The sequence below is a fragment of the Flavobacterium sp. genome (assembly GCF_040383245.1).
Taxonomy (GTDB): Bacteria; Bacteroidota; Bacteroidia; order Flavobacteriales; family Flavobacteriaceae; genus Flavobacterium.
On the sequence record NZ_JBEIDX010000006.1, the window covers coordinates 57,672 to 105,854 of the forward strand.

48 protein-coding genes and 1 pseudogene (1 of these 49 cut by a window edge) are annotated in these 48,183 nt (G+C 32.2%); 26 read left to right on the forward strand and 23 right to left on the reverse strand.

The features are described 5' to 3' along the window. Positions 1 to 1,358 carry the 5' end (the start) of a tetratricopeptide repeat protein gene (locus ABWO08_RS04275; protein WP_353083822.1) on the reverse strand. The gene continues 1,657 nt to the left of window position 1, outside the view, so the window shows 1,358 of its 3,015 coding nt (coding positions 1-1,358); its start codon is at positions 1,356 to 1,358; the stop codon falls past the left edge of the window. 205 nt (positions 1,359 to 1,563) lie between these two features. Between ABWO08_RS04275 and ABWO08_RS04280 the strand changes: the two genes are divergently transcribed. From ABWO08_RS04280 to ABWO08_RS04305, 6 genes are read left to right on the forward strand one after another with little or no spacing between them, the layout of a single operon-like run. After that, positions 1,564 to 2,247 (forward strand): cell division ATP-binding protein FtsE, encoded by a 684-nt coding sequence (locus tag ABWO08_RS04280; protein ID WP_353083823.1) that lies wholly within the window; start codon positions 1,564 to 1,566, stop codon positions 2,245 to 2,247. Further along, positions 2,247 to 3,527 carry a hypothetical protein gene (locus ABWO08_RS04285; RefSeq protein ID WP_353083824.1) on the forward strand — a complete coding sequence of 427 codons (1,281 nt, stop codon included), beginning with the start codon at positions 2,247 to 2,249 and terminating at the stop codon, positions 3,525 to 3,527. The genes ABWO08_RS04280 and ABWO08_RS04285 overlap by 1 nt, the downstream gene beginning before the upstream one ends. Then, the gene (locus ABWO08_RS04290) at positions 3,520 to 4,680 is read left to right on the forward strand and encodes a glycosyltransferase family 2 protein (protein ID WP_353083825.1); all 1,161 of its coding nucleotides are present in this window, start codon (positions 3,520 to 3,522) and stop codon (positions 4,678 to 4,680) included. Before ABWO08_RS04285 ends, ABWO08_RS04290 begins: the two co-directional genes overlap by 8 nt. Before the next feature lie 6 nt (positions 4,681 to 4,686). After that, positions 4,687 to 5,235 carry a class I SAM-dependent methyltransferase gene (locus tag ABWO08_RS04295; protein WP_353083826.1) on the forward strand — a complete coding sequence of 183 codons (549 nt, stop codon included), beginning with the start codon at positions 4,687 to 4,689 and terminating at the stop codon, positions 5,233 to 5,235. 5 nt (positions 5,236 to 5,240) lie between these two features. Beyond that, a complete protein-coding gene (locus ABWO08_RS04300; protein ID WP_353083827.1) occupies positions 5,241 to 6,128 on the forward strand; it encodes a glycosyltransferase in 888 nt (295 codons plus the stop codon). Positions 6,129 to 6,133: 5 nt separating this feature from the next. Then, positions 6,134 to 7,081 (forward strand): glycosyltransferase family 2 protein, encoded by a 948-nt coding sequence (locus tag ABWO08_RS04305; protein WP_353083828.1) that lies wholly within the window; start codon positions 6,134 to 6,136, stop codon positions 7,079 to 7,081. On the opposite strand, the gene ABWO08_RS04310 is transcribed toward ABWO08_RS04305, so the two are convergent. Both ABWO08_RS04310 and ABWO08_RS04315 read right to left on the reverse strand, forming a co-directional pair. After that, positions 7,056 to 7,454 carry a sugar 3,4-ketoisomerase gene (locus tag ABWO08_RS04310; RefSeq protein WP_353083829.1) on the reverse strand — a complete coding sequence of 133 codons (399 nt, stop codon included), beginning with the start codon at positions 7,452 to 7,454 and terminating at the stop codon, positions 7,056 to 7,058. The two genes, ABWO08_RS04305 and ABWO08_RS04310, sit on opposite strands and share 26 nt — an antisense overlap. A gap of 1 nt (position 7,455) precedes the next feature. Further along, entirely contained in the window at positions 7,456 to 8,526 is a 1,071-nt protein-coding gene (locus ABWO08_RS04315) for a glycosyltransferase (RefSeq protein WP_353083830.1), read from the reverse strand. Positions 8,527 to 8,599: 73 nt separating this feature from the next. Here ABWO08_RS04315 and ABWO08_RS04320 point away from each other — a divergent pair, with 73 nt between their 5' ends. Continuing rightward, positions 8,600 to 9,736, forward strand: a complete 1,137-nt coding sequence (locus ABWO08_RS04320; RefSeq protein WP_353083831.1) for a glycosyltransferase family protein — start codon at positions 8,600 to 8,602, stop codon at positions 9,734 to 9,736. Here ABWO08_RS04320 and ABWO08_RS04325 read toward each other — a convergent pair. Genes ABWO08_RS04325 through ABWO08_RS04335 form a run of 3 tightly spaced genes read right to left on the reverse strand, consistent with a single transcriptional unit; the run spans position 9,733 to position 13,058 of the window. Beyond that, positions 9,733 to 10,959 carry an O-antigen translocase gene (locus ABWO08_RS04325; RefSeq protein WP_353083832.1) on the reverse strand — a complete coding sequence of 409 codons (1,227 nt, stop codon included), beginning with the start codon at positions 10,957 to 10,959 and terminating at the stop codon, positions 9,733 to 9,735. The genes ABWO08_RS04320 and ABWO08_RS04325 overlap by 4 nt on opposite strands. Positions 10,960 to 11,010: 51 nt before the next feature. After that, positions 11,011 to 12,084, reverse strand: a complete 1,074-nt coding sequence (locus ABWO08_RS04330) for a DegT/DnrJ/EryC1/StrS family aminotransferase (protein ID WP_353083833.1) — start codon at positions 12,082 to 12,084, stop codon at positions 11,011 to 11,013. Next, entirely contained in the window at positions 12,081 to 13,058 is a 978-nt protein-coding gene (locus ABWO08_RS04335) for a GNAT family N-acetyltransferase (protein ID WP_353083834.1), read from the reverse strand. Before ABWO08_RS04335 ends, ABWO08_RS04330 begins: the two co-directional genes overlap by 4 nt. Positions 13,059 to 13,303: 245 nt before the next feature. Between ABWO08_RS04335 and ABWO08_RS04340 the strand changes: the two genes are divergently transcribed. From ABWO08_RS04340 to ABWO08_RS04350, 3 genes are read left to right on the forward strand one after another with little or no spacing between them, the layout of a single operon-like run. Further along, positions 13,304 to 14,986: a T9SS type B sorting domain-containing protein gene (locus ABWO08_RS04340; protein ID WP_353083835.1), complete on the forward strand. Its 1,683-nt coding sequence runs from the start codon at positions 13,304 to 13,306 to the stop codon at positions 14,984 to 14,986. 48 nt (positions 14,987 to 15,034) lie between these two features. Continuing rightward, complete coding sequence (locus ABWO08_RS04345; RefSeq protein ID WP_353083836.1) at positions 15,035 to 15,838, forward strand: TrmH family RNA methyltransferase; 804 nt, start codon at positions 15,035 to 15,037, stop codon at positions 15,836 to 15,838. A gap of 9 nt (positions 15,839 to 15,847) precedes the next feature. Further along, the gene (locus ABWO08_RS04350) at positions 15,848 to 17,398 is read left to right on the forward strand and encodes a serine hydrolase (protein WP_353083837.1); all 1,551 of its coding nucleotides are present in this window, start codon (positions 15,848 to 15,850) and stop codon (positions 17,396 to 17,398) included. 8 nt (positions 17,399 to 17,406) lie between these two features. On the opposite strand, the gene ABWO08_RS04355 is transcribed toward ABWO08_RS04350, so the two are convergent. The 3 genes from ABWO08_RS04355 to rlmD are packed head-to-tail and all read right to left on the reverse strand — an operon-like array spanning position 17,407 to position 20,098. Further along, entirely contained in the window at positions 17,407 to 18,165 is a 759-nt protein-coding gene (locus tag ABWO08_RS04355) for a DUF6048 family protein (protein ID WP_353083838.1), read from the reverse strand. Then, positions 18,137 to 18,664: a DUF6452 family protein gene (locus ABWO08_RS04360; RefSeq protein ID WP_353083839.1), complete on the reverse strand. Its 528-nt coding sequence runs from the start codon at positions 18,662 to 18,664 to the stop codon at positions 18,137 to 18,139. Before ABWO08_RS04360 ends, ABWO08_RS04355 begins: the two co-directional genes overlap by 29 nt. Positions 18,665 to 18,682: 18 nt before the next feature. Beyond that, positions 18,683 to 20,098 carry a 23S rRNA (uracil(1939)-C(5))-methyltransferase RlmD gene (gene rlmD / locus ABWO08_RS04365; protein WP_353083865.1) on the reverse strand — a complete coding sequence of 472 codons (1,416 nt, stop codon included), beginning with the start codon at positions 20,096 to 20,098 and terminating at the stop codon, positions 18,683 to 18,685. Between the two features lie 117 nt (positions 20,099 to 20,215). Here rlmD and ABWO08_RS04370 point away from each other — a divergent pair, with 117 nt between their 5' ends. Together ABWO08_RS04370 and rocD are read left to right on the forward strand one after the other, a co-directional pair. Continuing rightward, positions 20,216 to 20,767 (forward strand): DUF1697 domain-containing protein, encoded by a 552-nt coding sequence (locus ABWO08_RS04370; protein ID WP_353083840.1) that lies wholly within the window; start codon positions 20,216 to 20,218, stop codon positions 20,765 to 20,767. Between the two features lie 197 nt (positions 20,768 to 20,964). Then, complete coding sequence (gene rocD, locus ABWO08_RS04375; protein WP_353083841.1) at positions 20,965 to 22,242, forward strand: ornithine--oxo-acid transaminase; 1,278 nt, start codon at positions 20,965 to 20,967, stop codon at positions 22,240 to 22,242. A 52-nt stretch (positions 22,243 to 22,294) separates the two neighbouring features. Here the strand turns inward: rocD and ABWO08_RS04380 are convergent, their stop codons facing one another. Next, on the reverse strand, positions 22,295 to 22,633 hold the full coding sequence (locus ABWO08_RS04380; protein WP_353083842.1) for a CCC motif membrane protein: 339 nt from the start codon (positions 22,631 to 22,633) through the stop codon (positions 22,295 to 22,297). Between the two features lie 17 nt (positions 22,634 to 22,650). Next, positions 22,651 to 22,932: a DUF2752 domain-containing protein gene (locus ABWO08_RS04385; RefSeq protein WP_353083843.1), complete on the reverse strand. Its 282-nt coding sequence runs from the start codon at positions 22,930 to 22,932 to the stop codon at positions 22,651 to 22,653. A gap of 92 nt (positions 22,933 to 23,024) precedes the next feature. Between ABWO08_RS04385 and ABWO08_RS04390 the strand changes: the two genes are divergently transcribed. The 3 genes from ABWO08_RS04390 to ABWO08_RS04400 are packed head-to-tail and all read left to right on the forward strand — an operon-like array spanning position 23,025 to position 24,912. After that, complete coding sequence (locus tag ABWO08_RS04390; RefSeq protein WP_353083844.1) at positions 23,025 to 23,207, forward strand: hypothetical protein; 183 nt, start codon at positions 23,025 to 23,027, stop codon at positions 23,205 to 23,207. After that, positions 23,188 to 23,751, forward strand: coding sequence for a DUF8465 domain-containing protein (locus ABWO08_RS04395; protein WP_353083845.1), 564 nt, complete (start codon positions 23,188 to 23,190; stop codon positions 23,749 to 23,751). Before ABWO08_RS04390 ends, ABWO08_RS04395 begins: the two co-directional genes overlap by 20 nt. A 39-nt stretch (positions 23,752 to 23,790) precedes the next feature. Next, a complete protein-coding gene (locus ABWO08_RS04400) occupies positions 23,791 to 24,912 on the forward strand; it encodes a cysteine desulfurase family protein (RefSeq protein ID WP_353083846.1) in 1,122 nt (373 codons plus the stop codon). On the opposite strand, the gene ABWO08_RS04405 is transcribed toward ABWO08_RS04400, so the two are convergent. Both ABWO08_RS04405 and ABWO08_RS04410 read right to left on the reverse strand, forming a co-directional pair. Continuing rightward, positions 24,913 to 25,146, reverse strand: coding sequence for a hypothetical protein (locus ABWO08_RS04405; protein ID WP_353083847.1), 234 nt, complete (start codon positions 25,144 to 25,146; stop codon positions 24,913 to 24,915). A 12-nt stretch (positions 25,147 to 25,158) separates the two neighbouring features. Further along, positions 25,159 to 26,325, reverse strand: coding sequence for a THUMP domain-containing class I SAM-dependent RNA methyltransferase (locus ABWO08_RS04410; RefSeq protein WP_353083848.1), 1,167 nt, complete (start codon positions 26,323 to 26,325; stop codon positions 25,159 to 25,161). 97 nt (positions 26,326 to 26,422) lie between these two features. On the opposite strand from ABWO08_RS04410, the gene ABWO08_RS04415 reads away from it, so the two are divergent. Genes ABWO08_RS04415 through ABWO08_RS04440 form a run of 6 tightly spaced genes read left to right on the forward strand, consistent with a single transcriptional unit; the run spans position 26,423 to position 30,277 of the window. Further along, a complete protein-coding gene (locus ABWO08_RS04415) occupies positions 26,423 to 27,184 on the forward strand; it encodes a class I SAM-dependent methyltransferase (RefSeq protein WP_353083849.1) in 762 nt (253 codons plus the stop codon). A gap of 47 nt (positions 27,185 to 27,231) precedes the next feature. After that, positions 27,232 to 27,900 carry a ZIP family metal transporter gene (locus ABWO08_RS04420; protein WP_353083850.1) on the forward strand — a complete coding sequence of 223 codons (669 nt, stop codon included), beginning with the start codon at positions 27,232 to 27,234 and terminating at the stop codon, positions 27,898 to 27,900. A gap of 52 nt (positions 27,901 to 27,952) precedes the next feature. Further along, the gene (gene murQ, locus ABWO08_RS04425; RefSeq protein ID WP_353083851.1) at positions 27,953 to 28,768 is read left to right on the forward strand and encodes an N-acetylmuramic acid 6-phosphate etherase; all 816 of its coding nucleotides are present in this window, start codon (positions 27,953 to 27,955) and stop codon (positions 28,766 to 28,768) included. Positions 28,769 to 28,777: 9 nt separating this feature from the next. After that, positions 28,778 to 29,002, forward strand: coding sequence for a DUF6095 family protein (locus ABWO08_RS04430; RefSeq protein ID WP_353083852.1), 225 nt, complete (start codon positions 28,778 to 28,780; stop codon positions 29,000 to 29,002). 4 nt (positions 29,003 to 29,006) lie between these two features. After that, positions 29,007 to 29,378 (forward strand): DNA topoisomerase IV, encoded by a 372-nt coding sequence (locus tag ABWO08_RS04435; protein ID WP_353083853.1) that lies wholly within the window; start codon positions 29,007 to 29,009, stop codon positions 29,376 to 29,378. Positions 29,379 to 29,416: 38 nt separating this feature from the next. Next, complete coding sequence (locus tag ABWO08_RS04440) at positions 29,417 to 30,277, forward strand: TerC family protein (RefSeq protein ID WP_353083854.1); 861 nt, start codon at positions 29,417 to 29,419, stop codon at positions 30,275 to 30,277. Positions 30,278 to 30,417: 140 nt separating this feature from the next. Here ABWO08_RS04440 and ABWO08_RS04445 read toward each other — a convergent pair whose 3' ends face one another. The 6 genes from ABWO08_RS04445 to ABWO08_RS04470 form a co-directional block, all read right to left on the reverse strand. After that, positions 30,418 to 32,091 carry a formate--tetrahydrofolate ligase gene (locus ABWO08_RS04445; RefSeq protein ID WP_353083855.1) on the reverse strand — a complete coding sequence of 558 codons (1,674 nt, stop codon included), beginning with the start codon at positions 32,089 to 32,091 and terminating at the stop codon, positions 30,418 to 30,420. A 63-nt stretch (positions 32,092 to 32,154) separates the two neighbouring features. Next, on the reverse strand, positions 32,155 to 34,863 hold the full coding sequence (locus tag ABWO08_RS04450) for a DNA gyrase/topoisomerase IV subunit A (protein ID WP_353083856.1): 2,709 nt from the start codon (positions 34,861 to 34,863) through the stop codon (positions 32,155 to 32,157). A gap of 34 nt (positions 34,864 to 34,897) precedes the next feature. Continuing rightward, complete coding sequence (locus tag ABWO08_RS04455) at positions 34,898 to 36,757, reverse strand: DNA topoisomerase IV subunit B (RefSeq protein ID WP_353083857.1); 1,860 nt, start codon at positions 36,755 to 36,757, stop codon at positions 34,898 to 34,900. A 246-nt stretch (positions 36,758 to 37,003) separates the two neighbouring features. Continuing rightward, the gene (ychF, locus tag ABWO08_RS04460; protein WP_353083858.1) at positions 37,004 to 38,098 is read right to left on the reverse strand and encodes a redox-regulated ATPase YchF; all 1,095 of its coding nucleotides are present in this window, start codon (positions 38,096 to 38,098) and stop codon (positions 37,004 to 37,006) included. Between the two features lie 91 nt (positions 38,099 to 38,189). Beyond that, positions 38,190 to 39,389 carry a peptidase associated/transthyretin-like domain-containing protein gene (locus ABWO08_RS04465; protein WP_353083859.1) on the reverse strand — a complete coding sequence of 400 codons (1,200 nt, stop codon included), beginning with the start codon at positions 39,387 to 39,389 and terminating at the stop codon, positions 38,190 to 38,192. 132 nt (positions 39,390 to 39,521) lie between these two features. Further along, a complete protein-coding gene (locus tag ABWO08_RS04470; RefSeq protein ID WP_026726242.1) occupies positions 39,522 to 39,872 on the reverse strand; it encodes a 4Fe-4S dicluster domain-containing protein in 351 nt (116 codons plus the stop codon). Between the two features lie 110 nt (positions 39,873 to 39,982). Here ABWO08_RS04470 and ABWO08_RS04475 point away from each other — a divergent pair, with 110 nt between their 5' ends. The 5 genes from ABWO08_RS04475 (at position 39,983) to ABWO08_RS04495 (ending at position 44,100) form a co-directional block, all read left to right on the forward strand. Continuing rightward, positions 39,983 to 41,041 carry an acyl-CoA reductase gene (locus ABWO08_RS04475; protein WP_353083860.1) on the forward strand — a complete coding sequence of 353 codons (1,059 nt, stop codon included), beginning with the start codon at positions 39,983 to 39,985 and terminating at the stop codon, positions 41,039 to 41,041. A 148-nt stretch (positions 41,042 to 41,189) separates the two neighbouring features. Then, the gene (gene serC, locus ABWO08_RS04480) at positions 41,190 to 42,260 is read left to right on the forward strand and encodes a 3-phosphoserine/phosphohydroxythreonine transaminase (RefSeq protein ID WP_353083861.1); all 1,071 of its coding nucleotides are present in this window, start codon (positions 41,190 to 41,192) and stop codon (positions 42,258 to 42,260) included. A gap of 33 nt (positions 42,261 to 42,293) precedes the next feature. After that, positions 42,294 to 43,250, forward strand: coding sequence for a D-2-hydroxyacid dehydrogenase (locus ABWO08_RS04485; protein WP_324068840.1), 957 nt, complete (start codon positions 42,294 to 42,296; stop codon positions 43,248 to 43,250). 73 nt (positions 43,251 to 43,323) lie between these two features. Beyond that, on the forward strand, positions 43,324 to 43,755 hold the full coding sequence (locus tag ABWO08_RS04490) for a DUF6146 family protein (RefSeq protein ID WP_353083862.1): 432 nt from the start codon (positions 43,324 to 43,326) through the stop codon (positions 43,753 to 43,755). Positions 43,756 to 43,758: 3 nt separating this feature from the next. Continuing rightward, positions 43,759 to 44,100 (forward strand): DUF6787 family protein, encoded by a 342-nt coding sequence (locus tag ABWO08_RS04495; RefSeq protein WP_353083863.1) that lies wholly within the window; start codon positions 43,759 to 43,761, stop codon positions 44,098 to 44,100. A gap of 13 nt (positions 44,101 to 44,113) precedes the next feature. Here the strand turns inward: ABWO08_RS04495 and ABWO08_RS04500 are convergent, their stop codons facing one another. The 4 genes and pseudogenes from ABWO08_RS04500 to ABWO08_RS04515 all read right to left on the reverse strand — a co-directional run. Next, positions 44,114 to 45,655, reverse strand: a complete 1,542-nt coding sequence (locus tag ABWO08_RS04500) for an acyl-CoA carboxylase subunit beta (protein ID WP_324068837.1) — start codon at positions 45,653 to 45,655, stop codon at positions 44,114 to 44,116. A gap of 42 nt (positions 45,656 to 45,697) precedes the next feature. Continuing rightward, positions 45,698 to 47,137 (reverse strand): acetyl-CoA carboxylase biotin carboxylase subunit, encoded by a 1,440-nt coding sequence (locus tag ABWO08_RS04505; RefSeq protein ID WP_353083866.1) that lies wholly within the window; start codon positions 47,135 to 47,137, stop codon positions 45,698 to 45,700. A 110-nt stretch (positions 47,138 to 47,247) separates the two neighbouring features. Continuing rightward, on the reverse strand, positions 47,248 to 47,733 hold the full coding sequence (locus ABWO08_RS04510; protein ID WP_324068836.1) for an acyl-CoA carboxylase biotin carboxyl carrier protein subunit: 486 nt from the start codon (positions 47,731 to 47,733) through the stop codon (positions 47,248 to 47,250). 93 nt (positions 47,734 to 47,826) lie between these two features. Then, positions 47,827 to 48,183 (reverse strand): annotated as a pseudogene (locus ABWO08_RS04515) (radical SAM protein); the annotation flags it as partial.

The window sequence follows — 48,183 nt, forward strand, 5'->3', positions numbered from 1 at the left end:
GCTATTGAGGAAACAAACATCTTTAACGCCTCCTGATAATTACCGTCTGTATACAATTCTAATCCTCTATAAAATGTTACTTTTTGGTACGCTAATTTATTTTCTGGATTTTTATTTTTTTCCAAAATAACCAGGGCTTCCTTATAATTTTTTGATGTTATGTATGAGTTGATTAACAAACTCTCTATTTCTTTTTTACTTGGTGAATCGGGATATTTATTTAGAAACGAATTCAATACATCAGGAACCGATTGATACGAATTTCCAATTTCGTAGCTAATTTTGGCATAATTCAAAAAGGCATCTTCTTGAATCTTTTTATCAAAATCCATTTCTGAAGCTGCTTTAAAAGCATTTAATGCTTGTTGCTTTTTATCAGTATTCATGTAGCATTCGCCCAAATGATAATAAGCATTTTGAGCTACGCTATCTTTTCCATCAATAATTTTACTGAATTGCGAAACGGCATTTTCAAAATCTTTTTGTTGGTAATACGTATAACCCAATTGGTAAAAATCGGTATTACTCCATTTGCCTTTTTTGCCTTTGTATTCTTTTAAATAAGGTAGTGCTGAGTCATATTTATTTAAATTGAAATAACTCTCTCCAATAATTTTATTTAATTCCGATTTTTCAGTTGGATTGGAATTGGTCATTGCCAACATACCTAAATCGATTGCTTTTTGAAATTCACCCGATTTAAAACTCATATCTGCTTGAAAATAAGAAAGCTTTTCTTTGTACTTATCTTCGTTTGCAACTTGATCAAAATATTTGTTTGCCTCTTTATAATCTTCGCCTTCATAAGCCATGAAACCTAAATAATATTTGGCCTGCGAGCCATATATTTTTGAATTGGCAACTTTGCCCAAATAAAGAGTTGCTTTGTTTTTGTTTTTCTCTGAAAAATAAGCATACCCCTTTTGGAAATTATATTTTTCTAATTCTTCAAAAGTCAGGGTGCGTTCATCTACTTTATCAAAATTTTGGATTGCCTGCGTATAATTAGAATTTTCAAAATAATAAGTTGCAACTTCCAAATGCGCCTGATTTATTTTTGTGCTAGTTGGATAATTAGAAACAAAATCTTCCATTAAAACATTCGCATCCGATTGATTTAGTCGAATAGCGCAATTTGCAATGTAATAAGCACAATCAGCCTGAACTTCTTGGTTTTTAACATATTGGCGCACTTTGACAAAAACTATTTGCGCAGCTAAATATTGCTTTTCTTTATATAAGGAAATTGCATTATCATATTCGGATAACGAATTAGTATAAATAACAGATTGTTGTGCTGAAATTGTTGCACCAGAAACTACTAAGTTTAAAAGTAAAAAAGCGGCTGTTTTTCGCATGGCATGGTATTTAAAAGCTCATCAAATGTAGCATTATACAAGCTATAACGAGAGTTAAACTAGTTTTATTATAAACATATTTTTTAACAATAGAAAAAGAGAGACACTTGAAGTTGGAAGTTGGAAAATTTTAATAAGTAATCTTAAAATTTATTTTGAAAACCAGCGTTATCTTATTACTTTTACCAAATAAACACTATTTCATATGTCAAATCCTGTATTATCATTAAAAGACGTTACCATCTACCAAGAGAATAAAGTGATTTTATCACAAATTAATTTGGAAGTGAATCATGGGGAATTCCTATATATCATTGGAAAAACCGGAACTGGTAAAAGTAGTTTTATGAAAACATTATATGCCGATTTACCATTAACACAAGGTGAAGGACATATTGTAGAATTTGACCTTGCTACTCTAGAAGAAAAAGACATCCCGTATTTGAGAAGAAAAATTGGAATTGTTTTTCAAGATTTCAAATTATTACCCGATAGAACGGTAAACGACAATATGATCTTTGTTCTTAAAGCAACCGGCTGGACGGATGCCGCTAAAATGCAAGACAAAATTGATGAAGTATTGGACAAAGTAGGAATGAGAGGTTTTGCTTCAAAAATGCCACACCAACTTTCTGGTGGTGAACAACAGCGTGTAGCCATTGCAAGAGCATTGCTAAATGACCCGGAGTTAATTCTTGCAGATGAACCAACAGGAAACTTGGATCCTCAAACGAGTGCCGAAGTATTAGATGTATTAAAAAACATTAATGCTTTAGGAAAAACCATTATTATGGCTACTCACGATTATGCCTTGTTAATGAAATTCCCATCTAAAACATTGAAGTGTGAAGATGGTGCTATTTTTGAAGTGGTTCAGAGATCGGTATAATGAAAAATAAATTCAAAGTAAAATATGATTTATTTTCTATACTTTTTATAGTAATTACACTATGTTTTGTTTTAAAAACTGGAGCCATTTATTCTCCAGATAGCTTGGGCTATATAAACATGGATATTTATAGAAGTTCCGGATATCCTTTATTTATAGCCTTTCATAAATTATTTTTTGGTTCCTTTTTTATATTTTTTTTACTACTCAGTCAATTTGTAATAAACATTTATGGTATTTTTTTTATTACAAAAAACATTTCAAACTGTTTAAGTCTCTCTAAATGGAATTCTAATTTTTTATTGATTTTGTTATCTATTCCTTTTTTTTATGAAATTAAAGTAATAAACAATATTCTATCGGAAGCACTTGCTTATCCATTATTTCTTTTAATCACAGGAAATATCTTTAACTTTATTACTTTTAAAAATTTCAAAAACATCTATTTTTCGATTATTTTATTAGTAATTTTAATACAAGTTCGTGGACAATTTTTATTTGTAGTACCAGTTATAATTCTTGCGATATTAATTTCAAAAAACAATAACAACTATACTAAAAAGCACTGGATTGTAATTGCTTTTGCTGTTTCAATACCATTCATATCTATAGGTACTGATATTACTTTTCATAAAATAGCACACAACAAAGCCATTACAACTCCATGGACAGGAATTCAAATATCCGCATTACCTTTATTTGTTTCAAAACCAAAGGATTACCTTGCTTTTAAATCTAAATTACAACAAGATTATTTTAAATTCCTTTATTCTAATTTAGAAAAAAAGAAAGTACTATCTAGCCAAGTTCCTGAATATCCTTTATCTAAGATAGATTTTTATTATGCCAATTATGTTGAAATTGCAAACAATACAATTGGAAATTCTGGAGAAGTTTTTTTTAAAAACAAATACGCACCCGATGATTTAGTAGTAGCAAATGATAAAATGGCCGCCTCTATCACTCTGTCATTAATAAAAAATAATTTCATAGATTGGTCAAAATTATATTTTCAAAACATAGCTAAAGGAATAGGAAGTGCTATATATCTTATCCTAAATCTATTTCTTTTGTTATTTAGCATGTTAAAAATATTAAAAGACAATGATCTAATTGCAAAGTTTATCTTTATTGGAACACTTTTAATTATTGGAAATATTACTCTTGTTGCACTGGCAGAACCAACGACTTCCCGCTATTGTTTTTATACCAATTGGATACTAATTTCTATAGTAATGGTACTTTTTCAAAAAACCTTTTACAAAAAAACAGATGAATAAAGAACTTTCCATAGTTATGCCCTGCTTAAACGAAGCGGAAACACTTGAGATTTGTATTAAAAAAGCGCATGATTTTTTTGCTGAAAACAATATTAATGGTGAAGTAGTTATTGCCGATAATGGCAGTAGTGATGGATCGCAAAATATTGCAATAACAAATGGAGCTAGAGTTATAAACATTCCGAAAAAAGGATACGGATGTGCTTTAAAAGGTGGCATTGAAAATGCATCTGGCAAGTTCATTGTAATGGGAGACGCCGATGACAGTTATGATTTTAGAAACTTAAATTTATTCCTAACTAAGCTAAGAGAAGGAAACGATTTAGTAATTGGAAACCGATTTAAAGGAGGGATTCAAAAAAATGCAATGCCCTTCTTACACAAATACCTTGGAAACCCAGTATTATCCTTCTTAGGTAGAATCTTTTTCAACTTGGATATTGGAGATTTTCATTGTGGCCTTCGTGGTTTTTCTAAAGATGCTTTTAATAAAATGCAACTAACCACTTCAGGGATGGAATTTGCATCTGAAATGATTGTAAAATCACATTTATTAAAATTAAAAATTGCAGAAGTTCCAACTACATTAAAAAAAGATGGGCGATCTAGAAAACCTCATTTAAACACTTGGAGTGATGGTTGGCGTCATTTAAGATTTTTATTGTTATATAGTCCTAAATGGTTGTTTTTATATCCAGGTTTATTTTTAATGCTTTTTGGTTTTATTTGCTCAACTATATTAGTGATAATACCTATAAAATTGAATAACATAACCTTTGATGTGCAAACACTACTCTACACAATGAGTGCTTTATTAATTGGTTTTCAGTTTGTAATATTTTATGGTTTAACCAAAGTATTTGCAGTTACTCAAAAATTACTTCCAAAAAGTAATCGTTTTGATACAATTTTTAAGTATATAACCCTAGAAAAGGGTTTGATACTAGGTTTTTTACTAGTGCTAACTGGAATTATTTCCTCTCTAATTGCAGTATCATTTTGGTCTGAGAATCACTTTGGAACCTTAAATTTTAGAGCTACTTCAAGGATTATAATTCCTGCTGCTTTCATAATTATCATTGGAATACAAATTATATTATTCAGTTTCTTTTTCAGCATATTAGGACTAAAAGATGATGCTAAATCAAATTAAACTAAAATGAAAAAATTAGATTACTTTATTCAAAAACAAAGAATTTTACAAGCTGAAAAATATATCATTGGCAACACTATATTGGATATTGGCTGTCATGAAGGAGAATTATTTGAACATATTCTAAAAAAGAAAAATATTTCTGGACATGGTATTGATAGTGTTTTAAAAGATAAAATAGAAACTTCTAATTACACTCTTTTTCCTGGATTTTTTCCTAATGATTTTTCAATCGATAATAAATATAATAACATTACATTGTTAGCTGTATTAGAACACATACCAATTGAACAAATAAAGAAATACCCACAGCTATTAAGCTCTTATTTAGAACCCAAAGGACGAGTAATCATTACCATACCATCTAAAAAAGTAGATTATATTCTAGATATTTTACTCTTTTTTAAACTCATTAAAGGTATGGATTTAGAGCATCATCAAGATTTTGAAAGATCAATAATCAAAACCATTTTTACTGAGAATGGTTTTAATCTATTAAAAGAAAAGAAATTTGAATTGGGTTTAAACACTTTATACGTTTTTGAAAAAATATAATTTTTATGTTATCAATTCTAATACCAACATACAAGTACACGGTTTACAATTTAGTTTGTGAACTAAAAAAACAATGTGATATTGCTGGGATTGAATATGAAATAATTTGTCAAGACGACCATTCTGATAGTTTGATGAATATTGATAACCTAAAAATAAATCATCTAGAAAACTGTACTTTTATATCCAATTCAGAAAATTTGGGTAGAGCTAAAAATAGAAATCTATTAGCACAAAAAGCAAAGTTTCCATACTTACTTTTTTTGGATGCAGACACCTTTCCAATTAATAAAAATTTTATTTCAAACTATATTTTAGAAATCAATGATGTTAACAAAATAGTGTATGGCGGCATTCGCTATCAAGAAAAACAACCACCAAAAGAAAAACTACTGCGATGGGTTTATGGAAAAAAAAGAGAAGCATTGACAGTTGAACAACGAAATAAAAACATTTATTTATCTTTTCTAACTTTGAATTTTTTAATTCATAAAGAAGTTTTCATAACCGTTTCTTTCAATGAATCTATTCCTAATTTAAGACACGAAGATACCCTTTTTTCTTATGAATTGATGAAAAATAATATATCGTTAAAGCATATTGAAAATCCAATTTATCACTTTGGAATAGATAATTTTGACAAAGCTTTACAAAAAGAACATGAATCGCTACTTGCCTTAAAAAACCTATTGGATAACAATTTATTGCCAGCTGATTATGTTAAGATTTCAAGGTTATATACAATTATTGAAAACCTAAAAGCTAAATTTTTAGTAGTATTTACTTTTAAAATTGTAAAACCTGTATTACTAAAAAATATTTCTGGTGCCAATCCTTCGTTACTCCTTTTTGATATATATAGAGTTGGTTATATTTGTTCAATAAAAAAATAAATTGCATGTCGCTTTTTTCAGTTATCATACCTTTATACAACAAAGAAAATTATGTTGAAAAAGCAATTAATAGTATATTAAGTCAAACCTATAACAACTTTGAAATAATAATTATTGATGATTGCTCAACTGATTTGAGTTATGAAATTGCAAAAAAAAATGTTTCCGAAAAAATTAGGCTAATTAAACATGATGAAAACAGAGGACTTTCTGCCTCAAGAAATACAGGAATAGTAAATTCAAAAGCAAAATACATTACATTTCTTGATGCTGATGATGTTTGGAAACCAACCTACCTTGAAGAAATAAAATCATTAATTGATACTTTTCCAGAAGCCAAATTATTTGCAACAAATTACGAAGAAGTTTATCCTAACGAAGTTATAATACTTCCAAAAAACAATGCCAACACTATAGAATCTTCTCAAATAATTGAAGACTTTTTTAAAATTAGTTTAGGACAACCTTTGTATTGTGCATGCAGTTTGTGTGTAGAAAAAAGTGTTTTTGATTTTGTTGGAAATTATAATGAAACTATTACCTACAGTGAAGACATCGATTTTAATATCAGAGCGAACTTATCTTTTAAATTAGCTTACTCGAAAAAAGCGTTAGTTTCTTATATGATTTTTTCAGAAAATCAAATAACAAACAATAGTCTAAACAAAAAAGTAATTCCAAATTTTAATGTATATGAAATTTATGTCAAACAAAATAAATCATTAAAAAAATACTTAGATTTCAATAGATATGTTTTTGCAAAAAAATACAAAATTGAAAAAAACACTACTCTTTTCAAAGAACTTAAGAGCGAAATTGATCTAAAAAACTTAAGTTGGAAACAAAACTTGTTACTTGATTTTCCAAGATTTATTATAATTTTTATTGCAAAAATTAAAGAATTCTTAGTGAAAAAGGGAATAAAATTTACAAGTTATTCAAGTATTGAATAAACTCATCAAAATCTCTAATATAATCGTTTTCATTGTAAATAGCAGAAGCTAAAACCAAACAAACAGCCCCAGAAGAAAAATTTTCTAATTCTCTCCATATGGTAGAATCAATCAAAAGTCCTTTATCAGGTTTGTTTAAAGTTATGGTTTGCGTTGAATTTCCATCTTTTAAAACTACATCAAAACTTCCAGAAAGGGCAATTAATACTTGACTCAAACTCTTGTGTGCATGACCGCCACGTTTAGCAGAACTCGGCACATCAAACAAATAATAGACACGCTTAATGTCAAATGGAATAACCTCTTTTTGGACTACTCCAATATTACCTTCTGGACGCTCAATTTTAGGAATATCAATTATCTTTATATTCATTTTACTGGTTTGATTTAAATAATTGTAACCATTGTTTTCCAATAATGTCAACTGAAAATTTTTTAACACTTGACTTTGCATTGCTTTTACAATGTAAATATAATTCATTATTAGTAATCATAGTATTCATAGCTTTTGTTAGTTCATCAAAATCTTGATCTTTTACCAAAATACCATTTCCATTTTGGATAATAATATCACTAGGTCCTGAATTACAATCAAATGCTATCACGGGAGTACCACAAATTAAAGACTCAATCAGTACAAAAGGTAGCCCTTCATTTAAACTCGATAAGACTAAAAATTGGGCTTCTTTGTAATATTGAAATGGATTAGATACGTGTCCTTTAAATAGGATTTTATCACTCAAACCAATTTTATTAACCGTTTTTTCATAACTCTTTCTCAATAAACCATCTCCTAAAATCACTAATTTAATATCCTTTGTAGGTAAAATAGATTTAGAATAACTTTCGATTAATTTATCGATTTGTTTTATACCATTTTCCATTCTAGCCGCTGCAACAATATACTTTTCTTCTGACGGTTTCCTTTCTATAATTTTACTCTGAATATATTCAAAGTTTATTGGATTATATAAGATTTCAATATTTTGGTAGTGGTATTTTTTATAAATTTTTTCTTTAATCATATTAGATACTGTAATAATCTTATGGGAATGTGTGTAAATATGCTTCGCCAAAAACTTATTTTTTGGAAAATATAAATCCGTATCATAATTCTGTACAACAACAATTAGTGGTGCATTATAAAGATATTTTGCAACAATATATTCTTGCAAGGATTTGTTCTTAACACGAAAATCGATAATATAATCAAACTTATTTTTTTCTAAAAACTTTCTAAGTACAATTAATCTGCTAAGTTTGTTAAAAACACCATTGGATTTATTTTTTAACTTACCTAGGTTTAACAACTCACCTGAAAACTCATACTCTATCTTATCTAAAATAACTACATGGTGAACTTTACAATGATTCATCTCCAAAAATTGAGATAAAAAAGCGGCATAACGTTCTGCGCCTCCAACAGAAAGTTGATCTGAAATCATGCAAATTCTTTTTTCTCTATTTTTAAAATTGGTCACTATATTTAGTATTTTAGCAACAAATATAAATAATTAAATGAGGATTCTATTAGTTGGTGAATTTAGTAGATTACATAATTCTTTAAAAGAAGGATTAGAAGCACTAGGTCATGAAGTTATAATTATTGCTAATGGTGATAGTTTTAAAAATTACCCATCCGACTTATCTACTAAAGCACGATGGTGTGAAACTAAATTAGGCAACATTACGAGACAAATTATTTATAGATTATCGAAATTTGATATTGCAAAAATTGAATTTGGATTACGTTTTTATTTATTTATAAAAAGACTAAAAAACTATGATATTGTTCAATTAATAAACGAACAACCAATCCAAACAATTCCAGTTTTTGAACGTATTTTAATACGTAAAATTTTCAAACAAAATAAAAATGTTTTTCTATTGTGTTGCAGTGTTGACTTTGAAGTAGCACAACATTTGATGAACAAAAAAGAACGGTATTCGATTATGAATCCCTATTTTGAAAATCCTAAATTGAAAAAAGAATTTAGTTACATTTTAAATTTTCTTTCAAATAATCACAAAAAAACTCATGATTTAGTATTTCAAAATATTCAGGGCGTTATTTGTTCTGATATGGATTACGTTCTTGCAATGCAAAAGCATCCAATGTTTTTAGGTTTGATCCCTAATCCAATAAATACCGATACAATTGAATTTAATGAACTAAAAATTGAAGATAAAATAATTGTTTTTCTAGGAATCAATCGCGGAACTTATCACACCAAAGGAATTACCTTTTTTGAAAAAGCATTGAAAATTATTAAAGCGAAATATACATCTAAAATTGAGGTTGTAATAGCTGAAAATTTACCGTATCAAACTTACATCAACCAATATAATAGTGCGCACATTATTTTAGATCAAGTTTATAGTTTTGATCAAGGCTATAATGCATTAGAAGCCATGGCGAAAGGTAAAGTGGTTTTTACTGGAGCAGAGAAAGAATTTACTCAATATTATAATTTGACTGAAAAAGTTGCAATAAATGCATTACCAGATGTGAATTATTTAGTAAATGAATTAGAATATTTAATTGAAAATCCTACCGAAATTATTGCCATTGGGGAAAGAGCAAGAAAATTTATAGAAACGGAACATAATTATATAAAAATTGCAAAAAAATACTCAGAAATATGGTCAGTTTAATAGAACAAACTTTTTCTAAAGTAATAACATAAAGAAATTAAATATATAAAAAAAGTGGTTGCATGTGCCATTACAATTCCTTCTAACCCAAATTGCGACACAAAATAACTACTACTAAAATATAAAATTGAAAGCGAAAATAATTCGAAGAATATAAATGCTTTAGTTAGTTTTTTGGCATAAAATTGATAGCCCAAAATAAAGGATGCAGCTTTAAAAGTATCACCTATTAATTGCCAGAAGAACAATTTAGAAACGGGTAAAAATTGTTTAGTAAAAAGCACCTGAATAATAAAATCACGAAAAAAATATATACCAATCATTCCTACCATAAAAAGTGGTAAAATGCCTTTATAATATTCCCAAAAAAGAGATTTTGTCTCTTGATTGTCTTTTGCAATTGCTAATTTTGGAAGAAAATATATTCCAATTAATGAAGTAATAAATAAGAAATAATAGGAAGAAATTCTAGTCATTGCTTCCCAAAAACCGGCTTGTTCAATTCCTAAATTTAGGATAATATTTTTCCTTATTGCTAATAATACCATTGGACCAAAAACGGCAGAAACTAATACCATCAAGGAATAAAAGGATAAGTTTTTAAGAAATTTTAAATTATAAAATTTTAAATGAACTGCTTTTAAAATTGCAATTTCTTTGTTTATAAATAATATTGAAACAAAAAATAACAATGAAGGAGTTAGAATAATTGCTAACAAAGCACCTTCTGTTTTTAAGTTTAATATTAATAATACAGAAACTATTAAGCCAATGCAACTACCAATACTATTAATATAAATTACTTTTTTATATTCTCCAAAGCCATTAATCGTTGCAATTAGAAATATATTTCCAATATAAAATGGAAGTGCAATTGCCAAGGCTTTAAACAAGAAGGCATATTGGTAAGCAACTCCAAAAATAGAACTATTGAAATAATCGGAAAATAAAAACAATCCCAAACTCAAAAGAACACAAACCAACAGAACGGATAGAAATATTGTGGACAAGGTTTGCTTTAGTTTTTCTTCCTCTTGTTTATGTTCGGCAACATATTTAACCACGCCATTTTCAAAACCTAACGTAGCGAATGCTTCGGTAGTAGTAAGGAAATTTCTTAAATTACCAACTAAAGCCATTCCGCTAGGACCAACAAAAACGGCAATAACTTTGGAAGTAATAAAACCAATTGCCATTTTTAATAAAATACTAATTCCGTTCAAAAAAGAGGCTTTGAATAAGGGTTTTGATAGTATTTCTTTAATAAATATCAATTAGAAATTATTTATTGTTGTGATTATAAAATCAAGCTCATCCATAGTAATAACAGGACTTATTGGCAAACTCAGCACTTCTTGATGAATCTTTTCTGTTATTGGGAAGGATTGATTATTCCAATCTGCGAATGCTTTTTGTTTATGAGGTGGTATTGGATAATGAATCATTGTTTCTATAGCGTTTTTCATTAAATAATCTTGTAATTCTTTTCTATTTTCTGTTCGAATTACAAATAAATGAAATACATGCCGTTCCACACTAACCGGCAAAACAATTTTATTATTATTTATTTCAGACAAATATCGATTAGCAATAGCAACACGCTTTTCATTATCTGAATCCAGATATGGTAATTTTATATTTAAAAATGCAGCTTGCAATTCATCTAATCTTGAATTAGTACCGGCATATTCATTTTCATATTTCTTCTTTGAACCATAATTGCGAAGCGACCTTATTACTTTTGCTAAGTCATCATCATTAGTAGTGATAGCGCCTGCATCACCAAGTGCACCTAAGTTTTTTCCAGGATAAAAACTATATGCGGCAGTTAAATTAGAAATTTTACTTGCTCCATGTGCTTGTGCTGAATCCTCCAATTGCAATAAATTATGTTTTATTGCAATTTCATTAATTGAATTCATTTCCGCTAATTGCCCATACAAATGAACAACAATAATAGCTTTAGTTTTTGAAGTTATTTTTTCTGATATTAATTCAGGATTTATATTGTAAGTTTCCAATCTTGGTTCTACAAGAACAGGGTTTAATCCTGCTAATTTAATTGCTAAAATAGTTGCGATATAAGTATTAGCAGGAACAAGTACTTCGTCGCCTTTTTGTAATTTACCAAGAAGTATATAACCTTTAAGGGTTAATACTAATGCATCTAATCCATTACCAACACCAATACAATATTTAGCATTGCAATATCTAGCAAAGTTTCTTTCAAATAATTCGACCTCATCTCCGAGAACAAACCAACCTTTATCTAATACCAATCTCAATTTATCATGAAATTGCTGTTCATAGACCTCATTTATTTTTTTTAAATCAAGAAATTTAATCATATTAATACCGAATCTAATATTGAATAATTTGAAGTCTCTACTTCATAAAAGTTTTGTATAACCGTTTTAGCACCAAAACTTTCTTTCCAAAACAACAACCCTTTATTAATCTTTCTGCCATCATATTCGTTACAAATACCAAAATCATGATAATGGTACTCTTTAAATACTTCTTTAATTAAATGATGGTGTAAAAAATCTAAACTTCCACTTACATTCTTTGTAACATTTCCAGATATATATTGCGAATGCACCACTTTTTTGTTTACAAAAACGGTGGTACCACCCAAGAGCTCTTCGTTTTTATACACATTAAACTGTCTAATATTATTAGGAAATAAATTTTTCAATTTAGTTATCTCAGATAAGGTGTGGACTGGTTTGGCATTGTGTTTTGTAGCTAAATTTGGAACTAATATTTCATTCCAAAACAAGTCAAAACTGGTTTCTTCTTTTACTACTAACTCATTTTTGAAACCTCTTTTCACCCCTTCCATTCGATTACTATCGATAACGATTTTTTTTGTCAAATCTAAAACTGATAAAGCATCTCTCCTATACAATTTTGCTTTTAAAATGAATAAGCAATATTCTAATTCATCAGAAAAGTAATCAGTATAAATAGTTGGAATTGTTTTTACAATTAGTTTTTCAATTGAGTTCTCATTTAAAAACTGTAATACATTTTTAAAAATAGAAATAACAGCACTTAATTTGGCTTTATTATTTAAAATCAAACCTCCATAAGTTAGGCCTTGATGCGAATAAACCGTATCCTCTATTCTATTTGCTGGTACTACTGCAATTAATTTATCCCCATCAAAAACCATCAACGAATAATCTTTAAATCGATCGGAATGATAATCCATGAAATTTCTATAAAACAAAAAAGTAGCATTTTTCGCAACGCTAATAAAAGCATTCCAAATGGTAAAATCTTGAGGCTGATATAATCGAACTTGAAATTGTTTCACAGGATACTCTAAAAACTCTGAATTAAAAATTATTTATTGTAATTACAATTACAAATGTAGTTATCTAAAAATAAATACCTAATTTAGACATTCCAAATTTATTATTTGTTGTGAAAATTATTATTTGCAAACTAATTTTAGGACTTCTTTTCGGTTTTTCCTGCACAATCTATTCGCAGAATGTTTCATTATATCAACAATTTAATGGGCAATTTGACTTTACTTTCATAGGAAACACTATGAATATGGGTGAAAACAACATCACTGTTGGCTGCGAAGGTTTGCTTATTAATTCTTCATCGGCAAACTTAAACTTAAATCCAAATCAAATTATTCAAAATGCCTATTTATATTGGGCAGGATCTGGCACAGGAGATTTTGATGTTGATTTAAATTCAATTCCAATTTCAGCACAAAGAACTTTCACAAATATTTCAATTTCTTCAGGACTTCCCTACTTTAGTGCATTCGCAGATATTACTTCTCAAGTGGTAAGTACTGGAAATGGCAATTACACGCTTTCTAATCTAGATGTTAGTCAAACTTTATTAAACACTTCTGGATATTGTACTAACAGAACAAATTTTGCTGGATGGGCAATAATTATTGTATACAAGGATACGAGTTTGCCATTAAATCAAATTAACATTTATGACGGTTTACAAAGTATCCCAAATTCCATAAATATTACTTTAAATAGTTTAAATGTGGTTGACAATAACAATGCTCAAATTGGATTTATTGCTTGGGAAGGTGATTCAAATCTTGCAATAAATGAAACATTAATGATTAATGGAAACACTTTAAGTAATCCGCCATTAAATCCTGCAAATAATGCGTTTAACGGAACGAATAGCATCACTGGCTCCTCCAGTTTATACAATATGGATTTGGATATTTACAATATTCAAAACAATATTAACATTGGGGATACCTCAGCACAAATTCAACTAACTTCCGGTCGCGATGTAGTCTTAATAAATGTAATTGTAACTAAATTAAATAGCCAATTACCAGATGCTTCAGTAATTCTAAATTCTAACATTCAAAATTGTGATTCTAGAAGCATTACTTTAAACTGTAGTGTAACTAATTTTAATTGCACGAGCACACTTCAGGCGGGAACACCAATTGCAATTTATGCTAACGGACAATTAGTTGGACAATCGCAAACAACCTCTGTAATTCCAATTAATGGAAGCGAAAATAAACAAATCACAATTAACTTACCAAGTGAGATTGCAGATAATTTTACAATTACTATAGTTGTTGATGATACTGGAAATGGACAAGGAATCATTTCTGAAATTTCTGAAAATAATAACCAAACCTCAAGTGGATTGCTTACATTTTTCACGAGCCCAATTGCGAGTACATTAGAATCACAAACCACTTGTAATACCGGTCTAACTCAAGGTAATTTTAACTTTTTTGAGTACAGCACACAATCTTTAACTAACACAACAGACTTCTTTACTGGATTTTACGAATCGGCTGCTGAAGCAACTTTAGCAACTAATGCTATTCCAAATCCAAATAATTATATAGCAAACGAAACTCCAAAAGAAATTTTTATTCGCATTGAAAACCAAAATTGTTTTACCATAAGTTCATTTTGGTTATACACCAAAAATTGTCCACCAACCGTATACAATTATGTTTCAAGCAATAACGACCAAGCAAATGATACTTTTTTTATTGATGGATTACGAGATGTGTTTGTAAACTTTGAGCTGGAAATATACAATAGATGGGGAAAATTAATTTGGACTGGAAATAATTCAACTCCAAATTGGGATGGCATTCCAAATAAAGGTACTCGTGTAGATAATTCAGCTGTACCCGAAGGAACTTATTATTACATTCTTAATTTAAACGACAACGACTATCCAGAGCCAATTACAGGATGGTTGTATTTTAGAAAGTAACTAGAATATTTATAAAATCTCAGTAACTTCGCAAAAATAAATTTTCTCTTGAAACAAATAACCTCTATACAAAATCCGTTTATAAAAACGCTTGTACAGCTTCAAGAAAAGGCTAAAGCGCGCAAACAAACAGGAACTTTCTTAATAGAAGGCAAACGCGAAATTGAATTGGCATTAAAAGGAGGCTACATAATTAATACTATTCTTTTTCTGCCTGAAATAATTCTGCAAAAAGATCTTACTGAACTTATTGCTAATTCAAATAAAATTGAGGTAATCGAGATTAATAAAGAAGTATATCAAAAACTAGCTTACAGAGATTCTACTGAAGGAGTTATTGCTTTTGCTGAAGCTAAATCGACTGCTTTAGAAGATTTAATTTTGTCAGATAATCCTTTGATTCTGGTTATGGAAGCTATTGAAAAACCAGGAAATATTGGCGCGATGCTCCGCACGTGCGATGCAGCCAAAATCGATGCGGTTATATTAGCAAATCCAAAAACTGATTTATATAATCCTAATTTAATTCGATCTAGCGTAGGCTGTATTTTTACCAATCAAATTGCAACCGGAACCAACGAAGAAGTAATTGCATTTTTAAAAAATAAAAAAATTGCAATTTACAGTGCAACGCTCCAAAATTCGAATTCCTATCACACACAAAATTACACTCCTGCCTCAGCAATAGTTGTAGGTACTGAAGCAACTGGACTTACACAAACCTGGAGGGATAATGCTAATCAAAATATACTAATTCCAATGCAAGGACAAATCGATTCTATGAATGTATCTGTCGCTGCAGCCATTTTATTATTTGAAGCCAAAAGACAACGCGGCTTTGAAACCAACTAACTAAAAATTATGAAAAGTAAATTATTTATTGCGCTATTTATAACAACGCTAAATTTAAATGCACAAATATCGGAAGCCAAATTAGATGATGTGGTGCAACGTACCATGAAGACTTTTAATGTGCCCGGAATAGCTGTTGCCATTGTAAAAGATGGTAAAGTTGTAATTTCTAAAGGATATGGTGTAACCAATATCAAAACACAACAAAAGGTTGACGGAAACACGCTTTTCGGAATTGCTTCCAACAGTAAAGCGTTTACTTCTGCTGCTCTTGCCATGTTAGTGGACGAAAAGAAAATCAACTGGGATGACAAGGTAATTCAATACATTCCAGAATTTAAAATGTACAACGATTATGTGACTAACGAATTTACTATTCGAGATTTACTTACACATAGAAGTGGACTCGGATTGGGCGCTGGTGACTTAATGATTTGGCCTGATGGACATAATTTTACCCCAAAAGATATTATTAATAACATTCACTATTTAAAGCCAGTTTCAGCTTTTAGAACCAAATACGATTACGACAATTTATTGTATGTTATTGCAGGTGAAGTTATTGAAAGAGTTTCAGGTAAAGGTTGGTGTGATTTTGTGGAAAATAGAATCCTATCGCCATTAAAAATGAATAACAGCGCTGCTTCATGGAACAGATTAAAAGACACCACAAATACCATTGTTCCGCATGTGCCAACAAATGGAAAACTAGAAGTAATAAAAAGATACACCAATCCTATTTTTGATGCTGCTGCCGGAATTTACTCTAGTACTAATGATTTAAGTAAATGGGTAATTGCTCAATTAAATCGAGGTAAATATGGTATAAAAAACGAAAATAGATTGTTTAGCGAAGCTGTTCAAAAAGACATGTGGACCTCTCAAACTATTCTGCCTTTAAACAATATGAAACCTTACAGTTGCAATTTTAAAGCTTATGGATTGGGATGGCAATTAACTGATATTAATGGTCATTTACAAGTTTCACACACAGGAGGCTTAGACGGCATTGTAACCCAAACGATTATGATTCCCGATGTACAATTAGGAATAATCGTACTTACTAATCAACAATCGGGTGCTGCTTTTACTGCAATTTCCAATACAATTAAAGACAGTTATTTAGGTCTTAATTTCCCTGATCATGTGGTTACCTTAAGTGCCAATAGAAAACAAGCCGAAGACAATGCCGATAAAATTACAGAAGAAGTTTGGACTAAAGTAAATCAAAATGTTGCATCAAACACCCAATTAGAGCCTAAAAAACTAACTGGAACGTATACTGATAATTGGTTTGGCAAAATAAAAATATTCTTAAGCAATGGAGTTTTGCGTTTTCAATCGGAGCGTTCTTCACGACTTAAAGGCTCCATTTTTTATTACAAAAACAACACCTATGCGGTGAAATGGGATATTAGAAGTTTTCAAGCTGATGCTTTTATTCATTTTGATATCACAGAAGATGGGATTGCTACACAATTTAAAATGGAAGCGATTTCTCCCTTAACCGATTTTAGTTACGACTTCCAAGACTTGGATTTCAAAAAGGAAATAAATTAATCTGGGGATTATTTTTTCGGGGTTACTTCTTTAGATTTATTTTTTAGCGTTTTTTTATACAACGGTAAAAAGTAAGAAATACTGTAATTAAAACCCGCTCCAAATTTTCCTTCGTAAGTTCTATTGAACCCTGGAATATATAAGTTATCGAAGTTTTCGGGTGTTTTATTAGTAACTAAATGATTCATTCTTAAACTAAATCCAAGGTATAAATTACTAAATAATTCCGCTTTAACTCCAGCTACAACTTCTAACCATTGGGCAGATAAACCATCAAATTTTTCTCCAGATTCAATAATTGGTTTCGGGAAATAATTATTTGCATAATAAATAGAATAACTATTTAGAGTTTGGTTAAAGGCACTTACGCCATAACGCATTCCAACATAAATCATGTTATTCATTCCCAACCAATTTTCGTAGGAATTATAATCAAATCCGACTTTAAGATAAGTACCGTTTGTAGTAAAATTCAACTGATCATCGGCAACTGTTATATTTTCATTTCCAATTTCGGCAGCCAAATAATGTCTTCTCGTAAATTTAAAATCTCCAACCAGTTCTAACCCTTTATAATTTTTATCATATAAAGATCGCGTGAATTTATACATATCCACACCAACGCGCAAACCGTAGCGCTCGGTTTTAGGCTTCACGCTATCCTTTTTCACAGCTGTTGAATCTTTTATTGCAGCTTTTTGTGCCAGCGTTGTTAGCGAACACAAAACCAAGAATAAACTAAAAAAACATTTTAATATGTACTTCATTTTCAGATTCTAAATTAGGTTTTGCTATGATTATATTTTTAATCCAATTATTACTATCAACTGAAAGAATATTGGAATTGGTGTTGGTTAAATTAAATAAATATTTATATCCACAAGCCCTAGAAATATAGACCTCTTGAGTCGTATAATTATAAGTTACTACATCTTCATTTTCGGAAGCACTACCAAAATCATATTTCAAGGAAAAAGTTGTAGTTGTTGCAGAAGGATTTAATGGTAAATAGATTTTATTGCCATTAAATAAATAACGAGATGGATTTATAACAGGTAAAGCGGTATTAAAAACAACTCCTTCTGACATTCCTGATGCAACCGCTTTTAAATTGGTTACACTTTTTAATGTAGGAGTTGCAATAGAATTATCATAAAACTCAATTACTAATCGTGGTGTTGTTGGTGTAGTAGCATCACAAATATCGTCCTTTTCACATGAAAGGAACGAGAAGGATATCAGCAGAAGTAATATTATTTTTTTCATTATAAATTGCAATTCAAATTATTTTAATTCCAAAAGTACAACATTTTCCACATGATGCGTTTGCGGAAACATATCCACCGGACGAACGCGAATTACTTTGTATTTTTCATCCATTAAAGCCAGATCCCTAGCTTGAGTAGCCGAATTACAGCTTACATAAACTACTCTATTTGGAGCAATTTTCATAATTTGTTCGACAACGTCTTTATGCATCCCATCTCTAGGAGGATCGGTAATAATTACATCGGGCTTGCCATGCTGTGCAATAAATTCTTCATTGAAAACATTTTTCATATCGCCAACATAAAACTCACAATTGTTAATGGCATTGCGCTTTGCATTTTCTTTAGCATCAGCTATGGCTTCAGGCACTGCTTCTACCCCAATTACTTTTTTAGCTTTTTTAGAAACAAACTGCGCGATGGTTCCGGTACCGGTATATAAATCATAAACGACTTCGTTACCCGTTAAACCTGCAAAATCTCTAGTTATTTTATACAATTCATACGCTTGATCCGAATTGGTTTGGTAGAATGATTTGGCATTGATACTAAAATGCAACCCTTCAATTTCTTCCAAAATGTAATCTCTTCCTTTGTATAATTTAATATCTTGATCGTAAAGAGTATCGTTTGCCTTGCTATTAATTACATATTGCAAAGAGGTTATTTGTGGAAACTTCTCATAAATATGATCTAATAATAACTCACGGTTTTCTTTATCATTTTCATAAAACTGAAGCAAAACCATAATTTCTCCGGTAGATGCAGTACGAATCATTAAGGTTCGCAACAAGCCTTCGTGATTTCTGGCATTGAAAAAAGTCATTCCTTTTTGAACGGCAAATTCTCGAATTGTATTTCGAATGGCATTTGAAGGATCTTCTTGCAAATGGCATTTATCGATATTTAAAATTTTATCCCACATTCTAGGAATATGAAAACCTAAAGCGGGGTTTTTACTCAAATTTGAATCTTCCGATTGGATTTCGGTTTCGGTTAACCAACGTGTATCCGAAAAACCAAATTCCATTTTGTTTCTATAAAAAAACTGCTTTTCCGATCCCATAATAGGTTCAAATTCGGGAAGCTCTACTTTAGCTATTCTTTTCAAATTGTTGTAAACCTCTTGGTTTTTATAAAACAACTGGCGTTCGTAGTTCATGTTTTGCCATTTACATCCGCCACAAGCACCAAAATGTTGACAAACCGGCTCAGTTCTGTATTCTGAAAAAGAATGGAATTTAATCGCTTTTCCCTCAAAATAGGACTTACGCTTTTTTAAAGTTTGCACATCAACCACATCACCAGGCACCACATTTGGAAGAAAAATCACTTGACCTTCTGGTGCTTTTGCAACCGAAACTCCTTTGGCACCCGCATCAAGTACGGTAACATTTTCAAAAATAACTTTATCTGTTTTCTTTTTTCCCATAGCGCAAAAATAAACTATTGCTTCGTTTTTCATATTGGTTTAGTAAAAAAATAAGAAATCTTTTTAACCCAACCGTTTGTTACCCTCGAAAATGGTATATTTGAAAAAATAACTTTTATGATTACCCACCTCGCTTTACTTCGCGGCATTAACGTTTCGGGACACAACATGATAAAAATGGATGCCTTAAAAACAGCTTTAGAAAGCATCGGTTTTTTAAACGTAAGTACCTACATCCAATCTGGAAATGTATTTATTACAACTCCAGAAGAAAGCCCTACCAAAGTGGGTTTCTTAATCAAACAAGAAATTTATAAAACCTTTGGCCACGATGTTCCGGTGGTGGTAATTAATAAAAATGATTTGGAAGTTTGTTTGAAAAACAATCCGTTTTTAAGTGAAAAAGATATAGACACCAAGAAACTCTATGTTTCATTTGTTTCCATGGAATTAAAAAGCGAACGCATTCATGATTTAAAAATCAGTAAAATCAAACCCGATCAGGTACATATTGACCAAAATAGAATTTATATCAAATACGACATCTCTCCGGCTAAAACTAGGCTTGACAATAATTACATAGAGAAAAATCTAAATGTTATTTCAACCATTCGAAATTGGAATACCGTAAATAAATTATTAGAATTATATGAAACACATTTAAGCTAGCTAAATGTTACTTTTTTTTACAATTTAAATTAAAATCACCAAATAAGTAAATTATAAATTTAATAATTTTTGAATAGTAATTTTTCGATTATCGCAATATTATTTCCTATTTTTGCTATCCTAGGATGATTTCTCTCCCAAAAGAAGGAATTGCTTTATTAAAAAGATCTGCCTAAATGCAGATAAATCAAGAAAATATGTCAGTTATAGAAAAAATTAGCTCACAAGAAGCTATAGCTTTAGAAGACAAATATGGAGCACACAATTACCACCCACTTCCGGTAGTTCTTAGCAAAGGTAACGGAGTGTTTGTATGGGATGTGGAAGGAAAGAAATATTACGATTTCCTTTCTGCTTATTCCGCAGTAAATCAAGGACATTGCCACCCAGATATTGTGAATGCCATGATTGAGCAAGCGCAAACCTTAACCCTAACTTCACGTGCATTTTACAACGATAAATTAGGTGTTTACGAAGAATATGTAACCAATTATTTTGGATTTGACAAAGTATTGCCCATGAATACAGGCGCCGAAGCAGTAGAAACTGCTTTGAAACTATGTAGAAAATGGGCTTATGAGAAAAAAGGAATTCTAGAAAACGAGGCGCAAATAATTGTTTGTGACGGTAATTTCCACGGAAGAACAACAACTATTATTTCCTTCTCGAACGATGAAAATGCTAGAAAGAACTTCGGGCCTTACACAGCTGGTTTTATTAAAATTCCCTATGACGATGTAGCCGCTTTAGAAAAAGCATTGCAATCCTCTAAAAACATAGCCGGTTTTCTTGTAGAACCAATTCAAGGGGAAGCTGGAGTATATGTGCCAGCGGAGGATTATTTGGCGAAAGCCAAAGCGCTTTGCGAAGCCAACAATGTATTGTTTATTGCCGACGAAGTACAAACCGGAATTGCAAGAACAGGCTCAATATTAGCCGTTTGCGGAAATTGCACCTGCGAAAAATCTTGTGAAAAACAAAGTACTTATGTAGCGCCAGATATCTTAATTTTGGGAAAAGCACTTTCAGGTGGAGCCTATCCGGTTTCTGCTGTATTGGCAAATGATACGATTATGAATGTAATTAAACCGGGCCAACACGGATCTACTTTTGGAGGAAATCCAATTGCCGGAGCCGTTGCAATTGCAGCTTTGGAAGTGGTTAAAAAAGAAAGCCTATCGCAAAACGCTCGAGTACTTGGAAAGTTATTTAGAGAAAAACTAGGCGAATACATTAAAACCTCTTCTATCGCAACTTTAGTTCGTGGAAAAGGGCTTTTAAATGCTATAGTCATTAACGATACCGAAGAAAGCGATACCGCTTGGAACATCTGCATGGCTTTGAGAGATAACGGCCTGCTGGCAAAACCAACACACGGAAACATCATTCGCTTTGCCCCTCCATTAGTAATGACCGAAGAGCAATTGTTAGACTGTGTTTCTATAATTATTAAAACACTAAAACAATTCGAATAAAGGTTTAGAAAACATAAAAAAAACCGTCTGATAGACGGTTTTTTTTTATTTGTTATCGAGCCATATCCTGCAAATGTTGCAATCGCTCTTGAAGTAAGGCAGGATCTTGAAGCGCATCCAAACCAATCATTTTTATTATCCAAATAAAATACAATAGTGTTATCGCATTTAATACTATACCGATGATACACAATATTTTACCCGTATTTAACTGACTAAAATTGATGAATTTGTCTGGAGCTACGTTATAAACAATAAGATCTTTGTGCGTTAAATACAATCCTACGATGGCCAAAATCATTCCGAATAATCCATAGCAACAACAAGTTAATATTGATAATATACCTAGAACAAGAACAGCGGTAGAGTTGGGTAATTTTTGGTTTTCCATTGGTTATTATTTTAAAATTAAAAAAGAAATTTCATTTTGTAAACATACGAAGCTATCATGATAATTGCATTGCTGATAGCGAAAAATACTACTATTTTAGAATTCTTAGGATTTGAAAAAACTAGATAATAAGCACCCGAAGCAAAGAACAATAGCGTCGAATATATTGCAGGAAACATATAAAAGGCATTGATAAATTCACCATGTAATAATAAATCTAGAGCGCGTTGAAAACCGCAACCAATGCAATCCATTCCAAAAAACTCCTTGAACATACAAGGCAACATAAAGTTTTTCATCCTAATAATAATTAGTACAATTTTACAAATATTTTATTAAAAGTCTACATTCTAAATTTAGTTTTCTATTTTTGATACTTAAATCGATTCCAATGAAGAAGTTATTTTTTCTAATTATGGTTGCTGCCATTTTTGTTGCTTTCTACGAACAAAACACACCTGAACCAAATATTTTCATCACGTGTATTGCGTTGTTAATTTTCATGTATGGAATGCTAAAATTATCGGCAAAAATTCTACCTAAAGATTCTGAAGATGACCACAAAGAAATTTGATATTGGCGATCAAGTTTCCGTTCTTGATGAAGCAGTAGACGGAATTGTAATTGCAGTAAAAAATAATGAAATTACAATTAAAACTACTGATGATTTTGTGTTGACTTATTTTGTCAATGAATTAGTTAAAATAAACAATACCAATGATTTAAAACAAATTATAAAAAGTGGAACTTTAGTTAAAAAAAGCGTCGATATTCAGCCGCAAAAAAAACACAATGCTCCTGCTTTTAAGTCGGATAAAGCAGAAAGAGGTATTCCTGAATTTGATTTACACATTGAAAAATTAGTCAAAAATTTTAGAGGAATGAGTAATTTTGACATCCTAAATATCCAAACGGAAACAGCAAAAAGACACCTTGATTTTGCAGTCAGAAATCGAATTCCGAAGCTTGTTTTTATACACGGTGTTGGCGAAGGAGTTTTGAAAGCAGAACTCGATTTTATGCTCAATCGAATGGAAGGCGTTTCGTTTCAAGATGCCAATTATCAAAAATACGGATTGGGTGCTACTGAAGTTTATTTTAAACAAAACATAAAATAGATTCTGGTTTCAGAATAAAAAAATAAAGATTAAGCTTAAATGAAAAGAATATATCTCGATAACGCTGCAACTACTCCCCTTCGTGCGGAAGTAATAACTGAAATGACTCAAGTTTTGCAAAATGACTTTGGCAATCCCTCTTCTACACATAGTTTTGGAAGAAGCTCTAAAACCATTTTGGAAACCTCACGCAAATCAATTGCTAAACTTATGGGTTGCGCAGCTCAAGAGCTAATTTTCACTTCAAATGCTACTGAAGCGACTAATTGGATTCTTACTAGTGCGGTTAAAGATTTGAAAGTAAACCGAATCATAACTAGCAAAATTGAACATCACGCTACATTATACACCGTTAAACACCTTCAACATCAGTATAACATTGAGGTAGATTATGTAAATATCCTACCTTCTGGAGGAATAGACATGACGCATTTAGTGAATTTACTTTCAAAAGAAGCACAAACTTTAGTGACTTTAATGCAGGTAAATAACGAAATAGGAACTGTTTTAGATATTGAAAAAACAGGAAGAATTTGCCATCAGCATCAAGCTCTTTTTCACTGTGATACCGTGCAATCTATAGGAAAAACCGAATTCATTTTACATGAATTACCTGTAGATTTCATTGTAGCAAGTGCGCACAAATTCCACGGTCCAAAAGGGATCGGATTTGCTTATGTCAAAAAAGGAATTGCACTTCAGCCACTATTATTTGGGGGTGAACAAGAAAAAGGATTACGCGCTGGAACCGAAGCGGTACACCAAGTAGCAGGAATGGCTAAAGCTTTAGAACTTTCTTACGAACATTTAGAATCTGAAAGAAATTACATTTCTGAATTAAAAAAGTATTGCATTTCCCAACTGGAAACGCAATTTCCAGAAATCAAAATCAATGGCGAGGCCACCTTTTACAATATTTTAAATATATTATTGCCTTTTTCGAAAGAAAAAACAGCGATGATTTTATTCAATTTGGATATGAAAGGCATTGCAGTTTCTCGTGGAAGTGCCTGCCAAAGTGGAAGTGCAAAACCGTCCCATGTATTAGCAGAAATTCTTACTGAGGAAGACTTAAAAAAACCAAGTTTACGCATCTCTTTTAGTCATTACAACACCAAAGAAGATATTGACGCTTTAATTGATGGGTTAAAGGGGATTTAACTAGTTTACTTCCTTAACCCCTTTAATAAAAAGCCATTTCATAAATAATTTTTCTCCGTCTTTAGTTCGAACGGCTTGAAATTTTGGTGCCAAAATAGTTCCAATTACAAAAGCGGTCATCGGAACCCAAATTCCTGATAAATTTGAAAAACGAATTAGCAAAGCTTGCAACGGAATAAAAAATAAGGCAAATCCTATAAGGTTGTAAACGAATGATTTTGTTCTTTTTGACATAACAAGTAATTATTATTGGTTATTTTCCACTTGAAATTTAGCTCTCTTACTGCCTTCGTACATTTCGTATTTCACCAAACGAGCTTCTAAACTTCCGTTAAATAATTTAATTTTTCTTGATGGTTTTAATCCTACAAATTTCAATGCTTCCAAATTGGCTGTAATAAACCAAGCGTGGGTTCCAGGATAATGTTGCTTCATGGTGTCGCCCATTTCTCTGTAAAAACGCTCTAAATCAATATCCAATCGCTCTCCATAAGGTGGGTTAAACACCATTTGCAGCGGACCTTCAGTAGTTTTTTCGGTATCGAAGAAATTCTTTTGATCTACCGTAATATATTCATCCAAATTGGCATTGATAACATTCGCTTTGGCTTTTTCCACAGCACTTGGTGCTTTGTCATAGCCTTTAATCGAATAATGAAATTCGCGCGTGCGTTTCATCAACGCATCAATAATTTGATCAAAAAGATCGTTATCCCAATCGTTCCATTTTTCGAAAGCAAATTCTTTTCGGTTAATATTGGCTGGAATATTACAAGCAATCATAGCAGCTTCAACCAAAATAGTTCCCGATCCACACATAGGATCTAGAAAATCGGTTTTACCTTCCCAGCCTGCCAACAACAACATTCCTGCTGCCAAAACTTCGTTTATTGGTGCAATATTTGTTGCCGTTCTATACCCTCTATGGTGCAAAGATGCTCCCGAAGTATCCAAAGCAACCGAAACTTGATCGCGATCGATATGGATGTTAATTCGAAGGTCTGGAAAATCTTTATCTATACTTGGTCGTTGTCCTGTTTTATCTCTGAATTGATCTACAATCGCATCTTTTGCTTTTTGAGAAACAAATTGCGAATGCTTAAAATGATCGGAATGTATGGTCGTATCTACCACAAAAGTTTGGTTGGCATTCATGTACTTGCTCCAATCAATTCCTTGAATTCCTTTGTACAACAAAGCATCGGATTTTGCACGGAAATAATAGATCGGTTTTAATATTTTTAAAGCAGAACGCAGCGATAAATTGGCTTTATACATAAATCCTTTATCTCCTTTAAAGCTTACCATTCGAGTTCCAATTTCTACTTCTTGGGCGCCCAATTGTTGTAATTCTTTTGCTAATATTTCTTCAAAACCAAAAAAGGTTTTGGCTACCATTTTAAAATTTTCCATTTTTCCAGATCAAAATTCAATATCAATTGCAAACTTGAGATAATTTCTGCAAAAATACACTAAATTTGTGCGTTACGAATTTTATGCACAAGAATTAATGTCAAAAATCTCAAATCAACCCTCTCAAACCGACGACCAACAAACTTCTTGGTTTGCCTCTTGGTTTGATACACCGTATTATCACATTCTATATAAAGACAGAAATTACCGTGAAGCTCAGGTTTTTATGGATAATTTAACCCATTACCTAAACTTACCCGAAAACGCCAAAGTATTGGATTTAGCTTGCGGAAAAGGGCGTCATTCTATTTACCTTAATCAATTGGGGTTTACTGTTTTAGGAGTTGACTTGTCTGAAAATAGTATTGAAATTGCCAATAACAATGCAAATGACAACTTAAATTTCAAGGTGCACGATATGCGTGAACCTCTAGAAGATAAGTTTGATGCCGTATTTAACTTGTTTACTAGTTTTGGTTATTTCGAACAAGAGAAAGACAACTTAAAAACCTTAATTGCTATAAAAGAAAACCTTTCGGAATATGGATTTGCTGTAATTGACTTTATGAATGTGCCTTGTGTTTTAGATAATCTAGTTGCCGAAGAAATTAAATCGGTAGATGGAATTGATTTTAATTTAAAACGTTACTTATTAGACGGTTACATCATTAAAGAAATTAATTTCAAAGATAAAGGTCAAGAATTTCATTTTACCGAAAAAGTAAGAGCCTTAACTCTTGATGACTTCAAACAAATGATGGAACAAGCCGGAATTTACTTATTGGATACTTTTGGTGACTATAAATTAAAAAAATACCATAAGAAGGACAGCGAACGATTAATTATGATTTTTAAATAAGTCCTTCGACAAGCTCAGGATGACTTTAAAATAAAGAATATAAAAATATGAATTATATTTTACCCTTATTATCTGTTTTACTTGGATTCTCTATAGCGCTTTGGTTAAAACCTCAAGACAAAAAGAATCTAAAATTGCTATTGGCATTTAGTGGATCGTTCTTACTTTCTATAACTGTGATGCATTTGCTGCCAGAGGTTTATGAAAGCGTAAATGTCAAAGTGGGGATTTTCATTATGATAGGTATTTTATTTCAAATTATATTGGAATTTTTCTCAAAAGGTGCTGAACACGGGCATGTGCACGGGCACGACAAACTAACTCAAATGCCTTGGCTTTTATTTATTAGTTTGTGTATTCACGCTTTGCTGGAAGGTTTTCCTGTTGGACACCACCACAATTTAGCTATCGGAATTGCCATACACCACTTCCCTATTGCGCTAATTTTAACTGCCTTTTTCATTCAGGCCGAACTTAATAAAACCGCTTTGTTTATATTTATGTTAGCCTTTGCAGTAATGACGCCATTAGGAACTTTAGTGTCGGACACATTCCCAATTTTAAATGAATATTATACCGAAATAACTGCAGTTGTAATTGGAATTTTATTTCATATTTCTTCCACAATTATTTTTGAAAGCAGTGAAGGACATAAATTTAATATTGCCAAAATATCTATGATTGTATTAGGAATTGTATTGGCTTGTTTTGTTTAATTTATAACCAAAAACTAGTTATCTTAGTACCATAGAATCTTATACTATAAAAATGAATTTTACAAAAACTACCGAACAATCTTCCAAATACGAGCATTTAGAAAAAATGTCGGTTTCGGAATTGTTGCATAACATTAATAACGAAGACAAAACCGTACCATTAGCCGTTGAAAAAGCGTTACCGCAAATTGAAGCTTTGGTAACGAAAGTGGTAGAAAAAATGAAATTGGGCGGACGAATTTTTTATATTGGTGCAGGCACATCAGGAAGATTAGGAATTGTGGATGCTTCCGAATGTCCTCCTACTTTTGGAGTTACATTTGATTTGGTAAACGGAATCATAGCCGGTGGTGATCAAGCCATTCGCCGTGCCGTTGAAAATGCCGAAGACAATAACACACAAGCTTGGATTGATTTGCAAGAGCATAATATTGGTTCTAACGATGTGGTCATCGGAATTGCAGCTTCTGGAACCACTCCTTATGTCCTTGGCGGATTAACAAAATGCAATGAAAATAACATTCTTACAGGATGCATTACGTGCAACGAAGGAAGTCCGTTGGCTTTATTGGCAAATGCACCAATCGTTGTGGTTGTTGGACCAGAGTTTGTAACTGGAAGTTCTAGAATGAAAGCAGGAACAGCTCAAAAATTAGTTTTAAATATGATTTCGACTTCTACGATGATTCAACTCGGAAAAGTAAAAGGAAACAAAATGGTCGATATGCAATTGAGTAATTACAAATTAGTAGATCGTGGTGTGAAAATGATTATGAGCGAGATTCCGGTAACCTATGAAAAAGCAAGCGAATTGTTACTTGAAAATGGTAGCGTTCGAAAAGCAGTAGACCATTATAATTCAAAATAAACACACTATATGGCAACTAACAAAGAATTATTAGCAAAAGGAATCAAATACCTTTTTGGAGCCTTACCCCTAATGTTTATGGGGCCAAGTGTTTTTTATAACGCATTAATGAATAAGCAAAATAACTGGCATTATTTGGTTTTAGTTATTGGTTGTGCCATATGTATCACTTCTGTTTTTTTAGCGTTTAAAGGAATAAAAACAATTACTGATGCTTTATTCAATGATAAATAACATTATGAAAAAACTTCTATTTCTTTTAACCCTTTCTCTTTTCTCATGCCAAAAGCAAGTGGAATGCAATCCAAAAGAATTTAAAACAGGTACCTTTCGATTTGAACAAGTTGTAAATGGCAAAAAAGAAATTACTTTGTTTACAAGAACAGAAAACCTTCAAATTGAAACATATCACGAAAGAACCGATACCGCTTCAGTTCGTTGGGTAAACGACTATGAATTTATTCTTCAAAAACTAAAGCCTCGAAATAGAGCAGAGAAAAAAGCCATTAGCATGCGAATTCTTTCTACCAAAGGCAAAACCTATACTTTTGAATATTCGTTTGTTGGAGAATCAAAAAAACAAATGGGAACTGTAACAAAAACTAATTAATCTCGTAAAACTACTTTATACATTTTCAAATAGCAATCATGACAGAATTAATTTCCAACCCTAATGCTTGGGTCGCACTACTTACACTTACGTTCTTAGAAATCATTTTAGGAATAGATAATATTGTTTTTTTATCTATTGTTTCAGGGAAACTTCCAGAAAAAGAACAACCCAAAGCACGAAAAATAGGTTTAGCACTTGCTATGGTTTTCCGAATCATATTGTTGTTTGGAATCACTTGGGTACTGAGTTTGCAGGAAACCTTATTCCATGTCAACTTTGGATTTTTTGAAGCCCATGTAACCGGTCAGAGTTTAATTATTTTTGGTGGAGGCTTGTTTTTATTATATAAATCGGTTTCTGAAATTCACCACAAAATGGAAGGCGAAGAAGAAGGAACCAAAGGAAAATCGGCCTCTGGCCTATCCAATGCCATTATCCAAATTGCCTTATTAAACATTGTCTTTTCATTTGACAGTATCTTAACTGCAATCGGAATGATTAGCATGAAAAGCCCTGCAGAAGGTGGATTTGGCCCAACAGGAGCTATTGAAATCATGATACTTTCAGTAGTAATTTCAATAGCAATTATGATGATTTTTGCGGGACCAGTTTCTAAATTCGTTAACGAACACCCTACCATTCAAATACTTGGATTGTCGTTCCTAATCTTAATTGGAGTGATGTTGCTTGCCGAAGGTTCGCACTTGGCACACTTCCGTTTTGGCAACGATGTAGAGGTTACCAGCATCCCGAAAGGCTATTTGTATTTTGCTATTTTCTTCTCCTTGTTTGTGGAATTTCTCAACATCAAAGTGCGCAAAAACAGCAAACCTGTTCAGCTACACAACAACGAAATCATTGATGACAATCTAAAAGATACCAATATTAATAATTAGTAGCCAATCATTTGGGACTTATCAGCAATGGTATTTCCCGCTATACATTACAACAAAAAATGTCCCGAAACAATCGGGACATTTTTGTTTTCATTACTATCGGGGCTAATTAGTAAACATTGTATTTTAAAATCTTAATTCTAAGACAAACCAATAATTTTACCATCTGCATCAATATCAATTCGTTCTGCATTAGGAACCGCTGGTAAACCAGGCATGCGCATTACATCGCCAAGTAAAGGCACGATAAATCGGGCACCACTGGCAATTTCAAATTCTCGAACGGTAATAACAAAATTGATTGGGCGACCAATTAATTTTTCATTATCCGAAAAACTAGCCGGTGTTTTAGCCATACAAACCGAAAAATCACCAAACCCTAACTCATTAATCATTTTTAACTGCGTTTTTGATTTAGGCGAAAACTCCACTGCCGAAGCACCATAAATCTCTTTTGCAACTGTTATTATTTTATGTTCTATCGAATCTTCTTTTTGGTATAAAGGTTTGAAATTGGCTTTGCCACTTTCAATTTCAGCAATTACTTGCGTTGCCAATTCCGCCGATCCTTTACCTCCCACAGAAAATGCCGTGCTCACAATAGCGGTCACACCTTTAGTTAAACACAAGGCTTTCAAAGCAGCATATTCGGCTTCGGTATCATCCGGAAATGCGTTGATACATACCACTGGATTTAATCCAAACTTTTGCATGTTTTCAATATGCTTATCAAGGTTGCAAAATCCCTTGGCTATAGCTGGAACATTTTCGGTTTTAAACTCTTCGGCACTCAAACCAGCATGGTGTTTAATCGCTCTAATGGTAGCTACTAGAACTACTGCATCCGGCTTCAATCCGGATTGTTCGCATTTAATATGTAAAAACTTTTCAGCACCTAAGTCAGCTCCAAATCCTGCTTCGGTCACGACAAAATCACCCAGTGAAAGTCCCATTTTGGTTGCTATCGCCGTATTCGTTCCTTGCGCAATACTAGCAAAAGGTCCGCCGTGCAAAATAGCCGGATTCCCTTCAAGGGTTTGCACTAAATTAGGTTTCAATGCATCTTTAAGTAAAACAGCCATGGCTCCCACCACATTCAAATCGCGGGCAAAAATGGCTTTTCCATCCAAGGTTTTTCCAACAAATATATTTCCTAAGCGCAATTTTAGGTCTTCCATATCTTTGGAAAGACACAAGATCGCCATTACTTCTGAAGCCGGAGTAATGTTAAAACCATCTTCGCGCATCGTTCCGTTGGCTTTAGCTCCTACTCCAATAATAATTTGGCGTAACGAACGATCATTCATATCCATCACGCGTTTCCATGCAATAGATTTCGGATCTAAATTCAACGAATATTTTGGATTTTGAAGATTGTTATCAATCACCGCCGATAATAAATTATTGGCTTTTTCAATAGCCGAAAAATCACCCGTAAAATGCAAATTTATATCCTCCATTGGAACCACTTGAGCATAACCACCACCAGCAGCACCACCTTTCATTCCAAAAACAGGTCCTAACGAGGGTTCGCGCAAAGCGGCAATTGCTTTTTTACCAATATAATTTAATCCATCTGTTAAACCAATAGACATGGTGGTTTTGCCTTCACCGTATTTTGTTGGCGAAAGTGCCGAAACCAAGATTAATTTTCCTTTTGGCTTTTCATCTTGAAGTTCTAAAGGTAACTTGGCCTTATACTTTCCGTAGTATTCTAAATCGTCTTCGGTGATGTTAATTTTTTCTGCAATTGCACGAATGTGTTGTAAAGTTGCGCTTTGCGCTATTTCAATATCGGATGGGAAATTTGACATTTTAAATTAATTTTGAGGTAGGTTGTAAAAGAAAATCTGCAAGGATGTTCCTTGCAGATTTTATTATTCTAAACTAAGTGTTATTTGGCCGTCTTCATCAAATTCGGTTTTAATATCTTCCGAAATAGATTCTTCACCAATTACTTCTATCTCTTCTGGAACTTTTTCAACAGGCTCTTCAAAAGGAAGCGATTCTAATAAATTAACTTGTTTTAATTTATCTGTTGTCAATTGATTTCCTAGTGCTTTAATTCCTTTTACGGCAATAAATTGTTCTAAATCGATCGTTTGATTTTCTTTCTGAATTCCTTTTACTTTGGTGAAAACTACCTCAGCAACAGGTCTCCAATCGGTTGAAACGATTTCCAATTGGGATTTTTCATGTTCGGTAATAAAAATCTCTTCCTTGTTTTCATTTTCTACCAAGAAGCGTTTTATAAAATAACGCTCTTTTTCTCCGTCATAATAAATCGTAGAAATTGGTTTCTTCGGATTCCATTTTTCTAAAACAATCATATCTTCATCAAAATGCGTAGTCAACTCGGGAATAATTGTTTTCAATTTACCTGTTTGATTGATAATCAACAAGCGATCATTGGGTCTAAATTCACCTAACAATTCACCTCTTCCATCTACATTCAAACGCTGAACAGTGTCATCAAACCAAATTTTTCTTGGACGCAAAGTAGAAATTCCTTTCTCTTTTAATTCGATTTTCTTGATTGGATATTTCGTAACTGTATTTCCTCTTGAGGCACGCCCTTTAATAGCAATATCGGTAAAATCAACATCCCATTTCAGTTTTTTCACACTACCAACTTGACGCAGTAATATGGTAACTACTTCTGCTTCACCATTCGGATTTGCAGAAAAATACAACACTTGTGAACCGGGTTTTTCTTGAGTTAAATCATAAAATTTATCCCGCGTAACACCCGAAACATTGAATCGTTTTATAAAGGTTGAACCATTTTTACCATCACGATAAATCATGTTGTAAATGGTACGTTTATCGTTTTTATCAAATACCGCAATATGAATGATGTCTTTACCTACAAACTTCTTATCATCAACTTTAGAGATCATTATTTTACCATCTCTCAAGAAAACAATCACATCATCAATATCCGAGCAATCGGCAACATATTCGTCTTTTTTTAAACCAGTTCCAAAGAAGCCTTCCTCTTTATTTACATAGAGTTTGGTGTTTCTTAAAACCACTTTGGTTGCTTCGATATTTTCGAAACTTCGCAACTCCGTTTGACGTTCTCTACCTTTTCCGTATTTCTCTTTTAATTTGACGAAATAATCAATTGCAAAATCGATAAGATTGTCTAAATGGTGTTGCACCTCCTTCATTTCGTCTTCCAACTTAGCAATGAAATCATCTGCTTTATCAGAGTCGAAACGGGTGATACGAATCATCGGAATTTGAGTCAACTTCTGTAAATCTTCATCATTAATATCCCTTACAAAAGATTTAATAAAAGGCTCAAAACGTTTGTACATGTATCCATAAAGCGTTTCCCTATCAGAATACAATTTGAAGTCAATATACATTTCTTCGCGAATGAATATTTTTTCCAAAGTTGAAAAATGCCATTTATTTTTAAGCTCTTCCAGTTGAATTTCCAACTCAGCTTTTAACAGTTGAACGGTTCGTTCTGTTGAAATTTTCAACATAGCAGAAACTCCAATAAACAAAGGCTTATTGTCTTCAATAACACATCCCAAAGGCGCCACCGAAGTTTCGCAACCTGTAAATGCATATAAGGCATCAATTGTTTTATCGGGGGAAACCCCAGGAAATAAATGAATCAGGATTTCAACTTCAGCCGCAGTATTGTCTTCAATTTTCTTGATTTTGATTTTACCCTTTTCGTTGGCTTTCAAAATACTATCAATCAATGAAGAGGTATTTGTTGAAAACGGAATTTGAGTAATGACCAAAGTTTGCTTGTCGAGTTGTGCAATTTTGGCACGAACACGAACACGTCCGCCACGCATTCCATCATTATAATTGGAAACATCGGCAATACCGGCAGTTTGAAAATCAGGATATATAGTAAACGGCTTCCCTTTTAAAATCTTAACCGAAGCATCAATTAACTCATTAAAGTTATGAGGTAAGACTTTGGTAGAAAGACCAACCGCAATTCCTTCGGCACCTTGGGCTAATAATAATGGGAATTTTACTGGTAAATTATTTGGTTCTGCACGACGTCCATCATAGGAAACTCCCCAATCGGTGATTTTTGGAGAATACAAAACTTCTAAAGCAAATTTTGACAAACGTGCTTCAATGTATCTCGATGCCGCAGCGCTATCACCAGTTAGTATATTTCCCCAGTTACCTTGACAATCAATTAATAATTCTTTTTGACCAATTTGCACCATTGCATCTCCAATACTCGCATCTCCGTGGGGATGGTACTGCATGGTATGCCCCACTACATTGGCAACTTTGTTGTAACGGCCATCATCCAACTCCTTCAAAGAATGCATAATACGGCGCTGAACCGGCTTAAATCCGTCTTCAATAGCAGGTACGGCACGCTCCAAAATTACATACGACGCATAGTCCAAAAACCAATCTTTGTACATTCCTGTAACTTTGGTAATGGTGTCTTCGGGGTTTTCGTCGTTTTCGTAAAAATGATTTCCGCCTGTAGAAACTATGTCTTCAAAACCTTCCTCAAAAGTTTCCTCTTGGGTTGCTTCGTCCAACTCGTCATTAGTTTCTTCAATATTATCTTCTTCTTCGTCTTTCATTTATGCTGACTATTTCAGTAATTATATAGTGTGTTTAGGCTAATTCTTCGACTTTATCTACTTCAACTTTCAAATTATTAATGATAAAGTTTTGTCTGTCTGGTGTATTTTTACCCATATAGAATTCCAATAATGTTTCAATAGAAGTAGCTTTGTCCAACATTACAGGATCTAAACGAATGCTTTCTCCAATGAAATTCTTAAACTCATCAGGTGATATTTCTCCCAATCCTTTAAATCGTGTAATCTCAGGCTTTGGCTTTAATTTTTCGATAGCATTTACGCGCTCTTCTTCGCTGTAGCAATAGATGGTTTCTTTTTTATTTCGAACTCTAAACAAAGGTGTTTGCAAAATATACAAATGTCCTTCTTTGATCATCTCTGGAAAAAATTGCAAGAAAAAAGTGATTAACAGCAAGCGAATGTGCATCCCGTCGACATCGGCATCGGTAGCAATTACAATGTTATTATAACGCAAATCTTCAATACTTTCTTCAATATCTAATGCCGCTTGAAGCAAATTAAACTCTTCGTTTTCGTATACGATTTTCTTGGTCATTCCATACGAATTCAAAGGCTTACCACGCAAACTAAAAACCGCTTGCGTATTCACATCTCTACTCTTGGTAATTGATCCCGAAGCCGAATCTCCCTCGGTAATAAAAAGGGTACTTTCTAAACTTCTTGGGTTTTTGGCATCGGTTAAATGCACTCTACAATCACGAAGTTTCTTGTTGTGTAAACTCGATTTTTTAGCACGATCTTTGGCTAATTTTCGAATTCCGGAAAGTTCTTTTCTTTCGCGTTCTGCTTGCAGAATTTTACGCAAAAGCAAATCGGCTGTCTCCGGGTTCTTATGCAAGAAGTTATCTAATTTGGTTGTGATAAAATCATGAATAAAAGTACGAACTGTTGGTCCGTTTGGGCCTACGTCGTTCGACCCTAATTTGGTTTTGGTTTGCGATTCAAATACCGGCTCTTCCACTTTAATTGAAACAGCAGAAACTATTGATTTTCTAATATCAGAAGCTTCAAAACCTTTATTGTAATAATCACGAATAGTTTTTACTACCGCTTCACGAAAGGCATTTAAGTGCGTTCCTCCTTGAGTTGTATTTTGTCCGTTTACAAACGAATGATACTCCTCTGAATATTGTGATTTACTGTGCGTTAATGCTATTTCAATATCATCACCTTCCAAGTGAATAATCGGATATTGCATGTCATCTTCAGTGATTGTTTCTTCTAATAAATCTTTCAATCCAAAATCAGAGACATATTTTTCTCCGTTGTAGTATATTGTTAATCCGCGATTTAGATAACAATAATTTTTGAGCATTTTAACTACATACTCATTACGGTATTTGTATTTTTTGAAAATAACCTCATCGGCTACAAAGGCAACTTTGGTGCCTTTTCTTTTGGTAGACTCAACAATTTCTTCTTCTAAAACTAAATTTCCCTCAGAAAATTCAGCTGCTTTTTGTTGGTTATCTCGAACAGATTCAACTCGGAAATAGTTCGACAAAGCATTCACCGCTTTGGTACCCACTCCATTTAACCCAACCGATTTTTTAAAAGCTTTAGAATCGTATTTACCTCCGGTATTCATTCTGGAAACTACATCCACCACTTTCCCTAAAGGAATTCCACGACCATAATCGCGAACGGTAACCAGTTTATCTTTGATGGTAACTTCAATCACTTTTCCGGCACCCATGACGAACTCATCGATACAGTTATCGATAACTTCTTTTAAAAGAATATAAATTCCATCATCGGGAGAAGATCCATCACCAAGTTTTCCAATGTACATTCCGGGACGCATTCGGATATGTTCTTTCCAATCGAGTGAGCGTATATTGTCTTCGGTATATTGATCTTGTTCTGCCATTTTTAAATAAATCGAATTTAATTGCGTGCTGTTCGGATTGGTCTTACAGGATAAGTATCCGATTTGCTAATTTACTGAATTTCGACAGTATTAAAAAGGAGATTTAGAGAAGTTATTAAGAATGTTTTTGACAATTTTTGAATCTGAAAGAGAGAAGTTTGAAGAAAAAAAACACATAAAAAAACCGCAAAATTTCTTTTGCGGTTTTTGATTTATTTTAAGTGATTATTTCGTTTTGAGAAATGACTAAACGTTAAAACGGAAATGCATCACATCACCATCTTTTACGATGTATTCTTTTCCTTCTACACGCAATTTACCAGCTTCTTTTACTTTAGATTCCGAACCAAAATTTGAGAAATCTTCGTAGGCAATAACCTCAGCACGAATGAATCCTTTTTCGAAATCGGTATGAATAACTCCGGCCGCTTTTGGAGCGGTATCTCCGATGTTAATCGTCCAAGCGCGAACTTCCTTTACCCCTGCAGTGAAGTACGTTTGTAATTTCAATAGTTTGTATGCTGCACGAATTAATACCGCAGATCCTGGCTCTGAAAGTCCCATATCCTCTAAGAAAACTTGACGCTCTTCGTAGCTTTCTAACTCGGTAATATCAGCCTCAGCTCCTACTGAAAGTACAATAACTTCCGCTTGTTCGTCTTTAACTAATTCACGAACTTGATCTACATATTTATTTCCATTAACTGCCGCTGACTCATCTACATTACAAACATATAATACTGGCTTATTGGTAATTAACTGAAAATCTTGCATTAACTCTTCCTCATCATTATTTTGAGGAACTACGGTTCTTGCTGATTTTGCTTGCAATAATGCTTCACGAATTCGATCCAATAATGCTTTTTCTACTTGAGCTTCTTTATTTCCGGTTTTTGCTGCACGATTTACTTTTTCTAAACGTTTTTCAACAGTTTCTAAATCTTTTAATTGCAACTCGATATCAATCGTTTCTTTATCACGGACCGGATTTACATTACCGTCAACGTGCACGATATTGTCGTTATCAAAACAACGCAAAACATGAATAATTGCATTACACTCTCTAATGTTTCCTAAGAATTGATTTCCAAGACCTTCTCCTTTACTTGCTCCTTTTACCAAACCGGCAATATCTACGATATCTACTGTTGCCATTTGAACACGCTCTGGCTTCACCAATTCCTCTAAACGAGCAATACGTGGATCTGGAACGTTTACCACACCAATATTTGGTTCTATAGTACAAAACGGAAAGTTAGCACTCTGCGCTTTAGCGTTTGATAAACAATTAAATAAAGTTGATTTTCCAACATTTGGCAATCCTACAATTCCTGCTTTCATTCTGAATGTATTTTTTAAAAGTGCGCAAATATACTTTAATCCTAATTAGTATCAAAGTATTAAATAAAAGGAGTTCATTTAGATTGCTTAATTATTCTTTAGGATTTTGCTCTTCGCTTTGAATATCTTCTTTTGCTTTTCCTAGACTTTCTATAACCGCTTTCTCTTCTGCAGTAGAAACAAAACCTGATTCAACATCCCAATAATTCGTAAAAAAAGAAGTTTTCTTATTGATTAGAGATTTTCCTTTAAATATATTTTTATCATTGTATTCAAAAGGCTGTTTATCGAAATCTGTAATAACCATGTGATTTTTCACTTCTATTCTTCGATCTTTTTTCTTGTAGCGTTTTTCAAAACCAATTACTTCTTTTGAATTGGCTAAATAGTAAACATCACCATCCAATCGAAATGTGTTTTTAAATTCTAATTTATAGACTTTTCGACTAGCAAACATGCTCTCTTTATACTTTTGAAGTCTTTCTGAGGAAACATAAGAACTCAACTCAACAATTATTTTTTTATTACTATCATACACAATAATAAAATCGGATAGAATCCCTTGATATTCTGGAAATGGAACAATTTTAATCACTAAATAATCTTCATTTGAAGGATATGTTTTAATGGAAAAATCATGTGTTTTCTTAGCACTATTATCAAGTACTTCATCTAAATATTTAAACTGATAATAATTTTCAATAATATTGTTTAAATCATATCCTAAAATATTGGGATAAATGTCTCCATCTAAAACTCCAACGGCTCTATTTTGTTCTACTAAAATATCTGTTTTAATATTATTTTCATTTCCAAGTATTTGAAAATTAATCAATCCATCGTTAAAAAAAACTATTTCATTATCTCGTTTATAAAACTCCCGTAAATAGATTTTTAAATTCATCGGGATTGTAATTTTATCTTTAGAATTTTCAACAATTCTCTTTAAAATTTGTTGGGGATGATCTTTTGTGACAATGAATTCTTCGAGTTGTTGTGTATTAGGCTCCATAAAGACCACATTTTCATTTTTATTTAATGTGGCTATTTTAATAACAATGGTTTTATAAGACGAATGAATAAATTCCAAATCAGAACTTTTAGTTAAACTAACAAATGCTTTCCCGTCTTTATTAGTTAAAAATCCTTGTCGTGTTCTTAAAGCAGTTATGGTTACTTCTTCTATAGGCAAATCTGTATCAAAATCTTTTACAATAATTGTATATTCGATACTTTGTGAGAAAACCATCGAAGAAAAAAATAAGAATAAAAAAGTAAGTTTTTTTATCATAAAAATTTGCTATCTATCAAATTTAACGAAAAAATGTCAAAAACACACTTCTAATCCTATTTTTTATGGCTATAAAACAAAAAAGAGAACTTTCTATTGAAAATTCTCTTTGATTATTGATTTTAAAAACGATTATTCGTTATGTAAAAATGATTGTCTGTTTAATAACGTTTCTTCGCTCTCCACATGATTATCATCTGGCACACAACAATCTACTGGACAAACCGCAGCACATTGTGGTTCTTCATGAAACCCTTTACATTCGGTACATTTTCCAGGAACTATGTAATAAATATCATCAGAAATTGGAGTTTGAGCCGCATCGGAATCAACTTCTGTCCCATCGGGTAAAATTACTTTTCCGCTTAATTTTGTACCATCTTTCCATCTCCAATCATCAGCGCCTTCATAAATTGCTGTATTTGGACACTCAGGCTCACAAGCCCCGCAGTTGATACACTCGTCTGTTATTATAATTGCCATGTTTGCTTTTATGTTTAGAAATTAGAATTCAGAAAAACTTGATATTCTAATATAATGATTAATTTTGCGCTACAAAAATACAATGTAAACCAAATATAAACAAGTTACAAATGTTACAAATTGAAATAAAATCGAGTTTTGTTGAATTAGGAAATTTCTTGCGTCAATTTTCTGAAGACAGAAATACAAAAAAAGCTTCGGTTTTACAAAACGATTTGTTCTTTCACGATTTTGAAGATTTAATAACTCTTTCACAATCGCATAATGGCTGGTTTACCCCTGAACACGTTTACTTTAGCATTCAATCATGGGCAAAAGCATTAACGGAAGACAACTTAAATAACTGGATAAATCCATATGATTTCTCCAATACAACCACTAAAAAAGTAGGACTAGTTTTAGCTGGAAATATTCCCTTAGTAGGCTTTCATGATTTTCTTTCGGTATTAATTTCTAGGCATGATGTATTGGTAAAAACATCATCAAACGATCAATATTTATTAAAATTTTTAGCAAAATATTTGATTGCTATAGAACCAAAACTTAACTCAAAAATAACGTTTGTTGAAGGTAAATTAGAAGGTTTTGATGCTGTTATTGCAACAGGAAGTAATAATACCGCTAGATATTTTGAATATTACTTTAAAGATAAACCAAGTATTATTCGTAAAAACAGAAATTCTGTAGCTATTTTAAATGGAGAAGAATCATTTGAAGATTTAGTGCTATTAGGCGAAGATATTTTTAGATATTTTGGATTAGGTTGTAGAAATGTTTCTAAACTTTTTGTTCCTAAAGGTTATAATTTTGACAACTTCTTCAAAGCGATGTATGAATACCGCGATGTAATCAAATATGAAAAATATGCTAATAATTATGATTACAATAAAGCGGTTTTCTTAATGAGTAACTTTCAATTATTAGATAATGAATTTTTAACAATCAAAGAAGATAGTAGTTACGCATCCCCTATTTCTTCTGTATTTTATGAATTCTATGATAATTTAGAGGAATTAAATTCTCGATTACTAACTGAAACTGAACAAATTCAATGCATCGTCTCTAATTGTTTTGCTCAAAATTCTGTTGCTTTTGGACAAACACAACAGCCTAAACTTTGGGATTACGCAGACAATGTTGATACTTTAGCCTTTTTATCAAAAATATAATTTCATTTTTAATAATTATTACCTAATAATAAAACGTTTTCGTTAATAATATTATAGAATTATTATCAAATTAAAGGATGATATTTATTTGTTATTTACGAAATTTGTCGTTTTAAAAAAATATTCAAAAATAACTACTACCACAACAATGAAAAAACACAACTACAGTGCTGGTCCATGCATACTTCCTCAAGAAGTTTTTGAAAAATCAGCGCAAGCTATTTTAGATTTCAATAATTCTGGCTTATCAATTTTAGAAATTTCACACCGAAGCAAAGATTTTGTTGCAGTAATGGATGAAGCGAGAGCCTTAGTTCTAGAACTTTTAGGATTAGAAGGCAAAGGATATCAAGCCTTATTCTTAGCGGGTGGAGCCAGTTTAGAATTCTTAATGGTTCCATACAATTTGATGAAAGTAGATGGAAAAGCTGCTTATTTAGATACTGGGACATGGGCAAATAGTGCTACTAAAGAAGCGAAACATTTTGGAGAAACTATAGTTGTTGCATCATCTAAAGCAGAAAACTACAATCATATTCCAAAAGATTATTCAATTCCAAGTGATGCAAGTTATTTTCATTGTACGAGTAACAACACCATTTTTGGAACACAAATGAAATCGTTTCCTACTGTAAATGTTCCTTTAGTTTGCGATATGAGTTCTGATATTTTTTCACGCGTTTTAGATTTTTCAAAATTTGATTTAATTTATGCTGGAGCGCAAAAAAATATGGGACCCGCTGGCGCAACTCTAGTTGTTGTTAAAGAAGAAATTTTAGGCAAAACTGGAAGAACAATTCCAAGTATGTTAGACTACCAACAACATATTTCAAAAGAGAGCATGTATAACACACCTCCAGTGTTTCCAATTTATGCTTCACTTCTAACTTTACAATGGTTAAAAAAATTAGGTGGTATTGCAGCAATTGAAAAAATAAATGAAGCTAAAGCAGCTTTATTATATTCAGAAATCGACAGAAACCCTTTATTTAAAGGAGTTGCTGCAACTAAAGATCGTTCAAATATGAATCCAACATTTGTTTTAGTAAATCCAGAACATGAAGCATTATTTGACAGTATGTGGAAAGCTGCAGGTATTTCAGGTTTAGCTGGACATCGTTCGGTAGGTGGATATCGTGCTTCCATGTATAATGCTTTACCAATTGAAAGTGTTCAAGTGTTAGTTGATGTAATGAAAGAATTAGAAAATAAAATTTAGTAACTAGTTATTAGTAGAATAAAAATATATAGAATGAAAGTATTAGCAAACGACGGAATTTCAAAAAGCGGTATCAAAGCTTTAGAAAAAGGAGGTTTTGAAGTAATTACAACAAAAGTAGCACAAGAACAAGTGGCTAACTACATCAATACCCATGATGTAAAAGTTATTTTAGTTAGAAGTGCAACAAAAGTGCGTAAAGACATTATCGATGCTTGTCCAGGACTAAAAATAATTGGTCGTGGTGGTGTTGGAATGGATAATATTGATGTTACTTATGCTCGTGAAAAAGGATTACATGTAATTAACACACCTGCTGCTTCTTCTGAAAGTGTAGCCGAATTAGTATTTGCACATTTATTTACTGGGGTACGTTTTTTACATGATTCTAACCGAAATATGCCACTAGAAGGCGATACCCATTTTGAAGGATTAAAAAAAGCCTATGCAAATGGAGTTGAATTAAGAGGTAAAACTTTAGGGATTATTGGTTTTGGTCGTATTGGCCAAGCAGTTGCTAAAATGGCTCTTGGTTTAGGAATGAAAGTAGTTGCTGCTGATAAATTTGTGAGCGAAGCTATTATTCGTGTAGATTTTTACAATGGTCAATTTATTAATGTTGATATAAAAACAGAACCTTTAGAAGATATTTTTAAACATTCTGACTTTATTACATTACATGTTCCTGCTCAAGATGGATATGTAATTGGAAAAGAAGAATTTGCTCAATTAAAAGATGGTGTAGGAATTGTAAATTGTGCGCGTGGTGGTGTTATTGATGAAGTTGCTCTTGTAGAAGCTTTAGACAATAACAAAGTATTGTTCGCTGGTTTAGATGTTTTTGAAAATGAACCTACTCCAGAAATTAAAATTTTAATGCATCCAAAAATTTCATTAACACCACATATTGGTGCCGCTACAGGTGAAGCTCAAGATAGAATTGGAACTGAATTAGCAGAACAAATTATAAGTTTGTTGAAAAACAATTAAAACTATCATTAATGATTAAAAGCATCAATTTATTTGGTGCTTTTTTTTATCTTTATACTCTTAATTTTAAGCTATGAAACGTAGTATTGTACTTCTTTTTAGTGGATTTTTAATTCTAGTTGCTTGTAATGCTTCTCAGAGTAAGAAAAAAATTGAAGAAAAATCACAACTAGAAAGTGATACAATTCGCATAGCAAATAAAGAAATTGAGTACGAGGTTTTAATAATTGATGTTGGGTTTTCTTCTTGGTTTAATAGTAACGCAAAACCAAGAAATTATTATTCTAAATCATATTTAGAATCGAGAAACAGAGTTTGGGTATTGGAATGGAACAGAAGAGCAATGCTATCTTCACAATACAATCCAAATTTATATGAAATGACAATTAATTATGAAACTAATATTAATTACGGTTACGAAGTTAATTATATGCTTTACAATTATTTAGTTTATTTCCAACTCAAAAACAATCAAAAACTCGGTGGATTTTCACCAAGAATTTAAATTATGAAGAAATTAAAAGAACGCTGGAACGTAACCACAAATTTGCAATTAATAGTTATTTTTATCGTATTTGCAATTACTGGATTCAGTTCGTTACAATTAGCTAAACCATTTTTAACCTTAATAGGTATACCTGAAACGTTTCAACCGCATTGGCTGTACAGAGTTTTACGCATAATATTAATTTTTCCAATATATCAAGTTTTACTTGTTTTAATGGGATTTATTTTCGGTCAATTCACTTTCTTTTGGGAATTTGAAAAGAAAATGCTAAATCGAATGAAACTAGGTTTTATAGCCAATTATGTTGATTCCAAATTAAAAAAACAAAAGACCGACATTTAGTCGGTCTTTCTTATTATAACGGAATGTTACCGTGTTTTCTTTTGGGTGTATCAACCACTTTATTTTCTAGCATACTAAAAGCTTTTAGTAATTTTCTTCTCGTATCATGAGGTAAAATAACCTCATCAATAAATCCGCGCTGTGCAGCTGTGTATGGATTTGCAAATAACTCTGCATATTCTGCTTCTTTTTCTAATAATTTAGCAGCTGGATCTGCGGCTTCACTAATTTCTTTTTTGAAAATAATTTCAGAAGCTCCTTTTGCTCCCATTACTGCAATTTCAGCTCCTGGCCATGCAAAATTCATATCAGCACCAATGTGTTTTGAATTCATTACATCATAAGCACCACCATAAGCTTTACGAGTAATCACAGTAACTCTTGGAACAGTAGCTTCGCTAAATGCATATAATAATTTAGCTCCGTGAACAATAATTCCGTTCCATTCTTGGTCGGTTCCTGGCAAGAAACCTGGTACATCTTCTAATACTAATAATGGTATATTGAAACAATCACAAAAACGGACAAATCGTGCACCTTTAATAGATGATTTAACATCTAAACATCCCGCTAAAAATTTTGGATTATTAGCCACAATTCCAATACTTCTTCCACCTAATCTGGCAAAACCTACGATGATATTTTCGGCAAAATCTTTGTGAATTTCAAAAAACGAATCTTCATCTATGATATTTGCAATAACATCATGCATATCATAAGGTTTATTCGCATTATCTGGAACAATTGCATCTAACTTTTCTCGTTTTTCATCACCTAAAACATAAGGTATTTTAGGCGTTGTTTCTCTGTTGTTTTGCGGAACATAGCTCAATAATTTTTTAATATCTTCCAAACATTCTACGCCATTGGGAGATGTAATATGCGCTACACCCGATTTAGTTGAATGCGTGCTTGCTCCTCCTAATTCTTCCGATGTTACTTCTTCGTTTGTAACTGTTTTTACCACATTTGGACCCGTAACAAACATATAACTATTTCCTTCCACCATCATGGTAAAGTCAGTCATTGCTGGCGAATAAACAGCTCCTCCAGCACATGGCCCAAGTATTGCAGAAATTTGCGGAATAACTCCTGATGATTGTACATTTCTGTAGAAAATATCAGCATAACCACCTAATGAACGAACTCCTTCTTGAATACGAGCACCACCAGAATCATTTAGTCCAATCATTGGTGCACCACTTTTCAAAGCCATGTCCATTACTTTGCAGATTTTCTCAGCATGCGTTTCTGATAAAGAACCTCCAAAAACCGTAAAATCTTGTGCAAATACATAGACAACTCTACCGTTAATTGTTCCATAACCTGTAATTACACCATCACCATAATAGATTTCTTTTTCCATTCCAAAATCGGTTGTTCTGTGAGTTACTAACATACCAATTTCTTCAAAAGAACCTTCATCTAAAAGGTATTCTACTCGCTCTCTTGCAGTTAATTTCTTTTTAGCATGATGCGAAGCTATTCGTTTCTCGCCTCCACCTAATTTGGCTAAAGCTATTTTATCGTTTAATATTTTTATTTTATCTTCCATTTTCTTTCAATGAGTCAATTAGACAATTTGTCGATGTGCCAATTAATTTGGTAATCGTAACACTTTTTGGTCTTCAAGGTATTTTTGTAATGCAATCATTGCTGCGATTTCTGCTTCAATATCTAATTTTGATTTTAGTTTTTCGGCATCATAATAAGCTTTTACAAAACCGGTATCAAAATCACCAGAACGAAATGCTTCGTGCTCCATTACAAACTTTCCAAAAGGCAAAGTTGTTGCTACGCCTTCTACATGATAATTATCGATGGCTTTAATCATTAATTCGATAGATTCTTCGCGAGTTTTTCCGTAAGTTACTAATTTGGAAAGCATTGGATCGTAATAAATTGGCACATCCATTCCTTCTTCAATACCGTTATCCACACGAATTCCTTCGCCTTCAGGTAATTTATAAGTACTTAAAAAACCTACATTTGGTAAGAAATCATTCATAGAATCTTCAGCATATACACGAAGTTCCATAGCGTGTCCGTGAATTTTTAAATCTTCTTGTTTAATCTCTAAAGCTTCACCACGAGCCACACGGATTTGCAATTCAACTAAATCCAATCCAGAAATCATTTCTGTAACTGGATGTTCTACTTGTAAACGTGTATTCATTTCTAAAAAGTAGAAATTGTGATCGGCATCCATTAAAAACTCAACTGTTCCAGCTCCAAGGTAATCACAAGCACGAGCTACTTTAACAGCAGCTTCGCCCATTTCTTTACGTTTTTCAGGAGTTAAAATGCACGAAGGTGCTTCTTCCACCACTTTTTGATGACGACGCTGAATACTACATTCTCTTTCAAAAACATACAATACATTTCCATGACTATCAGCCATAATTTGGATTTCGATATGTCGTGGTTTGGTTACATATTTTTCAATAAAAACAGAACCATCTCCAAAAGCAGAAGTTGCTTCACTGATTGCACGATTCATTTGTGATTCAAAATCTTCTTCTTTTTCAACCACACGCATTCCTTTTCCACCACCACCAGCAGATGCTTTTATCAAAATTGGAAAACCAACTGCTTTTGCTGTTTTTTTAGCTTCTTCTACATCAATAATTGCATGATCTACTCCAGGAACCATGGGAATATCATATTTCATAACCGCTTCTTTGGCTGCTAATTTACTTCCCATCATTTCAATGGCTTTCGATTTTGGTCCGATGAAAATGATATTATTTTTTTCACATGCTTCTGCAAAAGAAGAATTTTCACTTAAAAATCCATAACCTGGATGAACCGCATCCACACCTAAATCTTTACAAACTTCGATAATCTTATCACCACGTAAGTAAGATTGACTTGAAGCTGCTTCTCCAATGCAAACGGCTTCGTCAGCATATTTTACGTGAAGAGCATTTCTATCGGCAGTGGAAAAAACAGCTACGGTTTTAATACCCATTTTTTTGGCGGTTTTCATTACTCGAATAGCAATTTCTCCGCGATTGGCAACTAATATTTTTTTAATTTCTTTCATCTTGATTTTTATTTCAGGTTTCAGGTTGAAAAAGTTTGTATTCAAAGTTAAAATGAGTCACTATATAAAATTGAAAACCATAACTTGAAACTTTAAACTTTTTATTCAAATTCAACTAATAATTGTCCTTTATCTACCGCATTCCCTTTTTCAACCGCAATAGATTTGATAACTCCATCACGTGGCGAAAGGAAACTATTTTCCATTTTCATAGCTTCAAGAATTAATAAAGGATCGTTTTCTTTTACGCTTTGACCAACTTCAACACTGATTTCTAGAATTAAACCAGGCATTGGCGCTTTGATAGCGTTAACCACTTTAGTTTTTCCTCGCTCAATTCCCATACTTTTGATTAATTCATCTAAAGCATTAGAAATAACAACTTCGTATGAATTATTGTTTATTTTAACCGTATATTTTTTGGAAATAAAATCTGCTGAAACTATTTCAGCTTTGTAAGGCTTACTATCTTTAAGTACATGAAAATTACTTTCAGCAACTTTAACAGCGTTTAATTTTGTGCTTTCACTTTCAGTAACTTCAAACGAAGTAGTATTATTTACTAAAAGTCTATAATTGACATCCATATGAGTTTGTTTTTAGTTGACGTAAACTTACAAAAAGAAAACGTTTGCGTAAATGATAAATCTCATAAAATTTGTAAAAATAATATAGCTAAATTATAACAAAAGTAACCCTGATTTCCTTAAAGTTTGAACAGGTTTACTATACCAAAACAATTCAAAATCAGCTAATTCACTCTCAAAATTCGCTTTTAATTGTGAAAAAGTGATTTTATGTTCTGCTTGAATTGAAAGTAATTCTAATACAGAAACTAACCATTCTCCTTCTGTTTTATTTAAAACTATATCAAATGTATGCGTTTTGTTATGAAACGTTAATTTAATCATTTCCCAAGAATTTCCTTTTTTGGATTTTGTAAAAGTTTCAACTTGCGGATTTTTTCCTAACCAAACAACTTTTGCATTTGGTTTTGTAGTGAAACTTTGTTCTTTTTCTAAACAATTAGATATAAA

Bases quoted from the DNA above. Each gene is read 5' to 3' on its own strand.
- ABWO08_RS04350 (WP_353083837.1), top strand. From the start codon at position 15,848: ATGAAAAGTAAATTATTTATTGCGCTATTTATAACAACGCTAAATTTA.
- ABWO08_RS04475 (WP_353083860.1), top strand. From the start codon at position 39,983: ATGTTACAAATTGAAATAAAATCGAGTTTTGTTGAATTAGGAAATTTC.
- ABWO08_RS04400 (WP_353083846.1), top strand. From the start codon at position 23,791: ATGAAAAGAATATATCTCGATAACGCTGCAACTACTCCCCTTCGTGCG.
- ABWO08_RS04465 (WP_353083859.1), bottom strand. From the start codon at position 39,389: ATGATAAAAAAACTTACTTTTTTATTCTTATTTTTTTCTTCGATGGTT.
- ABWO08_RS04310 (WP_353083829.1), bottom strand. From the start codon at position 7,454: ATGAATATAAAGATAATTGATATTCCTAAAATTGAGCGTCCAGAAGGT.
- ABWO08_RS04415 (WP_353083849.1), top strand. From the start codon at position 26,423: ATGTCAAAAATCTCAAATCAACCCTCTCAAACCGACGACCAACAAACT.
- serC (WP_353083861.1), top strand. From the start codon at position 41,190: ATGAAAAAACACAACTACAGTGCTGGTCCATGCATACTTCCTCAAGAA.
- ABWO08_RS04500 (WP_324068837.1), bottom strand. From the start codon at position 45,655: ATGGAAGATAAAATAAAAATATTAAACGATAAAATAGCTTTAGCCAAA.
- murQ (WP_353083851.1), top strand. From the start codon at position 27,953: ATGAATTTTACAAAAACTACCGAACAATCTTCCAAATACGAGCATTTA.
- rlmD (WP_353083865.1), bottom strand. From the start codon at position 20,098: ATGGGAAAAAAGAAAACAGATAAAGTTATTTTTGAAAATGTTACCGTA.
- ABWO08_RS04440 (WP_353083854.1), top strand. From the start codon at position 29,417: ATGACAGAATTAATTTCCAACCCTAATGCTTGGGTCGCACTACTTACA.
- ABWO08_RS04330 (WP_353083833.1), bottom strand. From the start codon at position 12,084: ATGATTAAATTTCTTGATTTAAAAAAAATAAATGAGGTCTATGAACAG.
- ABWO08_RS04285 (WP_353083824.1), top strand. From the start codon at position 2,247: ATGAAAAATAAATTCAAAGTAAAATATGATTTATTTTCTATACTTTTT.
- ABWO08_RS04280 (WP_353083823.1), top strand. From the start codon at position 1,564: ATGTCAAATCCTGTATTATCATTAAAAGACGTTACCATCTACCAAGAG.
- ABWO08_RS04455 (WP_353083857.1), bottom strand. From the start codon at position 36,757: ATGGCAGAACAAGATCAATATACCGAAGACAATATACGCTCACTCGAT.
- ABWO08_RS04490 (WP_353083862.1), top strand. From the start codon at position 43,324: ATGAAACGTAGTATTGTACTTCTTTTTAGTGGATTTTTAATTCTAGTT.
- ABWO08_RS04430 (WP_353083852.1), top strand. From the start codon at position 28,778: ATGGCAACTAACAAAGAATTATTAGCAAAAGGAATCAAATACCTTTTT.
- ABWO08_RS04315 (WP_353083830.1), bottom strand. From the start codon at position 8,526: ATGATTTCAGATCAACTTTCTGTTGGAGGCGCAGAACGTTATGCCGCT.
- rocD (WP_353083841.1), top strand. From the start codon at position 20,965: ATGTCAGTTATAGAAAAAATTAGCTCACAAGAAGCTATAGCTTTAGAA.
- ABWO08_RS04355 (WP_353083838.1), bottom strand. From the start codon at position 18,165: ATGAAGTACATATTAAAATGTTTTTTTAGTTTATTCTTGGTTTTGTGT.
- ABWO08_RS04370 (WP_353083840.1), top strand. From the start codon at position 20,216: ATGATTACCCACCTCGCTTTACTTCGCGGCATTAACGTTTCGGGACAC.
- ABWO08_RS04385 (WP_353083843.1), bottom strand. From the start codon at position 22,932: ATGAAAAACTTTATGTTGCCTTGTATGTTCAAGGAGTTTTTTGGAATG.
- ABWO08_RS04380 (WP_353083842.1), bottom strand. From the start codon at position 22,633: ATGGAAAACCAAAAATTACCCAACTCTACCGCTGTTCTTGTTCTAGGT.
- ABWO08_RS04445 (WP_353083855.1), bottom strand. From the start codon at position 32,091: ATGTCAAATTTCCCATCCGATATTGAAATAGCGCAAAGCGCAACTTTA.
- ABWO08_RS04435 (WP_353083853.1), top strand. From the start codon at position 29,007: ATGAAAAAACTTCTATTTCTTTTAACCCTTTCTCTTTTCTCATGCCAA.
- ABWO08_RS04320 (WP_353083831.1), top strand. From the start codon at position 8,600: ATGAGGATTCTATTAGTTGGTGAATTTAGTAGATTACATAATTCTTTA.
- ABWO08_RS04420 (WP_353083850.1), top strand. From the start codon at position 27,232: ATGAATTATATTTTACCCTTATTATCTGTTTTACTTGGATTCTCTATA.
- ABWO08_RS04510 (WP_324068836.1), bottom strand. From the start codon at position 47,733: ATGGATGTCAATTATAGACTTTTAGTAAATAATACTACTTCGTTTGAA.
- ABWO08_RS04360 (WP_353083839.1), bottom strand. From the start codon at position 18,664: ATGAAAAAAATAATATTACTTCTGCTGATATCCTTCTCGTTCCTTTCA.
- ABWO08_RS04300 (WP_353083827.1), top strand. From the start codon at position 5,241: ATGTTATCAATTCTAATACCAACATACAAGTACACGGTTTACAATTTA.
- ABWO08_RS04410 (WP_353083848.1), bottom strand. From the start codon at position 26,325: ATGGAAAATTTTAAAATGGTAGCCAAAACCTTTTTTGGTTTTGAAGAA.
- ABWO08_RS04390 (WP_353083844.1), top strand. From the start codon at position 23,025: ATGAAGAAGTTATTTTTTCTAATTATGGTTGCTGCCATTTTTGTTGCT.
- ABWO08_RS04485 (WP_324068840.1), top strand. From the start codon at position 42,294: ATGAAAGTATTAGCAAACGACGGAATTTCAAAAAGCGGTATCAAAGCT.
- ABWO08_RS04450 (WP_353083856.1), bottom strand. From the start codon at position 34,863: ATGAAAGACGAAGAAGAAGATAATATTGAAGAAACTAATGACGAGTTG.
- ABWO08_RS04495 (WP_353083863.1), top strand. From the start codon at position 43,759: ATGAAGAAATTAAAAGAACGCTGGAACGTAACCACAAATTTGCAATTA.
- ABWO08_RS04470 (WP_026726242.1), bottom strand. From the start codon at position 39,872: ATGGCAATTATAATAACAGACGAGTGTATCAACTGCGGGGCTTGTGAG.
- ABWO08_RS04340 (WP_353083835.1), top strand. From the start codon at position 13,304: ATGGGTGAAAACAACATCACTGTTGGCTGCGAAGGTTTGCTTATTAAT.
- ABWO08_RS04395 (WP_353083845.1), top strand. From the start codon at position 23,188: ATGACCACAAAGAAATTTGATATTGGCGATCAAGTTTCCGTTCTTGAT.
- ABWO08_RS04295 (WP_353083826.1), top strand. From the start codon at position 4,687: ATGAAAAAATTAGATTACTTTATTCAAAAACAAAGAATTTTACAAGCT.
- ABWO08_RS04405 (WP_353083847.1), bottom strand. From the start codon at position 25,146: ATGTCAAAAAGAACAAAATCATTCGTTTACAACCTTATAGGATTTGCC.
- ABWO08_RS04305 (WP_353083828.1), top strand. From the start codon at position 6,134: ATGTCGCTTTTTTCAGTTATCATACCTTTATACAACAAAGAAAATTAT.
- ychF (WP_353083858.1), bottom strand. From the start codon at position 38,098: ATGAAAGCAGGAATTGTAGGATTGCCAAATGTTGGAAAATCAACTTTA.
- ABWO08_RS04290 (WP_353083825.1), top strand. From the start codon at position 3,520: ATGAATAAAGAACTTTCCATAGTTATGCCCTGCTTAAACGAAGCGGAA.